General features: G+C 37.9%; 59 protein-coding genes (1 of these 59 running past the window's edge). 23 read left to right on the top strand and 36 right to left on the bottom strand.

Annotated features, from left to right (window positions below):
- Positions 1–314 precede the first annotated feature (314 nt).
- The 5 genes from AAV97_RS07710 to AAV97_RS07730 form a co-directional block, all read right to left on the bottom strand.
- Positions 315–752, bottom strand: a complete 438-nt coding sequence (locus AAV97_RS07710) for a hypothetical protein (RefSeq protein WP_046759877.1) — start codon at positions 750–752, stop codon at positions 315–317.
- 18 nt (positions 753–770) lie between these two features.
- Complete coding sequence (locus AAV97_RS07715; protein ID WP_046759876.1) at positions 771–1361, bottom strand: Type 1 glutamine amidotransferase-like domain-containing protein; 591 nt, start codon at positions 1359–1361, stop codon at positions 771–773.
- A gap of 154 nt (positions 1362–1515) precedes the next feature.
- Positions 1516–2295, bottom strand: a complete 780-nt coding sequence (locus tag AAV97_RS07720; protein WP_046759875.1) for a TIGR03915 family putative DNA repair protein — start codon at positions 2293–2295, stop codon at positions 1516–1518.
- Positions 2296–3555 carry a putative DNA modification/repair radical SAM protein gene (locus AAV97_RS07725; RefSeq protein ID WP_046759874.1) on the bottom strand — a complete coding sequence of 420 codons (1260 nt, stop codon included), beginning with the start codon at positions 3553–3555 and terminating at the stop codon, positions 2296–2298.
- Positions 3556–3795: 240 nt separating this feature from the next.
- A complete protein-coding gene (locus AAV97_RS07730) occupies positions 3796–4218 on the bottom strand; it encodes a PACE efflux transporter (protein WP_046759873.1) in 423 nt (140 codons plus the stop codon).
- A gap of 92 nt (positions 4219–4310) precedes the next feature.
- Here AAV97_RS07730 and AAV97_RS07735 point away from each other — a divergent pair, with 92 nt between their 5' ends.
- The 3 genes from AAV97_RS07735 to trmB all read left to right on the top strand — a co-directional run bounded on the left by AAV97_RS07735 (position 4311) and on the right by trmB (position 6839).
- On the top strand, positions 4311–5219 hold the full coding sequence (locus tag AAV97_RS07735) for a LysR family transcriptional regulator (protein ID WP_046760254.1): 909 nt from the start codon (positions 4311–4313) through the stop codon (positions 5217–5219).
- 154 nt (positions 5220–5373) lie between these two features.
- A complete protein-coding gene (locus tag AAV97_RS07740) occupies positions 5374–5928 on the top strand; it encodes a lipocalin family protein (RefSeq protein WP_046760255.1) in 555 nt (184 codons plus the stop codon).
- Positions 5929–6122: 194 nt separating this feature from the next.
- The gene (trmB, locus tag AAV97_RS07745; RefSeq protein ID WP_004831127.1) at positions 6123–6839 is read left to right on the top strand and encodes a tRNA (guanosine(46)-N7)-methyltransferase TrmB; all 717 of its coding nucleotides are present in this window, start codon (positions 6123–6125) and stop codon (positions 6837–6839) included.
- Between the two features lie 61 nt (positions 6840–6900).
- Here the strand turns inward: trmB and AAV97_RS07750 are convergent, their stop codons facing one another.
- Positions 6901–7746 carry a hypothetical protein gene (locus tag AAV97_RS07750; RefSeq protein ID WP_228136523.1) on the bottom strand — a complete coding sequence of 282 codons (846 nt, stop codon included), beginning with the start codon at positions 7744–7746 and terminating at the stop codon, positions 6901–6903.
- Positions 7747–7907: 161 nt separating this feature from the next.
- Between AAV97_RS07750 and AAV97_RS07755 the strand changes: the two genes are divergently transcribed.
- Both AAV97_RS07755 and AAV97_RS21195 read left to right on the top strand, forming a co-directional pair.
- Positions 7908–9311, top strand: coding sequence for a PLP-dependent aminotransferase family protein (locus tag AAV97_RS07755; protein ID WP_046760257.1), 1404 nt, complete (start codon positions 7908–7910; stop codon positions 9309–9311).
- Positions 9312–9435: 124 nt separating this feature from the next.
- On the top strand, positions 9436–9597 hold the full coding sequence (locus AAV97_RS21195) for a hypothetical protein (protein WP_004831130.1): 162 nt from the start codon (positions 9436–9438) through the stop codon (positions 9595–9597).
- 39 nt (positions 9598–9636) lie between these two features.
- Here AAV97_RS21195 and AAV97_RS07760 read toward each other — a convergent pair whose 3' ends face one another.
- The 10 genes from AAV97_RS07760 to AAV97_RS07805 all read right to left on the bottom strand — a co-directional run bounded on the left by AAV97_RS07760 (position 9637) and on the right by AAV97_RS07805 (position 18230).
- Positions 9637–10416, bottom strand: coding sequence for a Rossmann-like and DUF2520 domain-containing protein (locus AAV97_RS07760; protein WP_046760258.1), 780 nt, complete (start codon positions 10414–10416; stop codon positions 9637–9639).
- A gap of 106 nt (positions 10417–10522) precedes the next feature.
- Positions 10523–11560, bottom strand: a complete 1038-nt coding sequence (locus AAV97_RS07765) for a hypothetical protein (RefSeq protein ID WP_046760259.1) — start codon at positions 11558–11560, stop codon at positions 10523–10525.
- A gap of 122 nt (positions 11561–11682) precedes the next feature.
- On the bottom strand, positions 11683–13221 hold the full coding sequence (locus tag AAV97_RS07770; protein WP_046760260.1) for an OmpA family protein: 1539 nt from the start codon (positions 13219–13221) through the stop codon (positions 11683–11685).
- A 187-nt stretch (positions 13222–13408) separates the two neighbouring features.
- Entirely contained in the window at positions 13409–14644 is a 1236-nt protein-coding gene (locus AAV97_RS07775; protein WP_046760261.1) for a dihydroorotase, read from the bottom strand.
- Between the two features lie 16 nt (positions 14645–14660).
- Entirely contained in the window at positions 14661–15677 is a 1017-nt protein-coding gene (locus tag AAV97_RS07780) for an aspartate carbamoyltransferase catalytic subunit (RefSeq protein WP_004831135.1), read from the bottom strand.
- Positions 15678–15770: 93 nt separating this feature from the next.
- On the bottom strand, positions 15771–16310 hold the full coding sequence (locus AAV97_RS07785) for a hypothetical protein (RefSeq protein WP_005029456.1): 540 nt from the start codon (positions 16308–16310) through the stop codon (positions 15771–15773).
- Positions 16311–16486: 176 nt separating this feature from the next.
- Positions 16487–16846, bottom strand: coding sequence for a hypothetical protein (locus tag AAV97_RS07790; protein ID WP_046760262.1), 360 nt, complete (start codon positions 16844–16846; stop codon positions 16487–16489).
- Between the two features lie 120 nt (positions 16847–16966).
- The gene (locus tag AAV97_RS07795) at positions 16967–17269 is read right to left on the bottom strand and encodes a hypothetical protein (RefSeq protein WP_046760263.1); all 303 of its coding nucleotides are present in this window, start codon (positions 17267–17269) and stop codon (positions 16967–16969) included.
- Positions 17270–17306: 37 nt separating this feature from the next.
- Positions 17307–17624, bottom strand: a complete 318-nt coding sequence (locus AAV97_RS07800; protein ID WP_046760264.1) for a hypothetical protein — start codon at positions 17622–17624, stop codon at positions 17307–17309.
- 24 nt (positions 17625–17648) lie between these two features.
- On the bottom strand, positions 17649–18230 hold the full coding sequence (locus tag AAV97_RS07805) for a LysE family translocator (RefSeq protein WP_227567568.1): 582 nt from the start codon (positions 18228–18230) through the stop codon (positions 17649–17651).
- Positions 18231–18460: 230 nt separating this feature from the next.
- Between AAV97_RS07805 and rlmKL the strand changes: the two genes are divergently transcribed.
- Complete coding sequence (rlmKL, locus tag AAV97_RS07810; RefSeq protein ID WP_046760265.1) at positions 18461–20665, top strand: bifunctional 23S rRNA (guanine(2069)-N(7))-methyltransferase RlmK/23S rRNA (guanine(2445)-N(2))-methyltransferase RlmL; 2205 nt, start codon at positions 18461–18463, stop codon at positions 20663–20665.
- 11 nt (positions 20666–20676) lie between these two features.
- On the opposite strand, the gene AAV97_RS07815 is transcribed toward rlmKL, so the two are convergent.
- From AAV97_RS07815 to clpB, 3 genes are all read right to left on the bottom strand, one after another.
- A complete protein-coding gene (locus AAV97_RS07815) occupies positions 20677–21141 on the bottom strand; it encodes a hypothetical protein (RefSeq protein ID WP_004831143.1) in 465 nt (154 codons plus the stop codon).
- A gap of 154 nt (positions 21142–21295) precedes the next feature.
- The gene (locus AAV97_RS21385) at positions 21296–22015 is read right to left on the bottom strand and encodes a tetratricopeptide repeat protein (protein ID WP_081409728.1); all 720 of its coding nucleotides are present in this window, start codon (positions 22013–22015) and stop codon (positions 21296–21298) included.
- 93 nt (positions 22016–22108) lie between these two features.
- Positions 22109–24688 carry an ATP-dependent chaperone ClpB gene (gene clpB / locus AAV97_RS07830; protein ID WP_046760266.1) on the bottom strand — a complete coding sequence of 860 codons (2580 nt, stop codon included), beginning with the start codon at positions 24686–24688 and terminating at the stop codon, positions 22109–22111.
- A gap of 308 nt (positions 24689–24996) precedes the next feature.
- On the opposite strand from clpB, the gene AAV97_RS07835 reads away from it, so the two are divergent.
- Positions 24997–26097, top strand: a complete 1101-nt coding sequence (locus AAV97_RS07835) for a hypothetical protein (protein ID WP_228136524.1) — start codon at positions 24997–24999, stop codon at positions 26095–26097.
- A gap of 373 nt (positions 26098–26470) precedes the next feature.
- Here AAV97_RS07835 and epsC read toward each other — a convergent pair whose 3' ends face one another.
- On the bottom strand, positions 26471–27379 hold the full coding sequence (gene epsC / locus AAV97_RS07840) for a serine O-acetyltransferase EpsC (protein WP_004831151.1): 909 nt from the start codon (positions 27377–27379) through the stop codon (positions 26471–26473).
- Positions 27380–27652: 273 nt separating this feature from the next.
- On the opposite strand from epsC, the gene AAV97_RS07845 reads away from it, so the two are divergent.
- The 4 genes from AAV97_RS07845 (at position 27653) to AAV97_RS07860 (ending at position 32559) form a co-directional block, all read left to right on the top strand.
- Positions 27653–28141 carry a rhodanese-like domain-containing protein gene (locus AAV97_RS07845; RefSeq protein ID WP_004831152.1) on the top strand — a complete coding sequence of 163 codons (489 nt, stop codon included), beginning with the start codon at positions 27653–27655 and terminating at the stop codon, positions 28139–28141.
- 147 nt (positions 28142–28288) lie between these two features.
- A complete protein-coding gene (locus tag AAV97_RS07850) occupies positions 28289–29221 on the top strand; it encodes a family 2A encapsulin nanocompartment shell protein (RefSeq protein ID WP_046760268.1) in 933 nt (310 codons plus the stop codon).
- A complete protein-coding gene (locus AAV97_RS07855) occupies positions 29196–31145 on the top strand; it encodes a family 2A encapsulin nanocompartment cargo protein cysteine desulfurase (RefSeq protein ID WP_046760269.1) in 1950 nt (649 codons plus the stop codon). Before AAV97_RS07850 ends, AAV97_RS07855 begins: the two co-directional genes overlap by 26 nt.
- Positions 31146–31794: 649 nt before the next feature.
- Positions 31795–32559 carry a peptidoglycan DD-metalloendopeptidase family protein gene (locus tag AAV97_RS07860; protein WP_009583913.1) on the top strand — a complete coding sequence of 255 codons (765 nt, stop codon included), beginning with the start codon at positions 31795–31797 and terminating at the stop codon, positions 32557–32559.
- A gap of 179 nt (positions 32560–32738) precedes the next feature.
- On the opposite strand, the gene AAV97_RS07865 is transcribed toward AAV97_RS07860, so the two are convergent.
- Positions 32739–33161 (bottom strand): OsmC family protein, encoded by a 423-nt coding sequence (locus tag AAV97_RS07865; protein ID WP_004831156.1) that lies wholly within the window; start codon positions 33159–33161, stop codon positions 32739–32741.
- A 151-nt stretch (positions 33162–33312) separates the two neighbouring features.
- On the opposite strand from AAV97_RS07865, the gene crp reads away from it, so the two are divergent.
- Both crp and AAV97_RS07875 read left to right on the top strand, forming a co-directional pair.
- Positions 33313–34023, top strand: a complete 711-nt coding sequence (crp, locus tag AAV97_RS07870) for a cAMP-activated global transcriptional regulator CRP (protein ID WP_004831157.1) — start codon at positions 33313–33315, stop codon at positions 34021–34023.
- 321 nt (positions 34024–34344) lie between these two features.
- Positions 34345–35394, top strand: a complete 1050-nt coding sequence (locus tag AAV97_RS07875; RefSeq protein WP_046760270.1) for an NADP(H)-dependent aldo-keto reductase — start codon at positions 34345–34347, stop codon at positions 35392–35394.
- Between the two features lie 112 nt (positions 35395–35506).
- Here AAV97_RS07875 and AAV97_RS07880 read toward each other — a convergent pair whose 3' ends face one another.
- The 5 genes from AAV97_RS07880 to AAV97_RS07900 all read right to left on the bottom strand — a co-directional run bounded on the left by AAV97_RS07880 (position 35507) and on the right by AAV97_RS07900 (position 40375).
- Positions 35507–36292: a M48 family metallopeptidase gene (locus AAV97_RS07880; protein WP_004831159.1), complete on the bottom strand. Its 786-nt coding sequence runs from the start codon at positions 36290–36292 to the stop codon at positions 35507–35509.
- Between the two features lie 112 nt (positions 36293–36404).
- A complete protein-coding gene (locus tag AAV97_RS07885; RefSeq protein WP_004831161.1) occupies positions 36405–36710 on the bottom strand; it encodes a phosphoethanolamine transferase domain-containing protein in 306 nt (101 codons plus the stop codon).
- Positions 36711–36851: 141 nt separating this feature from the next.
- A complete protein-coding gene (locus AAV97_RS07890; protein WP_009583959.1) occupies positions 36852–37643 on the bottom strand; it encodes a M48 family metallopeptidase in 792 nt (263 codons plus the stop codon).
- A 175-nt stretch (positions 37644–37818) separates the two neighbouring features.
- Positions 37819–39138: an adenylosuccinate synthase gene (locus AAV97_RS07895; RefSeq protein WP_004831163.1), complete on the bottom strand. Its 1320-nt coding sequence runs from the start codon at positions 39136–39138 to the stop codon at positions 37819–37821.
- Positions 39139–39208: 70 nt separating this feature from the next.
- Entirely contained in the window at positions 39209–40375 is a 1167-nt protein-coding gene (locus AAV97_RS07900) for an ATP phosphoribosyltransferase regulatory subunit (protein ID WP_046760271.1), read from the bottom strand.
- Positions 40376–40688: 313 nt separating this feature from the next.
- Here AAV97_RS07900 and AAV97_RS07905 point away from each other — a divergent pair, with 313 nt between their 5' ends.
- Positions 40689–41198 (top strand): hypothetical protein, encoded by a 510-nt coding sequence (locus AAV97_RS07905; RefSeq protein ID WP_046760272.1) that lies wholly within the window; start codon positions 40689–40691, stop codon positions 41196–41198.
- A gap of 65 nt (positions 41199–41263) precedes the next feature.
- On the opposite strand, the gene AAV97_RS07910 is transcribed toward AAV97_RS07905, so the two are convergent.
- Positions 41264–41806: a cysteine hydrolase family protein gene (locus AAV97_RS07910; RefSeq protein WP_046760273.1), complete on the bottom strand. Its 543-nt coding sequence runs from the start codon at positions 41804–41806 to the stop codon at positions 41264–41266.
- A gap of 121 nt (positions 41807–41927) precedes the next feature.
- Here AAV97_RS07910 and AAV97_RS07915 point away from each other — a divergent pair, with 121 nt between their 5' ends.
- Positions 41928–42332, top strand: coding sequence for an Lrp/AsnC family transcriptional regulator (locus AAV97_RS07915; protein ID WP_046760274.1), 405 nt, complete (start codon positions 41928–41930; stop codon positions 42330–42332).
- A gap of 76 nt (positions 42333–42408) precedes the next feature.
- Here the strand turns inward: AAV97_RS07915 and AAV97_RS07920 are convergent, their stop codons facing one another.
- Positions 42409–43209: a shikimate dehydrogenase family protein gene (locus tag AAV97_RS07920; protein ID WP_046760275.1), complete on the bottom strand. Its 801-nt coding sequence runs from the start codon at positions 43207–43209 to the stop codon at positions 42409–42411.
- Between the two features lie 40 nt (positions 43210–43249).
- Positions 43250–43711 (bottom strand): Lrp/AsnC family transcriptional regulator, encoded by a 462-nt coding sequence (locus AAV97_RS07925; protein ID WP_046760276.1) that lies wholly within the window; start codon positions 43709–43711, stop codon positions 43250–43252.
- Between the two features lie 149 nt (positions 43712–43860).
- Here AAV97_RS07925 and AAV97_RS07930 point away from each other — a divergent pair, with 149 nt between their 5' ends.
- Complete coding sequence (locus AAV97_RS07930; RefSeq protein WP_046760277.1) at positions 43861–44604, top strand: AzlC family ABC transporter permease; 744 nt, start codon at positions 43861–43863, stop codon at positions 44602–44604.
- On the top strand, positions 44601–44900 hold the full coding sequence (locus tag AAV97_RS07935; protein ID WP_004831172.1) for an AzlD family protein: 300 nt from the start codon (positions 44601–44603) through the stop codon (positions 44898–44900). The genes AAV97_RS07930 and AAV97_RS07935 overlap by 4 nt, the downstream gene beginning before the upstream one ends.
- A gap of 57 nt (positions 44901–44957) precedes the next feature.
- Here AAV97_RS07935 and AAV97_RS07940 read toward each other — a convergent pair whose 3' ends face one another.
- Together AAV97_RS07940 and AAV97_RS07945 are read right to left on the bottom strand one after the other, a co-directional pair.
- Entirely contained in the window at positions 44958–45254 is a 297-nt protein-coding gene (locus tag AAV97_RS07940) for a hypothetical protein (RefSeq protein ID WP_004831174.1), read from the bottom strand.
- A 119-nt stretch (positions 45255–45373) separates the two neighbouring features.
- Complete coding sequence (locus tag AAV97_RS07945; RefSeq protein WP_005029503.1) at positions 45374–46396, bottom strand: type I glyceraldehyde-3-phosphate dehydrogenase; 1023 nt, start codon at positions 46394–46396, stop codon at positions 45374–45376.
- Positions 46397–46534: 138 nt separating this feature from the next.
- Between AAV97_RS07945 and AAV97_RS07950 the strand changes: the two genes are divergently transcribed.
- The 5 genes from AAV97_RS07950 to csrA all read left to right on the top strand — a co-directional run bounded on the left by AAV97_RS07950 (position 46535) and on the right by csrA (position 52938).
- Positions 46535–47353, top strand: a complete 819-nt coding sequence (locus tag AAV97_RS07950) for a hypothetical protein (RefSeq protein WP_046760278.1) — start codon at positions 46535–46537, stop codon at positions 47351–47353.
- Positions 47354–47382: 29 nt separating this feature from the next.
- On the top strand, positions 47383–48159 hold the full coding sequence (locus AAV97_RS07955; RefSeq protein ID WP_046760279.1) for a hypothetical protein: 777 nt from the start codon (positions 47383–47385) through the stop codon (positions 48157–48159).
- 246 nt (positions 48160–48405) lie between these two features.
- Entirely contained in the window at positions 48406–51099 is a 2694-nt protein-coding gene (gene alaS, locus AAV97_RS07960) for an alanine--tRNA ligase (protein ID WP_171249358.1), read from the top strand.
- Positions 51100–51162: 63 nt separating this feature from the next.
- Entirely contained in the window at positions 51163–52443 is a 1281-nt protein-coding gene (locus tag AAV97_RS07965; protein WP_004831179.1) for an aspartate kinase, read from the top strand.
- A gap of 243 nt (positions 52444–52686) precedes the next feature.
- Entirely contained in the window at positions 52687–52938 is a 252-nt protein-coding gene (gene csrA / locus AAV97_RS07970) for a carbon storage regulator CsrA (protein ID WP_004721174.1), read from the top strand.
- A gap of 80 nt (positions 52939–53018) precedes the next feature.
- Here csrA and rnhB read toward each other — a convergent pair whose 3' ends face one another.
- The gene (rnhB, locus tag AAV97_RS07975) at positions 53019–53588 is read right to left on the bottom strand and encodes a ribonuclease HII (protein ID WP_004831181.1); all 570 of its coding nucleotides are present in this window, start codon (positions 53586–53588) and stop codon (positions 53019–53021) included.
- Positions 53589–53645: 57 nt separating this feature from the next.
- Positions 53646–54026, bottom strand: coding sequence for a hypothetical protein (locus tag AAV97_RS07980; RefSeq protein WP_004831182.1), 381 nt, complete (start codon positions 54024–54026; stop codon positions 53646–53648).
- Positions 54027–54247: 221 nt separating this feature from the next.
- Here AAV97_RS07980 and AAV97_RS07985 point away from each other — a divergent pair, with 221 nt between their 5' ends.
- Positions 54248–54799 (top strand): cytochrome b, encoded by a 552-nt coding sequence (locus AAV97_RS07985; RefSeq protein WP_009583912.1) that lies wholly within the window; start codon positions 54248–54250, stop codon positions 54797–54799.
- A gap of 426 nt (positions 54800–55225) precedes the next feature.
- On the opposite strand, the gene AAV97_RS07990 is transcribed toward AAV97_RS07985, so the two are convergent.
- The 3 genes from AAV97_RS07990 to AAV97_RS08000 form a co-directional block, all read right to left on the bottom strand.
- Positions 55226–55576 carry a hypothetical protein gene (locus AAV97_RS07990; protein ID WP_004831184.1) on the bottom strand — a complete coding sequence of 117 codons (351 nt, stop codon included), beginning with the start codon at positions 55574–55576 and terminating at the stop codon, positions 55226–55228.
- A 67-nt stretch (positions 55577–55643) separates the two neighbouring features.
- Positions 55644–56645, bottom strand: a complete 1002-nt coding sequence (locus AAV97_RS07995; protein ID WP_046760281.1) for an adenosine deaminase — start codon at positions 56643–56645, stop codon at positions 55644–55646.
- Between the two features lie 119 nt (positions 56646–56764).
- A protein-coding gene (locus AAV97_RS08000) for an NCS2 family permease (RefSeq protein ID WP_004831186.1) crosses the window boundary here: on the bottom strand, positions 56765–57671 show its 3' portion. The gene runs 413 nt beyond the window's last position; the window shows 907 of its 1320 coding nt (coding positions 414–1320); the start codon falls outside the window, past its right edge; its stop codon occupies positions 56765–56767.

Below are 57671 nucleotides of genomic sequence, written 5' to 3' on the forward strand. Positions count from 1 at the left end.
ATGGATTCTTGCTACCTTTTCATCCAATTTTAGAATGAGGAGCGGAGCTCCGCAAGCGCAACCATCAATAGCGTTTCATTTCTCTTGATCAATAAAATGAAGGCGATCAATAGATTGTTTGATGATCTAAAGCTTGCACTGCCACGCTTTACTTCTAAAGTTTAAATTGTTTTGCGTAGGGATGCCTCACTTTTCAGAGATGAATAGTGACAAAAATCTTTCGTTGAGCGAGCAGGCTTATAAAAAACTCCGACCTAATAAAATAAAAAGTATCACAATCAATCTTCCAATTACGCTTTTAATATGTTCAAATCTTAATCACAATATTTCATGGCTTTATTCTTTGATAAATTTAATTGTGTATGATGCAGTAACACACAAGAATAATTACGAAACTCGTATTCCTTAATCATTTTGTCCTGTATGAGCTCAATCCGAATCTGGGTTTCTAAATAATCTTTGAAAAAATCTACCTGATTCAAACAAAACATATATTTTTGCTGATGATTCTCTAAGTTGTGCAAACTTGATTGATAAACTTTGCTTGTCAACACATCGTTTACATTTCCGTTTGCATATAAAAACACAATATCAAGCCTTGAGAAATCGTCAGAATTGAAGATGGCTTGGGGCTTCAGCGCACATATATTTTGATTCACGCGTTCATATTTAAAATCTTGGATATATTTCTTTTTACATCCCTGTACAATCAAACAAGAACTTAAAATTATAATCAAACCACAATATTTCATCGATGACCTAAAAAACAATCAGTTGATATAAATAAATTGCTGATTGGTGAGTGGAACTAAAACCTGTTTAGCATAAAACTCATTGAATATCTGTGTGGTAATATCTGAAAATGGTTCATCTTTAAAATGCGGTAAAATTGAAAAATTGATCAATCCCAATCCTTGAATATCCTGTAAATAAGGTGCTTTTGAAGCATCATCCATTGTTCTGATATATTCTAAATCTTGTCCCAATACGATAGAGCCAGCGGAACTGCCTATATAAGGTTTTCCCTGATTGATCAACTTTGAAATGACTTTGTCAGCCTGAGATCGTTTTAATTCTTGTAAGAGATAGAAGGTATTCCCTCCTGAAACAAAGATAAAGTCATTCCGATTTAGCGTCGCTTCAATTGACTGGATGTCTTGCTCATCTATATATAAAACGTCAACCTGAATGCCTAGTTTTTCAAAGGCTTTTTTATCATCTTCGACATAAAATGTAATTGATTCAGGCTTACTTGCAGTCGGAATAAATGTAACAGACTTACCGATTAGAGGCTGATCAATATGCTGTGCAAAATCCAAATAAACATCCGCAAAAGAAGCTGCTAGAAAAAGGTTTTTCATGATGAACGCTCTATTTTCAGGTTGTATTAAAAAATATTGTTAATTTTTAAAATAATTCAAAATCTTAAATGAAGACAATAAATCTAGATATTCAAATCAGTCCAACTTTATCATAGCACAGCACTGCGACGGATTTTATGTAAAAATACAATGCTCAAATCAGTTTCTCATTCATATAGCGCCAATAACGTTTGGGAACATATTGAATATGAAGTTTGATATTTTTACGTGCCGAAATATTGACACTATTAAAATAGTCTTTCCAAAGTTGGTCATAAAGGATTTCATCGTCATCCAGTTCAATACTAAAATCCTGACTGGTCCCCTTAGCAATATTTTGATCAATCTCAAATACATTCATACTGACTTGATGAATATTTTTTAAGTCATAATAAATGCCAAAATTCCGCAACTCATCATAAATGAGCCAACGTTGATCTTGATATCTTGTTTTGAAGTGCCTTTCAATCAATGGAAGAACATTGAAATCAGGACGTACCAAACTTAAAAATAATTCATCTTTACACTTTTTGAAACGGACAAAAGCCTCCATACGGTGCTTCTCACGCCCCACTTGTTTCGCCCATTTAGAAACTGCAAGTACATCTACATGACCATAATCAGCATCGACACGTCGATGTGATGAAAACACGTAGATACTCAAATTAAATAAATGTTGAAATGCACTTTCCTGCTCAGATAAAAAAGTATAATAAAAATTACGCAATGTATTAGATGAAACCTTTTGCTTAAATGCCTTCCACACGCGATCAGCATGAATTTCATTAGACTCAACAAAAATCGTTTCATCCAATAAACTGGATTGAAGACTATTTTGGCTGGCTATCAAGACATCCAGCTCTTTAAACTGAAATGCACGAAACACACAGCATAATAAGCCAGTCATCGTTCCATCAAAAATATACTTTGCCATTTAAAATAAAAGGTCCAACTGTGGTGAAAGTTGTTGCGTATATTTTGATTGACCAGTTTGTAATATTTGGTGACGAATCTGACTCGGTGATTGATCCTTTACAAAGGCAGGCGTATCAGCACAACGGATAAAATGGACAGCACGATTATATGCAATACCCATTTTCTTAATTTGATCGATATGAATCTTCCCAAAACGTCGAGCCTGAATAATTTTTTTGGCTGAACGTACACCGATACCAGGTACGCGCAATATCATACGATACTCAGCACGATTGATGTCTACAGGAAATTGCTCAGGATGTCGTAATGCCCAACTCAGTTTGGGGTCGATATCCAAATCTAAATTCGGATGTTTTTCATTGACAATTTCTGTTGCCTCAAAACCATAGAAGCGCATTAACCAATCGGACTGATACAGACGATTCTCACGTAATAGTGGCGGTGCAGAACCAACAACAGGCAATGCTTTTTCTTGATCATTGATTGGAATATATCCTGAAAAATAGACCCGTTTAAGCTTAAATTCTTTGTAGTGATGATCTGCCATGAGAATGATATCTTGGTCTGTTTCATTGTGTGCTCCCACAACCATCTGTGTGGTTTGCCCTGCCGGCACAAACTTCGGCACAGACTTTATAATTTTTCTCTCATCTTTAAACTGAATTAATCGATCTCGTACAATGCCTAAGTCTTTTTGCACTTCTCCATGAGTTTTTTCTGGTGCAAACTTTTTTAGCCCTTCTTCGGTCGGCATTTCCAAGTTAATACTCATACGATCAACATAAAGCCCAGCTTCATGAATGATTTCTTGTGACGCACCTGGAATGGTTTTAAGGTGAATATAGCCATTAAAATTTTCTTCCAGGCGTAGTTTTTTCACCACCTGCAACATACGCTCCATGGTGTAATCAGCAGATTTAAAAATTCCTGAACTTAAAAATAGCCCTTCAATATAATTTCTTCGGTAAAAATTAATGGTTAAATCCACGACTTCTTGCACAGTAAATGCCGCTCTTTTGACATCATTTGAGCGCCTAGAAACACAATAAGAGCAGTCAAAAATACATACATTGGAAAATAAGATTTTAAGTAAGGAAACACATCGCCCGTCTTCGGTATAGCTATGACAAATACCAGAACCTGTATTTCCAAGCCCTTTATCCTTGTTTTTACGTTGACTTCCACTGGACGAGCATGACACATCATACTTTGCAGCATCTGCCAAAATTTGCAATTTTTCTCTGATACGTTCTGTCATGACTTAAACTCAATTTTACCAATGAATTTTAGTCATTATATAAACTCTGAAGGCTGTAAAATATTGATCTAATCATCATCACGACATGAGCTGACGTATAAATTATAATCCATTATTTTTACAGTAAATTATCAACACAAACTTCTAAATAAAAACTAGAAATATACAATGAATTTAAAACATTTAAACATTGCCCATTCATGTTGATGGGCAAATCTCAATAGTAAAGTCAATGTTCTTCTAAGCTTGCGCTGAAAGTGGCAGTCCAAAGATTCGATCAAATGACCAGTTAAAAATAAATGTATAAATAGGGATAATGACAATCAAGGCCGCATCCAACAGGAATGCATCAAGAAAACTGATTTTCATCCACCATGCAATCAAGGGGATTAAAAATACAATTAAGATCAGTTGGAAGCCAATAGCATGAACAATACGACGTTTTACCGTACGTTGACGTGAAAGTTGACGTTTTTCCCAAGCCTCAAAAATAAGGTTATAAATAAAATTCCAACTCACAGCAATGGTCGTAATAAAAATCGCCAATGGACCCGTATGACTCAATTGAGTCCCTGAAAGTAATGCAAGACCTAAAGATGAAATTGTCAATCCGATGATTTCATAACTACTCACATAAATCACTCGACGTTTAAACCCTTGCATAAATCAATCTCAATTTTTGAAGAAAGGCTATTTTAATTTCAGTTATAATAATAGATAAAGATAATAGCTTTCAGTTGAGCTGATACCAAACTATGAATTTCACCAGTGAAAATATTGAATTGTTTGTCAAAGTCATTGATACAGGTTCTTTTTCAGCTGCCGCTCGTGCCCTAAATAGGGTTCCATCAGCAGTAAGCATGGGAATCGCCAATATTGAGGCTGAATTAGGCTTACAACTCTTTGAAAGAACACCAAGAAAAGTCATTCCAACAGCAACTGCACTGGCATTAGCTCCACAAGCTCGCATAATTTCTGAACAATTAAAACAACTCAGTAAACATGCTTATGAACTTTCTTTAGGTCTAGAAAGCATATTAAAAATAGGTGTGGTATCGGATGTAAATAATCAGAAGCTTTTGCGTGCAATTGATCAACTCGCCTGCAAATATCCTTTATTAAATATTGAAATCATTACTGCGCCCCAAGATGATATTTTACATTTATTGTATTCTGAGCAAATCAGTATCTGTTTGGCAGGTTCTGGGCAAAATATTAAAATACAAGAACATTTGCAATTGGTTAGTTTGGAAACCGTCGTTGCAACTATTTCTGCTCAACATGATTTAATCACTCACTACAACCACCCTATTTATATCGAAGATCTGATCAATATTCGTCAAATTATTGTGGCGAGTACCGATTTAGATATTACTGACTTAAGACCAGTAATTGGTGCATCTTACTGGAGGACCAATAATCTACAAACAGCTATTGATATGGTTGAAACAGGTTTAGGATGGGGAAACTTTCCATATTCACTGGTCAAACCATATATTGAGGAGGGGCGTTTAATTCAAATTAATTTTAAAAATACTTATAACCAACTTTCTGTCCCGATTTATTTGATTTGGCTAAAAGATAAAGCACTCCCTAAAGCTACTCGAGAACTGATCGAATTGATCAGACAAAGTTTAGATCAGGATAGCTGCCATAATGCTTAAATTTAACGATCAAATATAGCCTTAAATAAAGTTGAGAAGTTTCTAAATTTCATCCTTCAATTACATGACTTGTAAGTAAATTTACAATAGATAATCCACATTTATCCATCATTAGGTATATTGATTGAATGATCAAAACAGATAAGGCTTTGTTATGAATAATAAATTAAGAGTATTTACCTTAGTCAGTGGAATTGCATTACTTAGTGTTGCTGCACTCGCTCATTCAGAGCATGAAAAAATCCCAACAGCTAAACATATCAATCTAAATAAATACTTGGGGCAATGGCATGAAATCGCTCGCAAACCCCTCTATTTTCAGAAAAAATGTGATTATAACGTAACTGCTCATTATTCATTAAATGAAAATGGAAGCATTAGAGTGGATAATACTTGTTATAGTCAAGATGGAAAACTTCAGCAATCGATTGGGGTCGCTAAAGTACAAAATGCGCCTGTAAATTCAAAATTAAAAGTTACATTTTTACCGAAAGCTTTACGTTGGTTACCTGTAGGACGCGGTGATTATTGGATTCTAAAAATCGATGAAGACTATCAAGTGGCTTTAGTCGGAACACCTAACAAAAAGTATCTTTGGTTACTCAGCCGTTCTCAAAAACTAGATCCTGTAGTTGTTGAAGAATATTTAAATTATGCACAACACTTAGGCTATGACTTAAAAGATTTAATTTACACCAAGCAAAAATAGTAAAGACTTGGAAAATTTATAAAGGCATGCTTGTTAAAACGGCGAATGAACAAAATTTCAAGCATTGAATTTTTATTCATTCAACATCAGACCCGATTTTTTGCTTGAATACAATCAGTCTGACCATAAAAAATTTGACTTGGCATGCTCAGGACTTACAATACGCCTTTTAGATTTCCAGTATTACCAAAATCATGTCAAACGATCAAATCGAAGCACAAATTGTTGACTTAGACAATTTGCAAGAACACCGCGAAATTGTGACGTTTATGCGCAGATCGTCGCCGCTCAATACTTCACAACGTACTGCACTTGAGCAACATCGTGAGTTAATTTTGGAATACCCTGTTGGCGACTTGCGACAGCATTTTGAACATCCGGAACGCCCACTGACTGTAGAAATTGGTTTTGGTATGGGGCGTTCTTTAGTGTTGATGGCAAAAGCCAATCCTGAGCGTAACTTCGTTGGAATCGAAGTTCATGTTCCCGGTATTGCGCAGTGCGTTTATGAAGCAGGCATGGCAGAAGTCAAAAATCTTCGTGTTTTAGATGCAGATGCAATTCAAGTGCTTCGTGAAATGCCTGATAATAGTATCAATACTGTTCAGCTTTATTTTCCAGATCCATGGCAGAAAAAACGTCATTTCAAACGTCGTTTTGTGTCACATGATCGTATGCCATTGGTGGAAGAAAAACTTGAAATTGGTGGTACTTTTCATGCTGCAACAGACTGGGAACCGTATGCTGAATGGATGCTTGATGTCTTAGATAATCGCCCCCGCCTAGAAAATCTTGCGGGGAAAGGCAACAGTTATCCTCGTCCAGAATGGCGCCCACAAACTAAGTTTGAACGCCGTGGAATTGAATCAGGTCATAAAATCAATGACTTTATTTTCAAAAAAATCAATTAAATCAGAATTTCTTCTCCATCAAAAAAGCTGTAACAATCGTTACAGCTTTTTTTACGTCTTTTTACATCGTTAAGCTCGATACGGACTTGAATTTCGGGCTCAGCACATTGTTCTGTAGTTTTGTTTGCATGTATTCAGCATATACAGACAATTTTTCATAAATGTGCTCAGAATAAAACATATCTTCAACTAAATTTTGCGCTCGATAAATATCATAAAGCCCTAATAAAGTTAAAATCCTCGCATTCATTTCAGAGAATTCTCGGCATAATGCCATATGCGTAGCATCTTTATATTTAAAAAGCAGTTGTTGCATATTTAAGTCATCTGCTTGGTATTGAAATGAGCTCTGCAGTTTATGATCCTGTGGGCGAATCAGAAAAATTCTAATTCTGAAATAACGCTCAATTTCATATAGCCCCTGGATGTCGATTGGATAATCTGTAATTAAAAAAATGGTCTGTATTTCAGACAGTGTCAGCGCTTTGAACAACTCAAAACAAATAAAATCCTGCTCGATTAATGCTTGATCCTGAAAATCAAGACGTAACTTTAAGCTTTCTAGGACAGTTTCATCTTTTTCAGTTAAATTTATGGTTTTTTCAATTTGATAATAAGGCTTGAGTAGACTTTGAAGTTGGTCTGTTAGTGGCGAGGTGTACAAAACGGTTTGATTTAAATTTGCCAAAATAAACGGCGCAAACAAATAGGCAAAGTCTGTTTGATTGGTGGTCATTTCAGATTGGATAATCAATATATGTCTTTTTTCAGAAAACTCACGCAAAACTTTGGCACGTAATAATGTTGCTTCAAAGTTAACGAATTTCTGATTTAAATGATTGATCACCGTCGTTGAACAAGCATGATCAGATAAAAACTGTGTAAGCACATTCAACTGAGCTGTCATAAACATTTCTCTAACTCACTTTCTACCACCTCAAGTAACAGTATTCTGAAAAGAAATCATAAATAAATATAGTCACAAATATTTATAAAAAATATATAACAGATAGAGCTAAAACGATGTGATCTGTTATAGTTATTTCACAACTTGTCTTGAATAATGTCATGTATAAATCCGAACAACTGGCTCATAGTCTTAAAGTATTGATTGAAAATGGGACATGGAAAGCACATGAAAAACTCCCTTCACTTCGACAGCAAGTTGAACAATCTGGATTCAGCCTAATTACCGTCATGAATGCTTATCAAGAACTTGAAGCGCAGGGTTTGATTTATTCAAAAGAAAAGTCTGGTTATTTTGTCGTTGAGCAAACTTCTCAACACAGCCTACCAGTACATGTCGTCAATGAAACGATAGAAATCAACTCAGTGGTATTTAAATATTTAAAATCGATACAATCTGAAAATATCATCCCACTGGGTTCCGCATTTCCAAATAGCCAATTGTTATATTCAGCCAAGCTTATTCAATCACTAGGACAACTTGCAAAGCAACGGCGCAGTTATGAACAAACACCCAGTTTACCGCCAGGAAATTATCAACTGCGTAAAACTATTGCACAAAAGTATGCCATGCAAGGTATCCCAACTGATCCCTCAGATATTGTGATGACTTCTGGTGGATTAGATGCCTTAAATCTTTCATTACAAGCGCTAACGCATGCTGGAGATTACATTTTATTGCAAGAAACCATGTTTTATGGCGCATGGCAAGCAGCTGAACGTCTCGGTTTAAAAGTGATTACCATTCCTGAACATGCTGAGCATGGTATTGATTTAGAGGCTTTTGAACAAGCTATTCTTAAATATCCCATCAAAGTTTGTATGATGATGTTGAATAGTCAAAACCCCATTGGTTTCACTGTAAGTGATGAGATTAAACTCAAGCTCGCCAAACTTCTGCATACTCATCAAATTTATCTCATTGAAGATGATGTCTATGAAGAACTCTACTATGGTCAAAAAAAACCGCTCCCAATGAAATATTTTGATCAGCAAAACTGGGTTCTACACTGCTCGTCTTTCTCTAAAACTTTGGGGGCAGGTTTTAGAATAGGTTGGGTCTATGCAGGAAAATTTTCTGAACATATTCAACACACTCAATTAATGAGTACACTTTCAGTCAATTCATTTATTCAAAATGCCTTGGTCGAATATTTATCTCATCGCCATTATGAAAAACATCTAAAAACTTTACGCTCAACTTTACAACGCTATAAAAAACAATACTTTAATTATCTCAAAGCCCATTTACCGGCACAATGTCATGTGAACTATTATCCTTCAGGGTATTTTTTATGGATTGAACTACCCGAACAAGTCAATAGCAATGATGTCTATCATCAAATGTTGGAGAAAGGCGTCAGTATTACACCGAGTAATTTATTTAATATCACAAACCAACAAAATAATTTTATTCGAATCAATTGCTCTTTTGAATTAAATGAAAAATTTATTCAAGCACTTAACCATTTAATTACTATCATTGAAGCAGCACTAAAAGACTAATTTTTATAACAGATGAAAAGTTTCGCTGTTCATCTGTTATATTTTTTTTCTAATTTTTTGTATCTACGCGATATCAAGTTATGTCGTCATAATTCAATCATATTAAGCAGAAAGAGATTTTGCGATGAATGATGACAAAAGCCCTAAAAAACCACAATATGCGGATAGTTCTATTTCGGACAAAGCCTTTAAACGAATGATTATCTGGTTTTTTATCTATTGTAGCCTATTTTGCATCGGAGTCATCGTCACCATTGGTGCAGATCACGCTGCTATCATTAAATGATGAGCCATTTTAGTAACCAAGTTATAGCAAACACTCACTTTACTCCAGTGAGTGTTTTTTTTGTATTTGTTGACTAAGTAAGCTATAGACACAGCTTAGATCCAGACGTCCTTGTTGTTCCAACATATTTTGATGCATTTTTAAAACGTTCCTATCACCACGCATTGCAGGTCCTGTTTGCATAGCTACGGGATCATTCTGGGTCGCTTTATGTGCGGTTTCTAAAATCAGCGGATACAACAAGTTAAAATCAACATGTTGCGCATCAACCACTTGTTTTGCCATGTCATAACAATAATTACTAAAGTTACATGCAAATACTGCTGCCAAATGTAAACTTAAACGTTGTGCTGAAGTATAGTGATAGATACGCTCACTTAGGCTATTGGCTAACGCTGTCAGTATTGCCAAATCCTCAGTTAATTCAGTTTCAATGAATAAAGGTGTCGTTTTCCACTCAACATTACGATCAAAACTAAATGTTTGTAAGGGATAAAAAACCCCTGATTTTTGATGAAACTCGGTCAAAACTTTCAAATTGGTACTACCAGAAGTATGTACAATCAGAACTTCAGTCAGCTGAGAATGAACAGATTGAATCACTTGTGCAATGGCTTGATCACTGACAGCAATCACCAATAGATCAATTTTAGGATCAATATGCACTAGCCGTTCTATCGCTTGTGCATTTACTTGAGATGCTAACGTTTCTGCGTGGATTAAATCACGACTATAAATCTGTACAATATCATGTTGTTCTGACAATTTTCGTGCAAAATGAGTCGCAACACGACCTGAACCAATGAAACTAATACGCATAGCAACATCTTAAATTTAAATTGGCTTACAGCATGCCAATAAAAAAGGGATGAATCAATTCATCCCTTTCTTTATATTTCAGAAAATTGATCTGAATATATTTAGTTTAATTTAACGCGTTATTGAGATAAATAATACGTTCAGCAGTTCGCTTATTAAAACACTTGGTATATTGCATTTCTTTATTTTGTTGAGACATCGCATCATCCCAATATTGGCGTTGTTGCTGATAGGTTTCAACTTCACTTTCAGGCAGTTCACTATAACTTTTTTGTGAAATCACTTTACAATCTACATCACGCTTTTCAAACCACTCTGCTTGATCTTGCTTGAGTTGTGCCTTCGCTTCTTCCGTTAAACTGTCCCAAGTTTGATTTAAACGATCAACTTGTTTGGCTTTTTCTTCATCAAGCTCTTTTTTACGGATATCCATGGCTTTCTGTGCAAGCTCAGTCTGTGCCGCATTTTCGATCTGATTTTCTTGCTGACGTTCACGTATATCTTTATTTTCTTTAATATAAGCAGCATATTGCACAGCTTTGACAGACACAAAACTGACACCTTGAATAATTGCATCTTGATTTAACACATCCAGCGTTAAACCATCTTGATCTGTTTTAACCACATTATAATTAAATTTGCCTTTTAGCTGATCATTACCGAGCACCAGTTTAGACTCGCCTGCTTCGATATATTCTCGAAGTGTACGATAACCTTCACCTTCACATTCTTCGCTACGGCAATCTTGACCATATTCAGCATAGGCATTTTCAGCACGCTGTTGTAAGCCTTTAGGAAATTGTACAACCAGCTGACTTTCGCACTCTAACTGATTGGTTTTGGTAGAATCATTACTAAGAGTGCGTACATTTTTGACTTCAAATTTCAGACCATTATTGATTTTTTGCAATAATGCTTGGTCTGCTTCATAACCTGAATTGGCAATATTGTCTGAAACTTGACGTAAATATTCATCTTTTAAAAATTTCTGAATTTGATCAATATTGCTTTGGTTGGTACAACTCCACTCAGCAAGTGCGGTATTGTTGTCATCTTTTTTCTTTTTAAAATAATCACATCCTGACAATAGCAAAGAACTTGAAAGGGCTGTAATTATAAGTAAAGGGCTAAAGGATTTATTCATTGTTTATCCAATCATCTTTTTATCTGCGCCATTTAAACAAAATTTGATGTGATTTTCGAGCAAAAAATAAAAAAGCTTCTTTGTCCAGAAGCTTTTTTATTCATTTCATTATAATGAGAATCTTAAGGTGTGGTTGCACCCACCACTTCAAACTCAATGCGACGATTTTTAAATTGCCCTTCTTTCGTCGAATTATCTGCAATCGGGTTATCCTGACCATGCCCTTCCGCAGTAAGCTGAGAACTATGAACTCCCTTTTCAACCAAATAAGCGACAACGGATTTCGCTCGTTTTTCTGATAAGGTTTTATTTGAGGTTGCATTCCCGACATTATCAGTAAAACCTTTGACCACAAGTTTTGCATCAGGCAGTTGTTTTAACAAACTCGCTGCTTTATCCAAAATGGCTTTATTGGCATCAGGAATACCTGTAGAACCAGTTGCAAAGTTAATCACCTGAAGGTTTAAAGCTGCGGCAATATCATTGACATTCGCAGAGTCTACTTGAATATTTGACAATGCTTGATCAGCTTGTGAATTACTTGTATCGACATTTGCTGTCGCATCCGATGCAGCGAGATTCGCAGTTGATTGGTTTGCTGTAATATTTACATTTGGAATAATACCTTTTAATTCATCAGCCAATTTTTGTGCTTGAGCCAAATCTGGAGCTTGAATAGTAAATTGATCACCCATCCATGCCAATGAAATATTTGGAATTCCTTTAATTTTTGTTAAAACTTGATTGATTGCATTTTGATCTGGCAAGTCACCTGCATAAGCTGTATTGGCTGTAATTTGACACTGATCTGCTTGACCAAAAACAGAGGCAACAGCACCTTTTAATTGATCCAACAAAGTTTGGCTACTGGATTGTGCTTGGCAATTTGCCAGCTTACCCTGAGCATCAGTAGAAAGCTGAAATTCAGCAGCTTGTAAATCTACAACAGCCTGTGAAGCTGAGCTTCCTGTTGTAGATTCGCCAACTACAGCAGGTTTACTGCTACATTGCTTGAACAATAATGCAGCTAAACCTGCAATCACCAATAAAGCAATGATGGGCAACAACCAATTTGATTTTTTTGGCTCATCTTGAACTGGGCTTGAGTTAAGCGTTGGAACAGGTGTAGGCGTGACAATTTCAACGGGTGCAGGAGCAACGGGCTCAACAGGTGGTATGACCGTTTCTGCAACAGGCACAGCTTCTGCATTGGAAGCGAAACCTAAGCCTCCAACGCTGAGCCCAAGTGCTGAAAATAAGCCCCCAGCCCATGCAGGCAACGCAGCCTGAATATTCTCCCACTGCGCCTTAATCAAATCGAAAATTTCATGTTTATTGTCTGAGCCTGCCTGATCTGCAAGCAAAGATAATGTGGGAGAAATAGCATGATTTAATGTGTTTTCAATGTCTTGTGCAGGTGCATCCCCCCGAACCAGATCAAGAAATTGGCTTACCGTTTCTGGACGATAACTAAAAATGTCAGCGAGCCGTGGATTCAGATTTTGCTGAAGTGTACTAATCAGTTCAGGTTTGGATTTAAAAATAGTAAGAAGGATGGGAAAAAATGCGCTTAACGCACCGATTTTTTCATCTTGAAACTGTTGATCATGTTGTAAAACTTTTGTTGTCACTTGTTGTTTTAAAAGCTCAATAATATTCATAATTCTGGACACTCCTATATCATTGTTGTGTTTGTCGCATTAGAATCACTTATTGATCGTTTTTTATTCTAGTGGTTAATTTTTGATATTTATAATATCTTTTTGTAGCAATAAATGTTTTATATCTATAAAAAAAGCCAGCTTATGCTGGCTTTTTAAACTCAATAGAAGTGAACACTTTCCTATATTAAGCGATAAACGTAGCAACAACTTTACCCAACATTTTTTGATTAATTAGTGGTGTATTTTTCCCATTTGAATAAATGTTGTCTTTGCTCACTGTCCATTCCATGTCTGGATCAACCAATGCCCAACCTGATTCTTTCACCCAACGTTCAGTCATGTTGGCAACTTTTGCAGGTGCAGATGTCACTTTTTCAACCCATTCTAAAGGTTCAAATAAACCTTCACGAACCAATTGAACGCCAAAAGACACATAGGTATCAAATGCACTGATACCGGGCAAAGTTTCAGCAAATGGTGCTAATTTAGCCGAGCCACTTAAAGGTTCATGATGCGTACAAATCGCATCAATAATGCCCTCTTTTACTCCCTTACGAAGTAATTCCTTATCTTGTTCAGCACGTAAAGGTGGGCGTACATGCGCAAGAGAATTAAAACCATCAATCAATTGATCAGTTAAATGCAGTTGATGCATGGCAACATCCGCTGTGACTGGCAAACCTTTCTGCTTTGCGATTTTGATCAAATCGACAGATGCGCCACTCGAAAGTAAGCCAAAATGCGCTTTAACGCCTGTGGCTTCAATCATTAATAAATATTTTGCAATAGCAATTGTCTCTGCAAGCGCAGGAATCATTGGTAAACCTTGACGTGAGGCGACAAAACCTTCGTGTACACATCCGTCTTTGGCAATTTGATGCTCTTCAGGATAGAACACAACGGTCATATCCAAACCCGCGGCGTACTCCAGTGTACGAAGTACCACATCATCATTTTCAAAGGTCGCATAGGCATTTGAAACAGCTGTACAGCCACCCTTTTTCAACCCCGCCATATTGGCAGGCTGTTTTCCGTTTAGACCTTGTGTTTGTGCGCCAATCACCTGTAAGTGGATACCGCCATCCAACATGGCTTTTTCAACCAAACCATGAATTAAAGCGCCGTTATCTTGCACAATCGGTTGGGAGTCAGGTGGCGTGAACACATGTAAAATGCCATTTTCACGAGCAGCTTTACCTTCTGACTTTAGTGTTCCATGCTGTTGTTGACCCGGCTCACGTAAACGCGCGCAAAGATCCACCATAGTCGGCATCAACCACTTCCCTTGCCCATCAATGCTTTCGACAACGTCATTCGAGGACTCTACAAGTTTTCCATCTTTCAGATAAACAGTTTGTAGGCGGTCAGTTTTGTTGATGGGGTCTAAGACACGTACATTTTCAATTTTTACAATACTCATGACTTTATCCTCTACCTTAAACTGCAATCGCGTCTAATAAACCTTTTTCCTGCAACTGACCTTGCATTGCCAGCGCCAAAACAGCCATACGAACTGCAATACCGTTGGTCACTTGATGAAGAATCACCGATTGATCCCCATCCGCAATGCTGGAATCAATTTCTACACCACGATTCATAGGTCCAGGATGCATCACGATACAATCTGGTTTTGCCAAAGCAAGGCGTTCTTTGTTCAAACCATACATTTTGTAAAACTCAGCTTGTGAAGACAAAGCGGGTGAATCAATACGTTCATTTTGAATACGTAAGGTAATGATCACATCGCAATCTTTAACCCCTTCATCCATTTTATTGAATAGACGTACACCTTCACCATATTCATCAAAACCATGAGGCAATAATGTGTTTGGGGCAATGACACGGATATCTTTACAGCCGAGCGTTTGTAAAGCAGCAATGTCTGAACGAGCCACACGAGAATGTTTAATATCGCCAATAATTGCGAGGCTAATATCTTCAAAATTCTTTTTAGTTTCACGGCGAATGGTCAACATATCCAACATTGCTTGAGTTGGATGTGCATGACGTCCATCACCTGCATTGATAATAGCAACATGAGGACATACAGTTTCTGCGATAAAGTGAGCAGCACCTGAAGAAGAATGACGCACCACGAAAATATCAGCTGCCATTGCTTCTAAATTCCAAAGTGTGTCACGTAATGTTTCACCTTTTGAAGTACTTGAACGTGCAATATCAATATTCAGTACATTGGCTGACAAGCGCTTTGCAGCAGCTTCAAAAGTGGTACGGGTACGAGTTGAGTTTTCAAAAAACAGATTCATCACTGTACGACCTTCTAAAAGCGGTGTCGTTATCAGTTGATTTTGATCATTTATAAAAGAATGGGCTGTATCTAGAATTTTAGTGAGGGTTTCTTTAGAAAGACCTTCGATGGTCAGGAAATGCTTTAAGTTTCCATCATTATTGAGTTGAATCTGGCTCGGTGTATGCAATGCCGCCAAGTGCATGAGAGATTCCTTAGAGGTTAAGTTAACGTATTATACAGATTTTCCTTTTCTTTGGCAGACGAAGTTTTGGGCAAATAACGCTAAAAATATTGATCAAATTTTAAATTTGATCAATTTCAAATCAGACTGCTTCACATCCATTTGCAATAGCTTTTGTTTTAATTGTCTGATCAGTTCAATATAGTCTTGGTCGGATTGATCTTTTAAAAGTTCAAGATAACTGTCTAATCTATTCAGTGCTTTATCTCGCCATTTAAACAACTCCTGAATCGGATGATATTTTTCAGGATCTACATGGGTTAGGTCATATTCCAATATTTGGCTATTTGTTAATGCCGTATCAAATTCTTTGACTCGTTTTAGACAATTCAGCGTATCTTCTAGTCGAAAACGGATTTCATGTTCACACAAAAATTTTAAATGAGCTAAATCATGTTGCTCTGCAAAATACTGTGCTAGTGGTAATGTAAATTCCTCATAAGGATACCAACGACCATGTGCGCACGAAATCAATTCTTTAAACTTTTTATTGTCCAACCATTGTCGAAAAACTGCATCTTTTGCCAGTTTATAATCTGCCAAACGTCGCGCTGTTTGAGCGAATGATTCATCTGCTGTACCTGAATAAATCATTTGATGTCTTTTTAAATATTTGCTGATTTCCGTATTAAACTTACTATAACTCAAAGTCTATACTCTATGATTATTATGATTTTTATCAGCTTATAAGTTGAATGGGATATTTACTGTTTCAAATGCGTAAAGCTTTAAGCCCGACCATCTTTATACTTAAAGCTTTTAATTTTGTATTATCTCAATGCACCAATATAGTGATGAGAAACTTGTGCACGATATATTTCTTCTTCCGTTGCACCAGAAACATAGCCTTCTTCAGATGCTGAACCCTGTTCTATCCGGTCAACGGTTGTATCTAAATCTGGTTGTTCTTGATCAAGTAAATGCTGTAAACGTAAAGCATGTCGATTGAGCTCAGCATCTTGAGTTGCTAAAGATATATCAATGACATACTGCGCATAGCTTTTATTGTCAACCAAATACATCACATCTATGACGCGCCCTGTTACACGTCTAAGTCTGGTTAAAATGAGTGTTCCAATTGAAAATGCATCTGCATGTGCAATAAATCGATTGTTATTGACTGGTTGCATAAAAATCCCCTGTATTCATTTAATTTTTTAACATCAGCACACTGACCAATACGATGAATAACTAAGCAATTTATATACCAATTTTAAATTCTAACAGCTGTCATCTTTTAAAAAGTTCAATCAATCAGAATCTTTAAGTCGTTGAATCATGATTTGACCGACACATCTAGGTCCTTCCAATAAATTGAATAATTGCCCAATGTGTATATGACGTTCATCATGATCAAACAAAAACCACATTTCTGCTTCATAAGGAGACATTGCATTCATTTTAAGCGCAATACTCCAAGTATTGATCTTATGCTTGTGCAAAATCTCTGTTGTACAGTAATAAACACCATGTTGTGGGATATGCTGACGTCCACCATTCTCAGGTGTATACCAATCAATCAATACTTCAAAGACTTGCTTTTGTTTTAGCATGACAGGTTAATTATTTTGTTCACTGATGAATTCCAAGTTACCACGTTGTTTGCTCTCCATCGTCATCGATCACATCAACCTGAACATGTTGACCGAATAAAGCCAAAAAAGCTTTTATTTCTTGTCTGAGTTGATCATTCATTGCAGATATTTCCAATAGAATTTGGGATGCTTCAAAAATCAAACGAACATCATATTCCCATGCATTTTCTGTCACTGTGGTTGCTTTTAAATAAACAATATTTGATTGGAGGAATTGATAGCTCTGCAATTGCTGAGCGATTTGAATCACCGATTGGCGATTTATTCGATACCAATCTTCAGGCTGAAAGGTGACATAAAATTCAGCTGACATGTCCAAGCTCTCTAGATAATGATCTTATAAAGCAGGTGAATGATAAAAATATGTCCAACACATTTCTATTGAGATAAAAATAAGTACCAATCCCATCGCTACATTAAAAATTCGTGCGCGATTTCCTGTGTTTAAAAAGTTTGCTAATTTTTGCCCCACAACTCCCCACAGCACTAATGATAAATAACACACCACAAAATAAATCAGCACAAAAATCAGCAAAGCATTTTCGATTTGACCTGTTGAAAACAAACCCGTACCTGCTACAGCCGCAATCCATGCTTTTGGATTAAGCCACTGCATCAATGCACCTTGCATAAATGTGGGAATTTTAGTTTGAGCATGGCTTTGGGTAGAAATCGTTGTGCCTTCTGCGCGCAGAATATTTAGCCCAATCCATAACAGTAAAACTGTACCCAATACAGTAATAATATCCAATAGCAAAGGATAAACCACGATGATTTGATATAGACCAAAACAGACTGATGCCAATAGCAAAGTAAAGCCAATTGTTGCGCCTGAAATAAAACCAAAGCTGCGTTTAGCGCCATAATTCATACTGCTGGTTAAAATGGTTAAATTTACAGGTCCTGGCGATATGGACATCGAAAGTGAAAAAATGAACATTGAAAGAATAAGACTCAGCATTTTTTTAAATTTCTTGATTTGATCTTGGTTAGATATGGATATTTGAATATATTTCAAGCAAATCACCACAATCTTTGAAAGAATTTTAAGGTTTTTGGAAAAATTCGATCTTCTTGGCACAATCCACAAGTTTTCGTCATCAAAATACGCTAAAATATGCGATTGCTTTAATGTCTTTGGAAATATTCATGAATTCGAAACCGCGTCTTTCTACATATTGGGTTACCTGTGCAGATGGACTAGAAACCTTACTGCAAGAAGAAATTCAAGGTTTAGGGATTCATAATATTGAAAAATTTCCTGGACGTTTGGTCTTTAAGGGTAAACTTGAAGATGCTTACCGTATTTGTATGTGGTCACGCCTTGCTTCACGTGTGCTCACGCCTATTCATACACATGAACTTGAATTTACGCATGATGCACGTGACGTTGCTGAAGAACTTTATGAAGGTGCGATCAACTTTGATTGGTCGTTAATTTTTGCACCACAAAGTACTTTTGCCATTCGCCTACACGTTGAACGTGATATCAAGGTCAATACTCAATTCGCGACCTTACGTGTCAAAGATGGCGTGGTTGATTCTTTCATGGAAGCAGTGGGTAAACGCCCAAGCATTGATATTAAGCAACCTGAAATTACCTTATATGTACTTGCAGGCAAAACTGAACATACCTACTGCCTAGACTTATCTGGCGATTCTCTACATAAGCGTGGCTATCGCCGTTACATGACCGATGCACCGATTAAAGAGAATTTAGCCGCAGCCATCTTACAAAAAGCCAAATTGAAAGAACGTCACCCAGAAATCATACTTGACCCAATGTGTGGTTCAGGTACGTTTATCATTGAATCACTAATGATTCTGACTGACCGTGCGCCAGGTTTAATCCGTCGTTTTGGTTTCAATGGTTGGAATGGGCATGACCATGAACTCTGGATGTCGATCAAAGCTGAAGCCGCAGACCGTCATCAAGCTGCATTACAACAACCTTTACCAAAATTCTATGCTTATGATGCAGATTGGGAAGCTGTAAAAGCCACCAAGCAAAATATTATTGCGGCAGGTTTTGAACAGCAACTCGATCAAATTCAAATCGAAGAACGTACATTAGCAGATTGGCCAGACTTCCATGCTGAAGGTAAAACATCCTTTGTTGTCACCAACCCTCCTTATGGTGAGCGTTTGGGAGATAAAGCTTCAAATCGAGCATTATATTTAGGTCTATCTGCGCTTTTACAAAAGAATTTCCCAAATCAATATGCAGCTGTTATAGCTGCAGCAGTTGAACAAGCTGATGTATTGGCTTTCAACAATCCACAGATTTTACGTTTGATGAATGGTAAATTACCGATTTATGTTCGTTTTGGTGATATTAAACCAGCAACAGTCAGTAAGCCCTTCCTTGCAGATTGGCAACCTCAACAATTTGAAAAGATTGAAGGTGCTGAAGACTTTACCAACCGTTTGCAAAAAAACATGCAAGCTTTAAAGAAATGGGCAGTCAAAGAAAATATTTATTGCTTAAGACTTTACGATGCGGATCTACCTGATTTTAATGTTGCAGTTGACCTTTATGGTGATCGTTTGCATGTCCAAGAATATGCGCCACCGAAATCAATTGATCCTGAAAAAGCCAAAAAGCGTTTTAATCTTGCTTTAGCCTCGATCCGTGCGGTAACAGGTTTAGGTCGTGATGCAATTTTTATCAAAACCCGTGCGCGTCAAGAAGGTAAAGCGCAGTACACCAAACAAAGTACTGCGTCTAAACGCTTTATCGTTCAGGAAGGTAAAGCTAAAATTCTGGTCAATTTAACTGATTATTTAGATACAGGATTATTCTTAGACCATCGTCAAATGCGCTTACGCATCGCAGCAGAAGCCAAAGGCAAACATTTCCTTAACCTATACAGCTACACCTCGACTGCAAGTTTGCATGCCGCTTTAGGGGGTGCTGCTAGTACAACCAGTGTGGACTTATCCAATACTTACTTAAACTGGTCTAAAGAAAACTTTGTACTGAATGGTCTGACCGTAGATCATGCTGATGAACAACACCAATTTTTCTCAAGCGATTGTTTTGAATGGCTCAAAGAGGGTCATGAACAATATGACTTGATCTTTATTGATCCTCCAACTTTCTCTAACTCAAAAAAATTCTACGGTACATTCGATGTTCAACGTGATCATATCTCATTACTTAAACGAGCAATGAACCGCTTAACGACCGAAGGGACTTTATATTTCTCAAATAACTATCGTGGTTTTGAGATGGATGAAGAAATTGAGGCTATGTTTGATGTGCAAGAAATCAGCAATGAAACCATTGGTTTAGATTTTAAACGTAATCAAAAAATCCACAGAGCTTGGAAAATTAAACACTTCCCTGTTTAATTTTTTTCTCGCTATTTATACGCCACGGGGTCAACTTCATGACCAATATACAAGGTCACCCGATCTTGTGTTGTGATACGAACATCGTGGCGTTGATAAGGGTTAAATCCAATATCGATAATTTTATATTTTTCTAATGGGGTAATATATTTATCCCCCGGTTTATTCGGATCAGGGTCTTTTTTTTGCCACTCAAAATCAGTCAATACAGTAGAATATATTTCATCCTTTTTTGCTGCATCTGCTTGTTGTTGCGCGATCTTATGATGTAAATCTTTTTGCTCATCTACAGATTGTTGAGCATCCTGTTTAACGGCTTGAATAATAATCGGCGAAAGCTTTACTACACCTACAGACTGTTCTGCAAGATCTTGGTCATCCAATTGATTTGCCAATATCTCAGCCGAACCCAGTGCCATTAACAACATCGTCAGTAGCTTTAAATAATCAGATTTTTCCTTTATTTTGATCGTCATGATCAACTTCCCTTTCTTATTATTCCTGTCTAAAAATTATCAATTTTTAACAAATGTTGCAATCAAACGATCAGAAAACCCGATAATAGGTAAAACAGATTAGGCTTATCTGTTAAATAAGCCCGCTTACTGGCTGAAATGGGTTCAAACAGAACTAATCAACACATTCCGCTGTAATTCTGCCTGCATTACACATTTCCCATAACTGCTGGTGTGCATAACGGTTACCTTGTGCTTCAGAACGCTTCAACCATTGCACTGCCAACGTTACGTTTGCAGCAACACCCTTACCTTCCAGATACATCTGCCCAACACTGTTTTGAGCATCCTCATCGCCCTGCTCAGCAGATTTCAACATCCATTGAAATGCTTGCTTTTCATTTTTTGTTATTCCATCCCCATATAGATTCATGAGGGCAAGATTACGTTGTGCATTGGCATCGCCTTGTTCAGCAGATTTCTGATACCATTTTGCAGCCAAGGCTTTATTTTGCGATATGCCCTCACCTGTATAGTAAGCAAGCCCTAAATTATTCTGTCCTGCTGGATCATCCTGTTCTGCTGATTTTTTATACCACTCTACAGCTTTGGAAGGATCTTGCTTGACCGTAAAACCATATTTAAAGAAATCACCAACAACTGAAAATGCTAGCCAAAACCCTCCTTGAGCCGACTTTAGCATCAATGCTGCCCCGTTTTTTTGGGATGCCTCATCTTCGCGATGTAATAAAAAGTCAGCATATTGATACATTGCTTCTGGATCCCCCTGTTCTGATCGTTTGATCATTTCTTCAAATGTTCTTTCAGGTAAGGCTTGTGCCAAAGGGTTAAAACATAAAATTGAAAATAATAGGATATAAGTTTTTTTATTCATTGAATATTCGCCGTTGATATATAGATTTCTTATAACATAAAAAAACCAACCGTCTTATAACGGTTGGTTTTTTATCTTTGGTACATGACTCGATTAGCTGAGTTTTAATTTCCCAAAATCAAGCTCACCATTTTCAGCACTGATCAAGATGGTATCACCCGCTGTAAATACACCTGACAAGATTTTTTGCGCCAATGGGTTCTCAACCTGCTGTTGGATTGCACGTTTGAGTGGACGCGCACCATATACAGGATCAAAACCAGCATCGATCAGAATGTCAAACGCTTGATCATCAACATTTAAACGAATATCACGTTCAGCTAAACGTGCGCGTAAACGATCTAATTGAATATCCGCAATGCCTCGAATCTGCGATTTTTTCAATGAGTGGAACACCACCAATTCATCTATACGGTTGATGAATTCTGGACGGAAATGCTGAGAAACGGCATTCATCACTGTTGCTCGAACATCTTCATCGCTTGCACCTTCACCCAACTCACGAACATCACTTGAACCTAAGTTAGACGTCATCACGATAACCGTATTCTTAAAGTCGATCACACGACCTTGAGAATCTGTCAAACGCCCATCATCAAGCACCTGCAATAAGATGTTAAATACATCTGGATGTGCTTTTTCCACCTCATCAAACAACACCACGCTATATGGCTTACGACGTACAGCTTCAGTCAATACACCGCCTTCTTCGTATCCGACATAGCCTGGAGGCGCACCAACTAAACGACTGACCGAATGCTTTTCCATAAATTCTGACATGTCAATTCGAATGATCGCATCATCACTGTCAAATAAAAAGTTGCCTAAAGCTTTGGTAAGCTCGGTTTTACCCACACCTGTCGGTCCAAGGAACAAGAATGACCCACTTGGGCGATTCGGATCGGAAAGACCGGCACGTGAACGGCGCACCGCATTTGCGACTGCCACAACAGCCTCATCCTGACCAACGACACGGTTATGCAAGAAGTCTTCCATATGAAGCAGTTTCTCACGTTCACCTTGTAGCATTTTGGACACTGGTATACCTGTTGCAGCACTGACAACTTCTGCAATTTCGTTTTCAGTCACTTTGGTACGAATCAGTTTTGGCTCTTCATTCACTTCCGCAACTTCTTCTTCATTCAAGCGTTTTTGCAACTCTGGAATCACACCATATTGCAAACGGCTTGCTTCAGCCAAGTCACCTTCACGTTGCGCTTTTTCAAACGCTGTGCGAGCTTTATCAAGTTCAATTTGCGCCTGATTAGTGCCGTCAACCAAACGTTTTTCTGCAATCCAAACTTCTTCCAAATCACTGTATTCTTTCTGAACTTCAGCAATTTGTTTTTCCAAATGCTCAACTTCAGCCTTACTGACTGAATCCGCATCCTTCTTAACCGCTTCCAATTGCATCTTCAACTGGATTAAACGACGGTCTAAACGATCTAGTGCTTCTGGCTTAGAGTCAATTTCCATTTTAATACGCGATGCCGCTTCATCAATCAAATCAATCGCTTTGTCTGGCAATTGACGATCTGTAATATAGCGATGCGACATTTTCGCTGCAGCAATAATCGCGGAGTCAAGAATTTGCACTCCATGATGGGTCGCATATTTATCTTTTAAACCACGTAAGATTGCGATGGTATCTTCCACACTTGGTTCATCTACCAATACTTTTTGGAAACGACGTTCAAGCGCAGCATCTTTTTCAATAAATTGACGGTACTCATCCAAAGTCGTTGCACCTACGCAACGTAACTCACCACGTGCTAACGCAGGTTTTAGCATATTCCCAGCGTCCATTGCGCCATCACCTTTACCCGCACCCACGAGCGTATGTAGTTCATCGATAAACAGGATGATTTCACCATCAAATTTCGCGAGATCTTTTAAAACAGCTTTTAAACGCTCTTCAAACTCACCACGATATTTCGCACCAGCCAATAATGAACCCAGGTCTAAGGACAAGACACGTTTGCCTTTTAAACCTTCTGGTACTTCACCATTGATAATACGTTGCGCCAAACCTTCGACAATCGCAGTTTTACCGACACCCGGCTCACCAATAAGCACTGGATTATTTTTGGTACGACGTGACAATACTTGAATGGTACGACGAATTTCCTCATCACGACCAATCACAGGGTCAAGTTTTCCTTCTGCAGCACGAGCAGTTAGATCAATTGTATATTTATTGAGTGAATCTCGTTGATCCTCATGGTTATTTGCCATCACTTGTTCACCCCCTCGAATATTTTCAATCGCTTTGCGTAGTTTTTCAGTGGTCACACCTACGCCAGTTAATAATGTTTTGGTTGCACCTGTTTCAGCCAATGCCAAGATGACCCAATCTGTAGATAAGAACTCATCACCTGCTTTTTGGGCAAAGCTGTCTGCTAAATTCAATGCTCGAACAGCCTCAGGATTGAGGTTGATATCTCCAGTTGGTGTTCCAATTTTTGGCGCATCCGCCAACGCTTTCTGCAACTTTGCTTTTAACTCAGGGATATTTGCACCCGCCTGTTGTAACAGACTCAGGTTTGAAGGTTCATCCAATAACACTGAAAGAATGTGAATACCTTCAATGGCGGTATTGTCATTACCCATTGCCTGAGATTGTGCATCTGATAAAGCTTGCTGTAAGCGGTTCGTAAATTTTTCAAATCGCATTCTTGTTATTCCTCACAACAAATTTGTACTTGAATAATAGATGGGAACAGTTTTATAGATTTCAACTAAATTTAAAAAATAATTTATATGTTTTTCAAAAACTTACTAAAATATTCAGGATATATTTCAGTATTAATATTTGTGCTAAATTTATCTTTTTCAAGTCAATTTAAGCAAAAATATTGCGTATGACCTTTAAGCGTTTGTATTTTCAACGATATGCTTTAGAGTAAGCACTATTAAGATTTTTTAGAACAATAACAATGTTGAATTTCAGTAAATTATTGTCGGTACTATTCACTATAAGCATGTTAAATGCTTGTGGCTATCAATCGCCGAACAGCGATAAATTTCCACATAAACATATTCAAGAATTAACACCTGAAACATCAGATCTAGAATTTAAATGGTTTGAATCGCCTGCTGACACAATCTTAAAAGTTTTGAATGAAAATTTTATTGTGTATGATTGTTCGATATTTGAAAGAGTCAATCAACCCAAACGGGATTTAAAAATTTGTAGTTATGATTTACGTACCCATCAACAGCTTCCGGCATATTTTGTCTCGTCTTCACCCCGGCAGTTGATCCAACAAATTGAATATTTAGGTCAAAATCAATTTTTAGTGACTATAAGAATTTTTCAAGCCGATTATCAGTCGTCCACTCAAGCTTATCTTTTCAATGCGCAGACCCAAACTTTTACTCAACTAAGTACCTTTTCTTATGATCAATTTGCTTATGCACTATTGGAGCAAATGGTACAGGAAAAAACTTATCAAAAAAAAGTTTCAGAACATGACATCATGGTTTATTTCGACCCTCAATATGTCTCAGAAAAAGAAGCCGAGAAAGTCAAACAAGAGCAAAAACAGCAGGAACAATCTTTTATTCAAAATATAATAGATATTTTTAGAACTCAGCCTGAACAACCACAACGTAACTTTTCACCCAATAATTATCGAGTTCAACCTGCAGAACCATTTAATTTAGCGATGATTGCAAAGTTAAAACAATACTTACAACAGCAGCAAGCCGAGTGTTATCAAGTGATTGATGAAGAAACACAACTCATAAAAACCTCAAAAAACTATATTTTTAGTCAAGATTTTTCCAGATTTCTTCCAAAATTAGAACATTCGATTGAGTTACCTGAATGTAAGAAAGCCCCTAAACCAATAATTTCAAACGATAAATACCTAAAATATCAAAGTATTGATGATGTCCAAGGCTCAGGAAATCACTATATTTTTTGGTTTACACCGATTGGCTATGATGTATTTGAAATTCAGCAACATGGCAAAACAATACAGTTTAAACTGCCGCTTGAAGCAGCACAGATTTATCGCGTTAGCAATGATCTCATCGTGATCAATGCTCAAACTTATTACATTATTCCTTTGTCTTAGCAAATATAGTCAATCTGCTTAAAAAGCCCATACAGTAAAAATATAATTTCTTGTGATCAATAAAATCAATGCTTCTCTTTGCTTATCCATTCTTTCTTGAATAGCATTCTTGTGCTGCAAACAAGCAGTGCTTTGTTTTTGCTCATATACACTCGCTCAACATGGCAACATCCATGTCGCCTCACAATAGAAAGAAAATCGGCGATTCAAAAATGCAAAAAAGTCATTCTCCAAGAGCTTGTAATAACTAATAATTTGTATAAAAGCATCAAGCTTTTTGAATAGGAATGATTTAAATCGAATCACTTGTATCGATAATCAGCGTTGAACTATAGAATCTCAATCAAGATCATCATAAATACGATGAGATTGGCTATACTTCTGTCTTGGTTGCCGAACTCTGCGAAACCGCACTATTTGCAGCAACACTTTGAGTAATCCACACGTTACCACCAATCACGGCGCCTTGACCGATCGTGATACGTCCAAGAATGGTCGCACCTGCATAAATCACCACATTGTCTTCAACAATTGGATGACGGGCATATTCTTTCTGCAAACGTCCACTATCATCGACTTCAAAACGCTTAGCACCCAAAGTGACTGCTTGATAAATTCGGACATTTTTTCCAATAATACACGTTTCTCCAATCACCACACCTGTACCATGATCGATGAAGAAACCTTGTTCAATTTGTGCGCCTGGATGAATGTCGATTCCTGTTTTTGAATGCGCAATTTCAGCAATTAAACGTGCCAATAGAGATAAATCTTTTTTATAAAATTCGTGGGCAACACGATGATAAATGATTGCCAAAATTCCCGGATAACATAGCAACACCTCATCCACACTACGTGCCGCAGGATCACCATCATAAGCAGCTATCACATCTGTATCCAAAATACGGCGTATATCAGGCAGTTTTTGCGCAAATTCACTGACAATACTTTGCGCCAACACGTCAATGACATCTGCATTTTCATTATGTTTTTTATATTTATAATCATAGGTTAAATTGAGTTTGACTTGCTCAAGTAAGGAATGCAAAGTTTTTTCAAGTGTATGTGCAATATAAAAATTTTCACTTTGTTGTCGTAAATCATGTGGTCCCAAACGCATAGGGAATAAAATGCCACATAGGTCATTCATAATCTTCTTAATTTCGTCTTTTGACGGTAATTCCCTCCCTCCAAAGTCTTTGAGACTTTTACGTTGGGTGCGCCATTCATTCCGAGCTTCTTGTAACTCATCCACAATATTTTGGATATTCCATTGGGTCATATGTTTACCTACCTAAAAGACGTTCCATGATCTAAAAAACCTCACATGAAATTTTATTATTCATCTAAATACTATTTTATTCACAATATGGTAGATAAACATAATTCATATAAGCATATCTGTAAAAAATAATTCAATCTTTATTTCAAAATAAGAATAAGCAATCCATTTTTTATTAATTTATAGAATATACAAAATGTTTATAGTTGTTATCAATACATCTGATACATCAAAGCTTAAATACAAATTTAAGTCAGAAGAAAGGCAATTGAAATGACCAGTTTAAACCAACAACATTTTAACGAATTAACTCAAGCACAAATTGAAAAGATTTTTGAACAAGCGCAACAACGTGTTGAAGACCATTATTTAGAGTTTACAGGTACGATTTTACCGCACGAAGCTTGGGCATTGTATCAAGCTGGTCATGTCGAAATTGTCGATGTTCGCACCAATGAAGAACGAAAATTTGTCGGTTTTGTTGAAGGTACCATTCACATCCCCTGGGCTACTGGAACTGCATTAAACCGTAATCCGCGTTTTGCCAAAGAACTCGAAAGCAAAGTGGGCAAAGATAAAATCATTCTTTTACTGTGCCGAAGTGGTAAACGTTCCGCAGCGGCAGCCAATGTCGCTTTCAATGCTGGTTTTGAAAATATTTATAACATTGAACAAGGCTTTGAAGGTGACTTGGATGAAAACAATCATCGCGGGGTATTCAACGGTTGGCGCTTTCATGGATTGCCTTGGCGCCAAGAATAGCTTTCGAAGTTATTCCTTATACATATTTTAAAAAATTCAAAATATGAAGCATTCATAACAGCACTCTGATTTTACTGGAGATGATAACAATAGACACCTTAAACAAATTGTAATCAACCATCAATTCATATCACCAAGGATTAAAACATGGCTAAGAACCAAGAAGTCACACGCCAAGCACTCAATGATCAGGCTGCTCGCCAACTGGCAAATGCAACCAAAACCGTTCCTCAACTTTCAACAATTACGCCACGATGGCTAACGCATTTATTACAATGGACACCTGTAGAAGCTGGTATTTACCGAGTCAACAAAGTCAGCAATACAGATGATATTCAAGTTGCCTGCACCCAACGTGATGAAGCGACACTTCCACAAACCTTTGTGGATTATGAGCTTAATCCTCGTGAATATTTTTTAAATGGGGTTTCAACCGTACTCGATATTCATACCCGTGTTTCAGACTTATACAGTAGCCCTCACGATCAAATTAAAGAACAATTACGCCTGACTATAGAAACGATTAAAGAGCGCCAAGAAAGTGAGTTGATCAATAACCCTGAATACGGGCTATTAGCGAGTGTTGCAGATGAACAACGCCTTTCAACCTTGACAGGCGCCCCAACACCCGATGATTTGGATGACCTATTACGCAAGGTTTGGAAAGAACCAGGTTTTTTCTTGGCGCATCCTGATGCAATTGCTGCATTTGGTCGTGAATGTACTCGCCGTGGCGTACCACCACCGACTGTCAGCTTGTTTGGTTCTCAATTTATTACATGGCGTGGTATTCCGTTAATTCCTTCCAATAAAATCCCAGTGGAAGACGGCAAAACCAAAATCATCCTGTTACGTGTCGGAGAAAAACGTCAAGGTGTCGTCGGACTATTCCAACCTGGTCTTGCGGGTGAACAAGCACCAGGACTTTCAGTCCGCTTTATGGGCATCAATCGCAATGCCATTGCTTCATATTTAATTTCGTTATATTGCTCACTTGCTGTGCTTACAGATGATGCGCTTGCTGTACTTGAAGATGTGGAGGTAGATAAATACCATGACTATCCAACAACCTACAAATAATTCATCTGCTGCAACACAAGATGCACCAATCCATGAATCTGTGATTACCCAGTTGGCAAATGAATTGTTTGCGGCATTACCACAGCAAAAAAAACAAGCTTTGAATTTTGAGCTGCCTGATCAAGTGCTCGGGCAGAGCCATACACCACAGCCAAAAGATCCAATAGCAGCTTTATCAGGTCGTATCCCTGCTATTGTGCAACAAGCTCATTTAAACCCGAAATCTACGCAACATTATGTAGAACCTACGACAGATCATCCTGAACGTCGCATTCTATCTTCGGCGCCAATTATTGGAGGAGCGAATACGCCAGACCCATTCACGGTCACACCTGATTGGAATTTAGCCTTAAATTCAACGTCTGCACTCCCCTCTACTCCGCCAGCAACATCCGCAACACCATCACAATCCGCTTTTTATTTTTTGGATTTCGCTCAAAATGAAAGTGTTGATGCTGAAAATCTACAACACAACATCAGCCAAACAAAAGGAGTTAAAAATCCCTATGCCTTTGATGATTATCATGTGACAAATGACCATCATCTAAAAAGCACGATAGAAGATCGTAATGACAAACCTGCGACGTCTGAATCAGGCTATTACTTTCTTCAATCACCCACAATTGAATCTGTTCGTCCACATTCAGATAAGCAAATACCCACTCAGAGTCAAAATTATCAGCCATTGGATATTCTGCAAATTCGAAAAGACTTTCCAATTTTGCAAGAGCGTGTCAATGGTCAGCCTTTGATCTGGTTGGATAATGCAGCAACCACCCATAAACCACAGGCAGTTATTGATCGAATTTCTTATTTTTACCAGCATGAAAATTCGAATATTCACCGTGCTGCACACGAACTCGCAGCACGTGCCAGTGATGCCTATGAACATGCACGTGATGTGGTTGCTCGCTTTATCGGTGCAGCTTCTGCTAAAAATATTGTTTTTGTCCGAGGCACAACCGAAGGCATTAATTTAATTGCAAAATCATGGGGAAAACAAAATATTCAAGCGGGAGATGAAATCATTGTCTCGCATTTGGAACATCATGCCAATATTGTCCCCTGGTACCAACTGACTCAAGAAAGTGGTGCTAAGCTGCGGGTAATCCCTGTCGATGATACGGGTCAGATTCAGATTGATGAATTTATCAAACTCCTCAATCCAAAGACTAAGCTTGTTTCAATCACTCAAGTATCCAATGCACTTGGTACGGTGACGCCAACTCAAGAAATTATCGCTTTAGCACATGCTGCTGGTGTACGGGTCTTAATTGATGGCGCGCAATCGGTTTCTCATGTTCCAACCAATGTGAGTAGCTTAGACGCTGACTTCTTTGTATTCTCTGGGCACAAAGTTTTTGGACCTACAGGGATCGGCGCTGTTTATGCCAAATCAGAATTACTCGACAGCATGCCCGTTTGGGAAGGTGGCGGCAATATGATTCAGGATGTCACCTTTGAACATGTGATCTATCAGCCTGCTCCAAATAAATTCGAAGCTGGTACTGGAAACATCGCTGATGCTGTTGGCTTGGGCGCTGCTTTGGAATATATAGAAAGAATCGGCATCCACAACATCGCACGCTATGAGCATGATTTACTGGAGTACGGTCAACATGCACTTCAAAGTGTTTCTGGTTTACGTTTAATTGGTACAGCCTTAAATAAAGCCAGTGTGATGTCTTTTACCCTTGCAGGTTATGAAACTGAAGAGGTAGGGAAAGTTTTAAATCAGCATGGAGTTGCTGTACGAACGGGACATCATTGCGCACAACCAATTTTACGCCGTTTTGGTGTCGAACGGACTGTACGCCCTTCACTTGCGTTCTATAACACCACTGAAGAAATAGATGTATTGGTTTCAGTATTGCACCAATTAAGACGAGCTAAACCTTATCGGTCTGCATTTGCAAATCAATGAATATCCAAGCAGTTCTTTTAGGGTCAGTGGACATTTCATAAATGGCTTGCGTTGTAGGTTAAAATTGAGCAGGTATGAGGAGTATACTCCGCAAGGAAATGAAGAGAATAGCGAGACTATTTTTAAGTTTCATAACGTAGCCTGAGATAATTTTAACCACAACCCTGAGCAAGAACAAAGCACTGCTTTGTTTGCAGCGCAAGGCGCAGCGCGGACTAGCGTGTTTTTTGTCGCTTCGTCGTTCCCTTGCGAAACAGTGTTTCTCATCATTTAGAGTGACTAAATTTCGTATTTCGCGCCTAGAATCGCCTAAAAAACACACCTAGTCGCAAACATAGAAGAATTGTCCACAGACCCTAATAAATCACATGCTAGATCATTAGCATGTGATCGTAAAAATATACCAAATTCATCCTCCCTCCAATCCAACCTATAAACTGTACTCGAAAGCGCTTGATCAATTTAAAAGTTGGTCGGTTTAAATGCTCACAAGTACAAATGCTAAGCGTTTAAACGATCAACAGGAGTGCTGATAATTTAACAATCATGGGCTTGAGCTTGCTAGGACAATCTCAGATACTGTCTAAAAATTAAATCTTGTATCAGCATTATGTTTTCAATCAAAAAAATCCTCATTTTAAGCAGCCTAATGATCACAACTCAAAGCTTTGCGCTACCTCAAGACTCACGTCGAGCAGGCGGTATTGCGGTGATTACTGTGCCAAAAACAGTGTTGAATGTGAGTTATCAAGGCAAGCCCGTACTGGTTGTTGATGGGACCAATTCGGTGAATCATATTGTGTTTGGTATTCCACTTTCTGCTCAGGTTGGCAACTTAGAACTGCAAAGCACAAATGGTCCAATCAATATTGAGGTGCAACCCTATAAGTATGCTGAGCAACGGCTAAATGTAAAAAATCAGGATTACGTTAATCCAAATCAACAACAGCTTGATCGATATAGCCAAGAAGCCAAAGAGCAAAATGACGTCTATAGCACATTTAGCCCAGCCCAATGGAAAGATTTCCCAAATTTCATCCGACCAACTGCAGGTAAATTTAGCAATTCATTCGGTCGCAAACGTTTTTTCAATGGCGAAGAACGCGCACCCCATTCTGGATTAGATATACCTGCTCCAATTGGACAAAAAGTTATTGCACCCGCGGCAGGAAAAGTGGTTGCAACGGGCAACTATTTCTTTAATGGTAATACTGTCATGATTGATCATGGACAAGGTTTAATTAGTATGTTCTGTCACCTAAGTAAAATAAATGTTGAGAAAGGACAAATATTACAACAAGGTGATTTGCTTGGTTTGGTGGGTAAAACAGGACGAGTAACAGGACCACATTTACATTGGGGAATGAGTCTCAACAATGCACGTGTTGATCCACAGCTTTTTCTAACCCACTAATTTGCTCAAATAGATCGCGAAATTAAGCCATTTCCTCACTAAAAATAGCTTTTTTGGAGAAAATACACATTTTGTAATAATTTATTTTATTTAATTTTGACTCCACTAGTCACGTTTTATAAATACTAAAAAATAAAAAAAAGCCAATAAAACTATTGGCTTTTTTTAGATTTATTTTGCTATTCAGCAGCGATAATTTCATAATCGTGGGTGATTTCAACACCGCCATCAGACAACATTTTACTCGCCGAACAATATTTTTCAGCTGATAATTCAACAGCTTTGGCAACTTGCTTATCTTTTACATCATGCCCTGTCACGACAAAATGTAGATGTATTTTAGTAAATACTGCTGGAATGGTGTCTGCACGTTCAGCCTTGAGCTGACAAACAACATCCGTTACATTTTGTCTCGATTTCTTTAAAATGGTCACAATATCAAATGAAGCACACCCACCAAGTCCCATTAATATCAATTCCATAGGACGTGGTCCACGGTTTTCACCACCGTATTCAGCAGAACCATCCATAATAATTTGGTGACCACTTTCTGAATTTGCTTGAAAAGCAACATTCTCTAACCAATGAACGCTAGTTTGCATTGCAACTACCTAAAAAAAGCTATAAATTTACAGGGTACCTGTACACTAGCATAAAATGAGTTGATAAGGAATTTCATCTCTACTGCTTCTACGTGACGAGTTCAATTTAGATCAAAAGATCTAGTTATTATCCAATTCGGAATTTTTAAGCATGTCTTCTAATTTTGCACAACTTAGTACAGATGCTTTGTCACCTGGTCAATTACCTGAGTCAGTCAAAGCTTTGCTCAAGAGAGCCCACATCAATCGTTTTCCTAAACGCTCAACAATCATTGATGCAGGTTCAGAGTCAAAATCACTGTATTTAATTTTAAAAGGTTCAGTTTCAATTATTTTACGCGAAGATGATGAGCGTGAAATCGTTGTTGCCTATTTGAACCCTGGGGATTTTTTCGGAGAAATGGGTTTATTTGAGCAAAACCCACAACGTACAGCCGAAGTCAGAACTCGTGACGTATGTGAAATCGCAGAGATTTCATATGACAATTTCCACGAAATCAGTAAACAATACCCTGACTTAAGTTATGCAGTATTTGCACAACTTGTTCGTCGCTTAAAGAATACAACACGTAAAGTAACTGACCTTGCATTTATTGATGTCTCTGGTCGTATTGCACGTTGCTTGATTGATCTTTCTGCGCAACCTGAAGCGATGATTTTACCAAATGGTCGTCAGATTCGTATTACTCGTCAAGAAATTGGTCGCATCGTAGGTTGCTCACGTGAAATGGTAGGGCGTGTATTAAAAACGCTTGAAGAGCAAGGTATGATCGAGACTGATGGTAAAGCAATTTTAATTTTTGATGCGTCTTTAGAAGAGTCTAAATTCTCTGAAGATGAATATAACAATGATGATGAATAAAATTTAAAAGTTGATTTGAGAAGTAAACATCACCAATTTTTTGGCTTTGATAAATATCAAAATTCTCAAAATAACACCATCTTTATATTGTTTAAAAGCAAACTTTCGAGTTTGCTTTTTAAGTCTAAACTCTACAGTTTTTGTCCATATCCCCTTTGTGCTGTTTAAATAGTGAATTGGATAAAGATAAATACTTTCTTATACATTTTTTAGATAAATTCATCTTCTTTTGGTCATTAGAAAAATAATTTCAACAGCTTATCAAATTTTATTTACGTTATTATTCACATTAGATATTGAACTCTCATTAAAGGATCTGACATGAAATCAAATCGCTTAGGTCATTCTGATTTGGTGGTACCTGAAATTTGTTTAGGAACCATGACTTTTGGTGAACAAAATACTCAGAATGAAGCATTTGAACAACTCGCCTATGCACTTGATCAAAATATTCATTTTTGGGACACAGCCGAAATGTATCCTGTTCCACCCAAACCTGAAACTCAAGGTTCAACAGAAACCATTATAGGCAATTGGATTGCTCAAAATGGTCAACGCGACAAACTCATCATTGCTACAAAAATCGCTGGACCACAGCAAGGCGGTAGTCAAATCCGTGATGGGCATACAAAATTTATTGCTTCAGAAATTAGTTCAGCAATTGATGGTTCATTAAAACGCTTACAAACCGATTATATTGACCTCTACCAACTACATTGGCCACAGCGACCTGCAAACTTCTTCGGTACCTTAGGCTATGGCAACCAGCAAGCGGCATTGACTCAAAACATTACCCCACTTGCAGAAACATTAGAAGCGCTTTCAAATGAAGTTAAAAAAGGACGTATTGGCCATATTGGCTTGTCCAATGAAACGCCATGGGGCACCTTAAAATTTTTACATCTCGCAGAGCAATTGGGGTTAGAAAAAATTGTCAGTGTACAAAACCCATATAGCTTGTTAAATCGCACCTATGAAGTCGGTATGTCTGAAATTGCACAGTTTGAAAGTGTTGGTTTACTTGCTTATTCACCACTTGCATTTGGCTACCTGACAGGAAAATATCGTCATGGTGCACGACCTGCAGATGGTCGTATTAGTTTATTTTCGCGTTTTAGCCGTTATACCAACCCTCAAAGTGATTGGGCAACAGAACAATATGCGCGACTTGCTGAAAAACACGGTTTAAGTCTAACCCAATTGGCATTGGCATTTATTAAACAGCAATTCTTTGTGAGCAGCACCATTATTGGTGCAACACAACTTTCACAGCTCAAAGAAAATATTCATGCTTTCGAGCTTCATCTGTCTGAAGAAATCTTAACGGAAATCGAAGATATCCATAAACAACAACCTAATCCAGCACCTTAGTTTGGTTCAGGCTTTAATGTAGATAGCCACTCCATTCGCGTTACTGATTCAGAAACTAAAAAAGGATGCCTAGGCATCCTTTTCACTTATATACTGTTGTAGTCCCTAACGCTTATTTTCCACCGCGTGCGTTGTATACTGCCATCGCAGCTGCAAGATTCTTTTTCATCGCATTGATACGGTTTGCATCAGATGGGTGTGTGGAAAGCAAAGCAGAACCTTGAGCACCACCTTGTTTGGCCATTTTTTCCCATAAAGTAATTGCTGCTTGAGGGTTATAGCCTGCCTTTGCCATCATCATTAAACCGCCTTCATCCGCACGGCTTTCCAAGCTACGTGAATAAGGTAAACCTACACCCACTTGACTGCCCAAATCAATTGCAGCATTGCCTAGTTCACCAATTTGGCTACCTGCATAAGATTTACCAATATTTACGGCAAGATTGGTTAAGGCTTGCGCTCCTAACTTCTGTTTTGAATGCTCTTCTAAAGCATGGGTCATTTCATGTCCCATAACAGCAGCCACTTCAGCCTCAGATAAATTGAGTCGGTTAACAATGCCCGTATAGAAAACAACTTTTCCACCTGGTGCAACATAAGCATTGATCTGATCTGACTTAAGCACAGCCAACTGCCAATCAAATCGTTGTCCTGTTTGGTTCATTTGATCTGCATAAGGTTTTAAGCGAATAAATGCCGCATTTACCTTTTTATATGTTGCAGAAGTTGTGTCTAAAGTTTTATTTGCACGTGCTTCTTGCACAGTTTTGTTAAAACCCAGCGTCGCATTTGAATTCAATGTTGCAGAGTCTGCACCTGCCATATCCGCAATGGTTGTACATCCAGAAATTGAAATCGCAGTCGCAGCGCAAAGACTAAGTATTAATTTATTGTTCATTATAATCAACTCCATAGAGAACAAATAAAAACGTTGTGAATTATATGCAAATGTTACATAAGGATAAATCAATAATTTTCATTAAATCATATTAATTATGTAAGTAAAAAACCTACAAAAACTGTACCATCAACCAGTACACCAAACACAGCACATTCAAAGCCAAATAGATATTTTTTAAAGGAATAATTTTCTGTTCCAACTGCTGATTATTTCGTTTAAAAAATAGAAATGCATTTTGAATCAGAACAATAGGAACCAGTATACAAGCAATCATTACACTCAGCCCAAGCAAAGCTTGAGAAACAATAGCTGGATCAGTGGTTTGAGCCTGAATAATGAGCATAGCGATTGTTGGTGCACCGCCCATTGCAAAAATCAGAGAATAAAACATCGTTGAGGATATATTCTTTTGCATGGTTCAAACTCAATATGTATCAAAAGGTATATTCTAACAAGCTGAATATAAAAACCTAACTTAAATCATTTTCGACTTTAGTCTTTTACTTCCAAGAAAAAGCCTGAATAACTTCAGGCTTAGATCTCTTCTACATTTCAATTATTTTTTGATTGCAGCTTTATAAACTTGCTTGGCTTCAACCATACTCTTATTTAAATCTGAAATACGGTCATTATTCGATGGATGCGTAGAGGTAAACTTTTGAACACCATTGGTACTACCACCATCAATTTTGTTCATTTTTTGCCATACTGTGATTGCGGCTTCTGGGTTATATCCAGCTTTAGCCATAAGCATCAAACCACCACGATCCGCAGAAGACTCTAAACTACGTGAGTAAGGTAGACCAACGCCATATTTACTACCAATATCCAGCGCTTTCGTACCCATTGAGCCTAACTTATCACCTGCATAAGTTTTACCCATCTTCACAGCAAAATCAGTGATTGCAGTAGCCCCTGCATCGCGTTTAGAGTGTTCTTCTAAAGCATGCGTCATCTCATGACCCATGATTGCAGCGATTTCAGCATCTGTTAATTTAAGCTGATTGACGATACCTGTGAAGAACACCACTTTTCCGCCTGGCATGACAAATGCATTGAGTTCATCAGATCTCAACACACTTAACTGCCAGTCAAACTGCTGCCCTGTTTTATTTGCTTGATCCGCAAAAGGCTTCATTTTTACAAAAACAGCATTCACACGTTTATAAGTAGAAGATGTCGTATCCAGTGCTTTTTGTGCCTTTGCATCTTCAACCAATAACTTATAATCTGCTGCCGCATTGAGGTTTAATGTTGCAGAGTCATTACCCGTTAACTCAGCAACCGTGGTGCAACCAGACAAACCAACCACTAACCCTAATCCAAGTAATACATTCTTGTTAATCATTATTTTCACCAAAGCTCATTAGTCTTTATGTAAACTCCAACACGGAGTTCAACGTTTAGCGCCCAAATTATGTTGTATTTTGTAAAAAAAATCAAAGTAAATCACATTTTATTTAAACCTTATAAAATAGCTTTATAAAAAAAGCTCCCGAGGGAGCTTTTAAAATATCTATATATTAAGCATCAAATGGGTGACGCATCACAATCGTTTCATCACGATCTGGACCAGTAGAAATGATGTCAATCGGACATTCAATCAACTGCTCAATACGCTTCACATAATTAATTGCATTTTGTGGCAATTGATCTAGTGATTTCGCACCGAAAGTCGATTCAGACCAACCTGGCATGGTTTCATAGATTGGTTTTAATGTTTCAAATGCAAGCGCATCTGTAGAACCAACACAACCTGAATCCGCAGCTTCATAGCCTACACAGATTTTCACTTCTTCTAAGCCATCTAAAACATCAAGCTTAGTTAAGCAAATACCAGATAATGAGTTTACATCAACTGAGCGGCGTAAAATTTCTGCATCAAACCAACCACAACGACGTTGACGACCAGTAGAAGCACCAAACTCAGAACCTACAGTACCTAAGTGTTTACCAATCGCATCACCAACATCATTGGCAGCATCATAAACAAGTTCGGTAGGGAACGGACCCGCACCTACACGAGTTGTATATGCTTTGGTAATCCCGAGAACATAATCAAGGTGTAATGGACCTAGACCTGAACCTGAGCTCACACCACCTGCAGTTGTATTTGAAGAAGTTACATATGGATATGTACCGTGGTCAACATCCAATAATGAACCTTGAGCACCTTCAAACATAATATTTGCACCATCTTTACGATAGTCATGCAAAGTCGTGATCACGTCCAATACTAATGGTTTAATCACTTCACGCCATTGGTCGCAAAGAGCAAGTACATCTTCTACTTTAACTGCTTCAACACCAAAGAATTGGGTTAACTGGAAGTTATGGTACTCAAGAAGTTCTTCAAGCTGCGCTTTAAGATGATCACCACCACGTACCAAATCCGCAACACGGATTGCACGACGAGCGACCTTATCTTCATACGCTGGACCAATACCACGACCAGTTGTACCAATCTTAGCATTTCCACGTTTTTTCTCACGTGCTTGATCAAGTGCAATATGGTGCGGAAGGATCAATGGGCAGTTTGGAGAAATACGTAGACGTTCACGAACAGGTACGCCCTCTTTCTCTAAAATATCCATCTCTTTGATCAAAGCTTCAGGTGAAAGCACAACACCATTGCCAATTAAGCAAAGTACGTTTTCACGTAAAATACCTGATGGAATGAGGTGAAGAACTGTTTTCTTACCACCAACGACGAGTGTATGACCCGCGTTATGCCCGCCTTGATAACGTACTACCGCAGCTGCTTGATCTGTGAGCAGGTCAACGATTTTACCTTTACCTTCGTCGCCCCATTGGGTACCGAGTACCACAACACTTTTGCCCATAATAGCCTCATTACATCATGCTGTTAAAATAGAAAACCAAATAAAGTGACATGAACACTCAATTCGATCATTAAATTGTTTCGACTTTCCACTCACCTGCAACATTCACCAATTGGTGTGTTGCATTAGGAACTGAGTTTAAATCGTCATTACCCAATAGTTGAATTACACTTAAACCTTGTTTACGAGTCATCTCAATCGCATCAAGCAAATCAGGAGCTGTTCCCTTCGGTGCAACCACTTTTTCAATCTGTTGATGTTGCCCCGCACTTAAAACATATAAGTCACAAGAGAAACCTGTTGCTGGACGCGCTCGTCCAAAATGCTCACCAATACCATCATAACGACCACCTTGTGCCAATGGTGCTGCACGGTTTGGTGCATATACGGCATACATTAAGCCAGTGTGATAATGGTATGAACGAAGTTCTACCACATCAATCCCGATGTTGAGATTTGGCCAACGTGCTTGAATTTCGGTATATGTTGTTTTAAGTACATCAAAAGCATGTTTGAATGCTTCATCCGCAAAAATTTCTGTACTAATATGCGCTTGCAAAGCATCTAAGTCACTTGCATAACGACCTAAAGCATAAAAGTCAGCGCCATATTTTAATTCTTGCGTAAACTCCGCAAGTTCAGGTAGTGCTTTACGTTGATATAAGTCTGACAACTGACGTTCTGTTGACTTATTTAAACCTGCAAGCTTGACCAAACTTCTAAATAGCCCAACATGCCCTAAATCAAGATGGATACCATCCACCATACCCGCTGTTTTAATCAGATTAAGCATGACGTCGATCATTTCAACATCAGCATCAATGCTATCTGAACCAAATAATTCCGCACCAAGCTGTAAAGGTGCTCTCGTGGTATTAAAACCTTGTGGTTTAGTATGAAGTACTGTTCCTGCATAGCAGTAACGCGCCACACCTTGTACTTGATGTACATGGGCATCGATACGAGCCACTTGTGGTGTCATATCGGCACGCACACCAAGCAAACGACCAGAAAGTTGGTCGATGACTTTAAAAGTGGCTAGGTCTAAATCTTGATTCGATTCGGAAAGAGAAGAAAGTGATTCGATGTATTCGATGAATGGCGTATACACCAGCTGATAACCTCGGGATGCGAGGAAATCTAAAGCTTTACGGCGCAATTGTTCAATTACTTGCGCTTGCTCTGGTAATACATCAGCTACACCATCAGGTAATAACCATGTCTCTGAAATGGGCATGTTGTAAACCTAAATCCTGTCAGCGCGGAAGTAATCCGCATAAAAAAATCGGGAACACACCCGATTTCTCTTATTTTAGCACGATCATCCGCACCATGCATTAATAAAATAACTTTTGATTAATAAATTGCTGACAGGTATACAACTTACACCAAAGTTAGAAACTGCAGCTTAAACTAAACACAATAGTTTGTATTTATTTAAATTTTCATTTTAAAGCAGATTGCTTTTTGCACTATTCAAAATATAATTCATTTGCATAGAAAAGCATCACCAACATCAACATCACTTAAATATTAAAATCGGGGAACGCATGGAACTTCATAGCAACATTTATTACAAACACCCAAATCCAAACCTTATGCTAAAACTGGATGAATTATTTAAAGCACATCAAGGGGATCAGGATAAATTTATGACTTCTGCGGTTGAGATCAACCCAGAGATGGGACATGAACTGGCTGAAGACCTTTTAAATACTGTGGACAATGTTGAGTTTGACTTAGGTCCTGAGTCAATAAGTAGGATAGATGGTTATTCAATTGCCCATTTTGTACATGGTTCTTCAGGTGACGAATTTGTTGAAGCAATTGTGCTTTTCTTAAAATCTCTACTTGATGAGATTGATGTACGTGCGTGGGGATGCGGTGATGATGACCCGTGGGAATTTTGGTTTAAATTTGATGGTGATGAATTAATCAGAGAAGATGATGAACCATACAATGATCCAGAAGATGATGAAGAAATTAAATCCTCAATCTATACATGGTGGCATGCAGGATTGCCTGGAAAAATTAAAGAAGGTTTTCTAAATCAAGAATAGAAGCTATTTTGATTTAAAATGGGAAATGCAAAAGCGCTATCCTTTTGCACTTCCTTTTATTTTGGTTATTTTAAATAATCATCGATACTGATGACTTGTGAAAACATCTGAAATGCAGATAAACATGCCGTTTGCACATCTTCAGCTTGTACTGTTTTACCAGCATAACTGAGTTGGCGTGTCGCTGTTGCTTCTGCAATGATTACAGGTTGATAACCCAATTCCGCTGCTACGCGAGATGTCGCATCGACACACATATGCGTCATCATTCCGCTAATAACCAAACGCTCTACTTTAAGCTGATCAAGCACTTGCTTTAAGTTCGTTTGAAAGAAACTGTTGGGATAGTGCTTTTCAATGATGATCGGGTCTTGATTGATCTGCAAGCCAGCATGCAATTCAGCTCCCCCTGTTCCCTCTTCAAAAAAAGTTGCTTGCGCTTGTTTAGCAATATGTTGAATATAAATAATTGGTTGAGCGTTTTTGATAAAATCAGCTTCCAATCGATTGATATGCTTTAAAGCTTGTTCTGCACCAAACAACGCCATCTTGCCTTGTGGAAAATAATCATTTTGAACATCAATAATCAATAAAGCAGTACGGCTCATTTTCATTCTCACTGTTCTGTTGAAGTTTTTATAAGATTAAGCAAAATATCTAGCAGTTTGCAGACTCTCGTGAAAGAATAAATGTCTGACTACTTTCAAACTGAAAAAAGTTTAATTGCCCATGTTGCCAAATGACCCAATCGATCTAAAAATTTTAAAGATCCTGAAAACTGACTCTAGACTCAGTAATAAAGACATTGGACAATTGGTTCACCGTACAGGGCAAGCCGTTGGTAGTCGTATCGCCCGAATGCAAGACGAAGGTACAATTCAAAAATACACCATTGCTTTAAATCATCCAACGACTCAGTTTATCCGAGTAATGATGCAAAATAATGATTTTAAAAAGTTTGAAGCATTTGTGATGCAGTTTGAAGCGATCGAAAGTTGTTATAAAGTCTGCGGTTCTGCTTGCTATATGTTAGTGGCTCACTTTGACATTCAAGCAATCAATCACTTTATCGAACAACTGTCCGAATGGGGACAATATTCGGTTGATAGTGTGGTAAAAACAATAGAACCTTAACAGAATTAACAATGATCGTTTTATACACTAAAAAAACCTAGTATATATTTGTTAATTCTACACATCTAGAATTTACTTAAAGCGTATCTTTTAAAAATAGATCTAAAATTTGGCTTAGTTGCCCCTCTAACATAAACTTACCTAAATGTATTTCTGCAAACGGCTCTGCATATTCAATTAGTTTTGTTTTTTCTTGCGACACAATGCATTCTGCAACCAATTTTGCTTTTCGAATATGTGTTTTATCTAAGGGTAACAAGTCAGTAGTATTCATCCCCAATGGAGTTGCATTAATCAAAATATCAATACATGTTAAATTAACTACATCCAACGTAATATTTGCATTTGGAAATAGCTTTAATAATTTAGCTCTTAAATATTGTGCTTTTTCTTCTGTCCGATTTAATATAACAAGTTTCTGGCATTGCTCTTGAAGCAACTGATATGCGATAGAAGATGCTGCTCCACCAGCTCCAACTAAAACGCAAACTTTATTTTTTACAACATAACCTTGTTTAAACAAGCCATTAACAAATCCTAATCCATCAAAATTATAGCCATGTAATATATTTGAATCTCTTTTTAAAATCACATTACATGCTTGAAGAAAACCAACATTTTCTTCAAAACTATTTAGTAAAGATACTATCGAGTTTTTAAAAGGCATTGTAATCACTGCACCAATAAAATTTTCAATACATTTCAAACCATCGATTGTCCTTTTTAAATTCTCCTTACTCACATGAAATCCTACAACCACATATTCTCCCAACAAACCGCGTTCATATAGCAGTTGGTTTAACATTTCTGGAGTTTTTGCCTTTACTATAGGGTCTCCAATTAAGGCTATTATTTTTGTTGAGCCATTTATTTTCATTGAGCTATATCTCTTAGTCTACAGGTTATAATAACTCGTACTAATCCAATGGCAAAGTCGTGGTTAGTTTGATTTTTTGCAAAGGGATTTCAGTTTTTACATTCTGAATTCCTGATATTTTATTAAGATGATTGATTTGAAACTTTCGATAAGCTTCTAAATCAGAAACAACGATACGTAAGAAAAAATCACAATCGCCTGCCATCAATTGGCACTCTACGATCTGAGGAATATTCATAATCGAATCGATAAAACGGTTTACGGTTTGCTCATCCTGACTTTTCAACCAAATTCGAGCAAACACCGTCAAACCGAGATTGACTTTTTGCGGGTTTACCAAAGCCACATATCGGTCAATGATCCCTTCATCTTCAAGTTGTTTGACTCGTCTTAAACATGGGGAAGCGGATAATCCGATCTGCTCGGCTAACTCATTATTCTGCAACTTACCGTTTTGCTGTAAAGCGCGCAAAATACGACGATCTGTTTGGTCTAATTTCATAAAACCAGTCTTAGTATATAAATTTAAAAAATAACATATTTCAGCAATATTATTGCAAAATAAATTTTACAAGCAGAAAATTTAGAGAAAAATAGCCTATCAAGTGGCATAAAATAAACAAACACCGTATTTTCGACTTTGAGCTTCTCATGTTAAGTTTTAAAAACGCCGTAGCAGAACTGAATGATTCTATTGATTTCAGAGAATTTTTACGCGGTCTTAAAACATCCATTCCGATGTTATTAGGGATTATCCCTTTTGCCTTGGTACTGGGAACTCAAGCTGCTCAAAAAGGTTTCTCTGCTTTAGAAGTCCCTCTACTTACAGGACTTAATTTTGCGGGTGGTTCAGAATTTGCCATTATTGAAGTATGGACCCAACCACCACAACTTCTTTTTCTGATCTTAATCACGTTTTTGGTGAATAGTCGCCATATTTTAATGGGGGCTAGTTTAGCACCTTATATTCGACACTTGCCCAACCGTAAAGCTTTGCCTTTGTTATTTTTTATGTGTGATGAAAGTTGGGCTTTAAGCATTACCGATGCCCACAAACAAAATCCACGAAATCCCTATGCAGGCTTTAGTGTGTTCTTTTATATCGGACTCTGCTTTGCACTTTATGTTATGTGGGTTAGCTTTACCACGCTTGGCGTTGGTATTGGCTCTTTTCTTGGAGATGTTACCAAATTTGGTTTTGACATGGCTTTTCCGGCTGTATGCTTAGTGCTTTTACGTGGAATGTGGAAAGGCTTTAAACCCGCATTACCTTGGTTGGTTAGCCTCATCGCTGCCGCTTTGGCTTATTACTTTTTACCCAAAGGATGGTACGTTTTGGTGGGTTCTATTTCAGGAATTATTGCCGCCTTCTTGTTTATTGGAGATGAAGAATGATTCATATGACCACCTTTATCGCGATTCTATGCGTTGGATTGACAACATATTCAACCAGAGTTTTAGGCTATTTGTTGTTAAAAAATCGACAGCTCAGTAAAAGAACCACACGGATTTTGCAAGTCATTCCAGGTTGCGTACTTGTTTCTGTCATCGCACCATATTTTGTTTCTGATCATCCAGCAAATTTAGTTGCAATTGCCGTGACCATACTGGCTGCTTGTTATTTGTCTTTACTTCCTACTGTAATGATCAGTATTGTCGCCACAGCGATGTTGAGATACTTAATCGCATAAAGTATCTCACTGTTTGAGAGCATGATTTTCCCATCCATCTTTACTTTCTTGAGCAAATTAAGGCTGTTTACTTTGTTGAAGTATTTTAATCAATTCAGCATTTTGAAACTCAACTTGAGTCAAGCGATTTGAGGTATTGTCCAAGACCTCTTGTTGTACATGCATCTTTTTTGCTAAATCCTGCATAATTTGTAATGTTTGTTTAAGATGATTCTCCTGTGATTGAATCAAATGTTCTTGGTGATTGGTTCGCTCAATTAAAGTGATATTTTGCTTATTCAACTTCCCCATTTGCCAAACCATAAAAATAATTGCCAAATAGACAATCACCAAAGTGATATACATAAAAAACATCATCATTCCCCAATTATAAGATGTGATCTATCATTATTTTATCTTTATTTCAGCACGTTAAAAGTGATGAATTCTCATCGTGTTGCATGCATTGTTATCACACACGCATCAGTGAATGTTCAATAGAATGATTCACACAGATCAAGCAAGCGATTCGCATAGCCCCATTCATTATCATACCAAGCAAAAACCTTAGCCTGCTGTCCTACAACAAGTGTTTGGGTGAGATCAACAATCAATGAATAAGGTGAATGATTAAAATCACTAGAAACCAATAGTTCATCTGTCACGGACATAATTTCCGCATAATCATATTTTGCAGCTTGAACCAAAGTTTGATTAATCAAATGAGTCGTCATCGCTGACTTTGCAACAAAGCTTAAATCAATTGCAGCCACATTAATGGTCGGTACCCGAATTGAAAAACCATCAATTCGATTTTCCATTTTTGGCATGACTTGCTTCAATGCACCCAGCGCTGAAGATGTGGTTGGAATAATGTTTTGACCTGAAGCTCTTGCACGACGCAAATCACGATGAGCATGATCCAATACCGATTGATCCGCTGTAACCGCGTGAATTTCTGTCATCAAGGCACTTTCTATACCAAAAGCATCATCAATAATTTTGACCAATGGCACCAACGCCTGTGTGGTACAAGACACACTGGAAATGATTTGGTCAGAGGCTTTGACTTCATGGTGATTAACACCATATACGATTGCAGCATCAACAGTATCAAATGGTGCAGCACCAACAATGACACGCTTAGCCCCAGCAATTAAATGCTGTGTTGCAGCCGCTCTAGAACGAAATAGACCCGTACACTCTAAAACAACATTAATATCTAATTCTTTCCAAGGCAGCAGTGCTGGATTTTCTTGTCTTAAAATCAGAACTTTAAGTTTTATCTGACGAGCATCAATAGACATATAAAGCTGTCCATTTTCTTCAACAATATTGACTGCACCATCGAAACGTCCGTGAGTGGTGTCATATTTAAATAAATGAACCAATGTTTCAACGTCCGCGATATCATTGATGGCAACAATTTCAAAATGAAAGTTCTTCGGATTTTCAAACCAAGCTCTTAATACATTTCGCCCAATCCGCCCGAATCCGTTTATTGCCACACGTTGCATCAGATGTCCTTTTACAGCCAAACTACCATAATCAGTTATATGGTATAAGATTTATGGTCACTACTGTTAATATATAGCTGACTTTAGCAAGAAAAATTTCGAAAACAATAGAATTTAAAAACATCAGTGGATAAAAAAATGTATTCATCTTTGCTCACCATGACTTTTATGCGATGGTTGTTCTATTTTTACTGTATTGCGATATGTATTTTTATATTGATTCCTTTCAGTTATGCCCAACAAATGAATGTTCAAAATACTTATTCTCGATGCAGCGAAACACAGACTCAGCGATTGCTTGATCAACTTAACTTACTTTCATCACAACACAGCGATACACGCTATCCAACATTTGAGACCTGTATCGAGCTGGATCAAAATCTGCAATTGATTGCAGTTAGTCAACCACTTCCTCTGTCGTCTGGGTATCCAGATTACGACTTAAATCTTTATTTAATTGACAATACATCTGAAAAAATTCTAAATCACTATTATTATCCGATGACGATTACTTCAGATATCGGTCAGTATGAAAACTTACAATTTGATATTCATCACTTTTCTACAGACTATGCAACACCCGTTATTGGTCTGGCTTTAACCCACAAGCATTTAGGCAGGATCGACAAAACAATACGTGAAATAAAGTTATTCAAAATCAACAATCACCAACTGCAATTGGTTTTAGATAAATTTATGACGAATTACTCAGGTAGCGAAAGACCGTCTATGTGTGAAAATAATCAACAAATCGAGACTCAAATATTACTTCACCCATTAAAACAAAACAGTCACGGTTTAGCAGATATTCAACTCACTGAAAAAACAGAGCGCATAACACTTGACGAAAAAAATTGTAGTACCCATCGTATTGTCAAAAAGCAACGTCATATCATGAAATTTGATGGTAAAGAATATCGTTTTAAACATCTTAAATTTTTAGACTTTGGAATTTAATTAGATTTTGAACTTTTAGAGATGAGCCTATGAAAATATTACAGATTTACCTTGGCATGGCATTGGTTTACATTTCAGGAAACTTATTTGCAGCCCCCTATCAACGTTGCTCAGAACAACAGCAGCAACAATTGATTGACCAATTTAAATTGGTCAATCAGCGTTTTGCCAATACAGATGCTGAAACATATCAAAGCTGTATCCATTTGGACAATGCACAAAGAATTCACTTAATCGCCATTAGCCAGCCAATTGATTATAAATCTTATGATGACATGGAACATGATCTGAATTTATATCTAATTGATTCTTCACAGCATAAAATTCTGCAAAAGTATAAAGCACCAGAAACCTTTTACTCAGATGCCGATCATTATGATGGTGCACAACTACATACCACCCGTTTTTCAACATTAAATGATATTGATGTCGTGGGTGTTGAAACCTCATCGTCGCATCAAGGTGGTTTCACTTATAGCCACAGTAATTTAACTTTATTTAAAGTTAATCCTAAACACCCCATTAAAGAAATTGGCGGTATCAGCATGAATGAAAGCGGCTATGAACGAATTGGAAACTGTTCAGAAAACAGTAATTCAGAAGTCAGACGCATCCTTATTTTATCAAATAAGATCACAGATGGCTTACAGGACATCATTTTAAAAGAAACTAAAAATCAGACCAAAACCAACTACAAAACCTGCACTTCGGTGAAAAAACAATATAAGCAACAACAAACGCTTAAATTTAATGGTCAAGTATATAAATTTCAACATCATAACTTTTTAAGTATTGATCCTTTTTAATTTGCGTTAAATGCTGTAATGACAATGTAGGGGTATTTTAAATTTTTATAGAATTTAAAACCTATTTGGACCAAAGTCGCAATTGTATAGAAAAACCAATAATTCACCTTAAAATCATTGGTGGAGCGTGTATTTTCCGTTATACTTTGGCGTTTTTAAAAATTAAGCCTGTGTGCAGACTGAGCAATAAAATTAGACTCAGTGACACACTTTTAGCCAATATGAAAATTGAGGAGTGACTTGGTTGTGAGTACTCGTTTTATGACTACTGCTGAAATACGTGAAGCATTTTTGCGTTACTTTGAATCGCAAGGACATACACGTGTCGCGTCGAGCTCACTTGTACCCGCCAATGACCCTACTCTGCTGTTTACCAATGCCGGCATGAATCAGTTTAAGGATTGTTTCCTTGGTCTAGAAAAACGCGACTATGTTCGTGCAACAACTTCACAAAAATGTGTACGTGCAGGTGGTAAGCATAACGACTTGGATAATGTGGGTTATACAGCACGTCACCACACTTTCTTTGAAATGTTAGGTAACTTTTCTTTTGGTGATTACTTTAAGCATGATGCTATTCGTTTTGCTTGGGATTTCCTAACAGGTGAAGAATGGTTAGCCCTTCCAAAAGACAAACTCTATGCCACTGTTTATCATACAGATGACGAAGCTTTTGATATTTGGAACAAAGAAATCGGTCTAGATGCTAGCCGTATCATCCGTATTGGTGACAATAAAGGCGAGAAATACGCATCTGATAACTTCTGGGCGATGGGTGATACAGGTCCTTGTGGTCCTTGCTCTGAAATTTTCTTTGATCATGGCGATCATATCTGGGGTGGCTTACCTGGCACACCTGAAGAAGACGGTGACCGTTTTATCGAAATTTGGAATAACGTCTTTATGCAGTTTAACCGTACTGCTGATGGCGTCTTGCACAATCTTCCTGCGCCATCTGTCGATACAGGTATGGGCTTAGAGCGTATTTCTGCTGTTTTACAACACGTCAATTCAAACTACGAAATTGACTTGTTCCAAAACTTATTGAAATCTGCAGCTGAAATCATCGGCGTAGATATGAGCCAAGCTCAAGCTGAGGCTCAGAGTCAAAATAAACCAATTGAATACCCAGCTTCGCTTAAAGTTGTTGCAGATCATGCACGTTCATGCTGTTTCTTGATTGCTGATGGTGTAAATCCATCCAATGAAGGACGTGGTTATGTGTTGCGTCGTATTATTCGTCGTGCTGTACGCCATGGTAATAAAATGGGCGCAACAGGTACTTTCTTCTACAAAATGTTGCAACCACTCATTGATGTGATGGGTGAAGCTTATCCTGAATTGGTTGAGCGTCGTCAAGTTATTGAAAATGCTTTGATTCGTGAAGAAGAGTTGTTTGCAAAAACACTTGAACAAGGTTTGAAATTACTTGAAAGTGAATTAGCAAACCTGAAAGGTAAAATTATCCCAGGTGAGACTGTCTTTAAACTTTACGATACTTATGGCTTCCCAACTGACTTAACTGCCGATATTGCACGTGAACGTGAACTCGAAATTGATGAAGCAGGTTTTGAAGTTGAAATGGCTGCACAGCGTCAACGTGCACGTGAAGCAGGCAAATTTGCAGTTGATTACAACAGCATTGTAAAAGTAGACAGCGAAACTCAGTTTGACGGCTATGACGCAACTCAAGGTCAGGGACAAATTGTTGCGATTTATAAAGATGGTGTTCAAGTTGACGAAGTCGTTGAAGGTGATGAAGCATTGATCGTGCTGAACCAAACACCATTCTATGCAGAAAGCGGTGGTCAAATTGGTGACACAGGTATCTTCAAAAATGAAACCGGTATTTTTGAAGTTCAAGATACCAAAAAATCAGGTAATGCATTTGTTCATCAAGGTATTGTCACTGTAGGCAGTCTAAAGGCAACACAGAGCGTTGAAGCTATTGTGAAAGCTGACATCCGTGACGCGACTGCACGTAACCACTCTGCCACTCACCTTTTACATGCTGCATTGCGTCAAATTTTAGGTGAACATGTTCAGCAAAAAGGTTCATTGGTTGCCTCTGATCTTTTACGTTTTGACTTTGCCAATGACCAACCTGTGAGCTTCGAACAACTGCAACAAGTTGAACGTTTAGTGAACCTTGAAATTATTGCCAATACTGCTGTATCTACAGAACTTCTCGGCATCGAAGCAGCCAAAGATAAAGGCGCAATGATGTTGTTTGGTGAAAAGTATGGCGATGAAGTTCGTGTACTGTCTATGGGCTCACTAAAAGATGAGAAAAATTTCTCGATCGAGCTGTGTGGTGGTATCCATGTAAAACGCACAGGTGATATTGGTTTATTCAAAATCACTTCTGAAGGTGGTGTTGCTGCGGGTGTACGTCGTATTGAAGCTGTCACAGGCACGAAAGCACTGGAAGTAGTACAAAAAGTAGATGCTGATATTTTACATATCAATGATCTACTGAAAGCCCAAAAAGACCAAACTGTTGAGAAAGTTGAAGCAGCGGTTGAAAATGCGCATCAACTGCAAAAACAAATCGAACAATTGAATCAAAAATTGGCGAACTTTCAAGCTTCTGACTTGATCAATCAAGTGACAGAAATTGCTGGTCGTCAAACACTTATTGCCACAGTTCAAGGACAAGATGCGAAGTCAGTTCGCCATCTTCATGACAGTGTCAAATCTAAATTAGAGAATGCAGTAATCGTGCTTGCAGGTGTTGAAGGTGACAAAGTGAGCCTGATCGCATCTGTAGCAAAAGATTTCACTGCAAATCTAAAAGCAGGTGACATCATCAAACACTTAGCAACTGAGCTTGGTGGTAAAGGTGGTGGTAAACCTGACTTAGCACAAGGTGGCGCGCCACTAAACGAGAAGTTTGAACAAGTGATGACAGATTTAACTGCATGGCTTGCTCAAAAATAAAACTTCACCTTTTGTGTAACTGACTCTAATGCCAATTAGAGTCATGGCTTATATGGAACAACTATGGCATTAATCGTTCAAAAATATGGCGGTACTTCTATGGGTACTCCCGAGCGCATTTTAAATGTTGCTCGTCGTGTAAAGCGTTGGCATGACCACGGCCACAAGGTTGTAGTGGTTGTATCAGCAATGAGTGGTGAAACCAACCGCTTATTAGCTTTAGCGAAAGCCATTACCGAAACCCCTGATCCTCGTGAATTAGACCAAATGGTGTCAACGGGTGAACAGGTAACGATTTCAATGTTAGCAATGGCGCTCAATTCAATTGGTGTTGAAGCTAAGTCACTTACAGGTCGCCAAGTTGGGATTAAAACCGACAGCGCATTTACCAAAGCACGTATTGAAGCGATTGATACTGATGTAATGACCGGTCACTTAGATGCAGGTCGTGTCATTGTTGTTGCTGGCTTCCAAGGTTTTGATGCTGATGGTAATACAACAACTTTAGGTCGTGGTGGTTCAGATACATCTGGCGTTGCATTGGCTGCTGCCTTGAAAGCAGATGAGTGTCAAATTTATACTGATGTTGATGGTGTATATACCACTGACCCACGTGTTGCACCTAAAGCCAAAAAAGTTGATCGCATTTCATTTGAAGAAATGCTTGAAATGGCATCTCTTGGTTCTAAAGTTCTACAAATTCGCTCAGTTGAATTTGCAGGTAAATACCAAGTGCCTTTACGCGTGTTATCAAGCTTTGATAATGACAATGATGGCGCATTCGACGAAGACTTTAAAAAGAATGTCGGAACACTAATCACCACTGAAGCGGAAGACAGTATGGAACAGCCAATTATTTCTGGTATCGCATTTAACCGTGACGAAGCTAAATTAACTATTTTAGGTGTACCTGATGAACCAGGTATTGCTTCAAAAATTTTATCGCCTGTTGGTGCTGCAAACGTTGAAGTGGATATGATTATCCAAAACGTTGAAGAAGACGGTACGACTGATTTCACATTTACAGTGAATCGTGGTGAACTTAAAAAAGCCAAAGCAATTTTAGAAGAAACTGCAACAGCAATTGGCGCACGTGAAGTTGCAACACGTGACGATATCGTCAAGGTTTCTATCGTTGGCGTGGGTATGCGTTCACACGCAGGTGTTGCGAGTAAAATGTTTACAGCACTTGCAGATGAAGGAATCAATATTTTAATGATCTCAACATCTGAAATTAAAATTTCTGTGATTATTGAAGAAAATTATCTTGAACTTGCGGTACGTTCTCTTCACACAGCGTTCGGTTTAGACCGTGAACATGGCGAATCGAGTGCGCGTGCGTAATTTTTGATCAAATATAGCAACTTATTCGCTGTTTTGACCAAGAAAAAATCAGAGCCACTATAGTGTTTTCTATAGTGGCTCTGTTATATTAGTTTTTGAGGTTTTAAAAAATTTCAACGGAGGGGTGAGAAAGTGAAAAACTTGTCACATTATTCTGTTAAAATTATCGGTGCTATTTAAAGTTGTGTTTTCTATTTTTTTAGAAATTCATCGCAGGTTTAGCGTTTAAGCAAGGAGATAAACATGCTGATTCTGACCCGCCGTGTCGGAGAAACTTTGATGATTGGGGATCAAGTCAGTGTTACTGTGCTTGGTGTTAAAGGCAATCAAGTTCGTATTGGTGTGAATGCACCAAAAGAAGTTTCTGTACATCGCGAAGAAATTTATCAACGTATTCAACATGAACGTGCTATGCACGAACATTTGCAACATATTGATCAAGATTATCAACCTTCTTTTGAAGATGATAATTCGCAAAACACATATAATCGTTAAGATTATAAATGTTTTGAAATATAAAGCGGCTTATATAGCCGCTTTAAATTTATTTGAACCACTGGTAAAAAACTTTGTGCTTATTCAAGACCTAAAGCTTTTTTTACGGGTGAATAACTACGTCGGTGTTGATCAATAACCCCGTGTTCTGCAATAGCATCAAAATGTGCCTTTGTTGGATAGCCTTTATGCTTTGCAAAACCAAATTGTGGATATTGCTTGTCTAAATCTACCATTTCATGATCACGGGTCACTTTTGCCAAAATACTGGCAGCACTGATTTCAGCATGTAACGCATCACCTCCTACCACAGCGTCACAGCTCATGTTTAAGCCTTTCGGAACTTTGTTCCCATCAACCAATACATGCTCAGGAACAAGCTTTAATGCTTCTACAGCACGTCGCATTGCCAACAATGAAGCTTGCAAGATGTTGAACTCATCAATTTCTTGATGTGTTGCTTCAGCTATCGCCCAAGCAAGTGCTTTTTCTTTAATCTCAATAAACAACTTTTCACGTTTCTTTTCAGTCAGTTTTTTTGAATCATTTAATCCTTCTATCGGATTATTTGGATCTAAAATAACAGCTGCAGCAACAACAGATCCAACCAATGGACCTCTGCCTGCTTCATCAACTCCAGCAACTAACATCGTCTTTCCTATCAAATCCATAGCTAAATTATTAAAGCCTTAAACAATTCTAGGTAATTATTTCATTGCTTCAGCAACACAGGCATTAATTGTTTTTGTTACTGCATTGGAAACAATCGTTGCACGTGCCTGAGGATCTAGTGCCGCTGTTGCTAAGTCTACAGCAGAGACACTTTGTGGTGCTTTCTCACTCACACAACCACAAATTTGGCTTTGAACATTGCTTTTTTGTTCAGCAGTCATCACTCGTGTTGCCACTTTCCATGCAGGTAAGTTTTCTAATTCTGTCGTGCATTTTGCATTAATCGCAATTTTCATCGCTACAGCACCTAATTGCTGTGTCGTTGTCCCTGCTGCAGTAGGATCCATTGAATCCGTTGTCGCACAAGCAGTCAAAGCCAAGATCAAAGGTGCAATAAAGGCAGCAGTTTTTTTCACAATTTTTCCAGTTTATCGAATAAAGAATATATTTTGCCTAAACTTATAGTGAGATTAAACTAAAAATTCTAATAATCTTGTGCTCTGCCATTAAATGGATAATTATTTCTCATTTTCTGCATTAAGCGTTGCAAATTTAAAACAATCCGTTGATTTTTTGAGACTGATTTCCATGATAAAAACTCATATCATAAGCATCAAATTAAATTGGAATATGTAACATGCAACAAAAATCACAATACTATACAAGGACGGCACAGTGGTTACATTGGGTCATGGCAGTCATTTTTATCACCGCATGGGTCATTGGTTTTTATAGTGGTAATTTTTTAAGCTATGATGTCGATGGTCCATTCAAAGGCGATGTTATCACCTTGCACAAAAATATCGCTTCAGTGATTATCTTTTTGGTGATTATTCGAATTTTTTGGCGTTATACACACCCAGTGCCAGAACTCCCAGCAACCATGTCTCCCTTGATGAAAACTTTGGCTCACTTGGGACATCTCGGTCTTTATTTCATGCTTTTGGCTTTACCGATCACAGGCTGTTTATTTAGCTGGAGTGCTGGTCATCCTGTTCCTGTATTATATCTGTTTGAGATTCCAAGACTGGTTCAAGACAATCCTGATTTAACTGCGATTGTAAAACCACTGCATATTTATATTTCATGGGCAGCCGGGTTATTACTGGTCGGACATATTCTTGCAGCGCTTAAACACCATTTTATTGATAAAGATAATGTTTTAAAAAGCATGACTCGTCAGGGCTAAATCTCAAGATACAACGATTTGAGATTAAAATTGTTTGCACTTAAAAGCACATCTAAATGATGTGCTTTTTTTAAATTTATTTTAGGACAGGACATATAGTCAAACCGCCTGATTATTCATACCAGTGATTTAGATGATTCATTTATTTTGTACTTTTGAATCATAAACAGTATGCTATCACGAGGCGACATGGATGTCGCCATGTTGAGCGGGGGGTATTAGGATGTACCCCTCGCTCAACGGAAGATTTTTGTTACTTTTCATCTCTGAAAAGTAAAGTATCGCCTACGCAAAACAATTTAAACTTTAAAGCTAAAGCGTGGCAGTGCAAGCTTTATATCATCAAACAATATATTGATCGCTTTAATTTTATTGATCAACAGAAATGATATTCTGCTGTATGAATTTTTCAACAGATTGACTATATCATCTATAATTTAAAGCTTCTTTTGCACAACCTTTCAAGCTGTTCATAACTGCCTTTTGAACCAAACTGTCTTTAGCCGACTCGCTCACGGTCGCCTTAAGCAATTCTGTAGCAGGAATATCATTTAAAGCATTATCACTGACGCAAGCACAGATTTTCTCCTGCGCTTGGTTTTGCTGAGTGCTCGACCATAGAAAAGCCGAAGCTTGCCAAATTTTTGAAGATTTTAATTCATTGGCACATTGCAATTCTATCAAAGGCTTAAACATTTTTTGCGTCATGCTTTTATTGGAATCCGCACAAGCAACCGTGATGGGTAAAATCAACATCAATGCGGTTAAAAGTTTCAAATCATTTTCCTCATGAAAAAAACAGTGCTCACACACTGTTTTTAATATGGCTAGGATATACCTTGACTTAGCTTAATGCATCTATTTGATGATTCCAATTTTGCTTTTCTTCAGCAGAAATAAAAGCAGCATCAAATGAGTTTTTTGCCAATTGTTTTAATTCTTGTGTCGATAAATCCAAAGCTTCTGCAATTGATATAAAGTTATCATTCATATATCCACCAAAATAAGATGGATCATCTGAATTTACAGTCACATGAACACCCTGCTCTAATAAGCGCTGGATATTATGCTGCGCCATATCATTGACAACACATAGTTTAAGATTACTGAGTGGGCAAACCGTTAAAGGCATTTTTTCAGCAATTAAACGTTGCATAAGTACAGGATCTTCCTCTGAACGAACCCCATGATCTATACGATTGACTTTGAGGAGATCTAAAGCTTCCCATACATATTCAGCTGGACCTTCTTCTCCAGCATGTGCAACAACCAAAAATCCAGCTTCACGTGCTTTAGCAAAAACACGTTCGAATTTAGCAGGTGGATGCCCTACTTCACTTGAATCTAAACCAACACCAATGATTTGATCTTTAAATGGCAGTGCCTGTTCCAAGGTTTCAAAAGCAGCTTCTTCACTTAGATGACGCAAGAAACACATAATCAAATGTGAACTAATCCCAAGCTTAGCTTTTGCATCATCACACGCACGTTGTAAACCGTTGATCACCGTTGCAAATGCTACACCACGGTCTGTATGTGTTTGTGGATCAAAGAACATTTCGGTATGTACCACATGATCTTCTGCGCATTTCTCAAAATACGCCCAAGCCAAATCATAGAAATCCTGTTCCTTAACCAGTACATTCGCGCCTGCATAATAAATATCAAGAAATGATTGAAGGTTATGGAAGTTATATGCCTGTTTGACTTCCTCTACAGATTTATAAGGAATATCAATCTGATTACGCTGTGCAATCGCAAACATGAGTTCTGGCTCGAACGTGCCTTCAATATGTACATGGAGTTCCGCCTTTGGCAAAGCACGGATGAGTTCTAACCTATTCACGATATATCCTCAAATTTTTTAAATTAAATCAAAACATCCAAATCACTTGGATTTATATCTACATATTAAATAAAAAAGGGTGCAAACATAAGTTTACACCCTCTACGCATTTCTGGATATTAGCCACCAAATGCAACGAATTTAATCACCCAAAGCACAGCAATAATCCACACCATATAAGGTACAGTTTTAGCTTTACCTGTAAACAGTTTAACCAAAGCATAGCTAATGAATCCCATTGCAATACCATCTGCAATTGAGTAGGCAAAAGGCATAAATACGATGGTCAAAAATGCTGGAACAGCTTCGGTAATGTCATCCCATTCAATGTTGGTGATCCCTTGGATCATCAATACACCAACAAATAATAATGCTGGTGCTGTTGCAAAACCAGGAACAGATTGAGCAAGCGGTGCTAGGAATAAACATGCAAGGAATAATAAACCCACAACAACAGCAGTTAAACCTGTACGACCACCAGCAGCAACACCTGCGGATGATTCAATATAAGGTGTCGTTGAAGATGTTCCTAAGGCAGCACCTGCAACAATTGCAGTAGAGTCTGCAAACAATGCTTTTTTCAAACGTGGCAATTTACCATCTTTTAACAAACCTGCACGATGTGAAACACCAACCAATGTGCCTGTTGAGTCAAAAAGATCAACCAAGAAGAATACAAAGATAACGCCTACCAAACTTGCTGAAAATAAATTTTCAAAATTCATTTGCATGAACGTTGGTGCAATTGAAGGAATTGTACCCACAACACCCTTAAACTCGTTTAAGCCGAGCGCTGTTGCAATTCCTGTTACTGCTAAAATGCTGATAATAATTGCACCACGAACTTTATAGTGATGCATAATGACTGTGAGGAAAAAGCCTAACAAAGTCAATAAAACAGTCGGTTGTTTTAAATCACCTAAACCAACCAGCGTTGCTTGATTCGCAACAATAATGCCTGAGTTTTTCAATGCAACCAGCGCAAGGAATAAACCAATCCCTCCCCCTATTGCAAACTTCAATGAC

Source organism: Acinetobacter sp. Ag2, assembly GCF_001005515.1.
Classification (GTDB): Bacteria; Pseudomonadota; Gammaproteobacteria; order Pseudomonadales; family Moraxellaceae; genus Acinetobacter; species Acinetobacter bereziniae.

Coding starts and splice junctions, on each gene's coding strand:
- AAV97_RS07710 (WP_046759877.1), bottom strand. CDS start 752: ATGAAATATTGTGGTTTGATTATAATTTTAAGTTCTTGTTTGATTGTA.
- AAV97_RS07715 (WP_046759876.1), bottom strand. CDS start 1,361: ATGAAAAACCTTTTTCTAGCAGCTTCTTTTGCGGATGTTTATTTGGAT.
- AAV97_RS07720 (WP_046759875.1), bottom strand. CDS start 2,295: ATGGCAAAGTATATTTTTGATGGAACGATGACTGGCTTATTATGCTGT.
- AAV97_RS07725 (WP_046759874.1), bottom strand. CDS start 3,555: ATGACAGAACGTATCAGAGAAAAATTGCAAATTTTGGCAGATGCTGCA.
- AAV97_RS07730 (WP_046759873.1), bottom strand. CDS start 4,218: ATGCAAGGGTTTAAACGTCGAGTGATTTATGTGAGTAGTTATGAAATC.
- AAV97_RS07735 (WP_046760254.1), top strand. CDS start 4,311: ATGAATTTCACCAGTGAAAATATTGAATTGTTTGTCAAAGTCATTGAT.
- AAV97_RS07740 (WP_046760255.1), top strand. CDS start 5,374: ATGAATAATAAATTAAGAGTATTTACCTTAGTCAGTGGAATTGCATTA.
- trmB (WP_004831127.1), top strand. CDS start 6,123: ATGTCAAACGATCAAATCGAAGCACAAATTGTTGACTTAGACAATTTG.
- AAV97_RS07750 (WP_228136523.1), bottom strand. CDS start 7,746: ATGACAGCTCAGTTGAATGTGCTTACACAGTTTTTATCTGATCATGCT.
- AAV97_RS07755 (WP_046760257.1), top strand. CDS start 7,908: ATGTATAAATCCGAACAACTGGCTCATAGTCTTAAAGTATTGATTGAA.
- AAV97_RS21195 (WP_004831130.1), top strand. CDS start 9,436: ATGAATGATGACAAAAGCCCTAAAAAACCACAATATGCGGATAGTTCT.
- AAV97_RS07760 (WP_046760258.1), bottom strand. CDS start 10,416: ATGCGTATTAGTTTCATTGGTTCAGGTCGTGTTGCGACTCATTTTGCA.
- AAV97_RS07765 (WP_046760259.1), bottom strand. CDS start 11,560: ATGAATAAATCCTTTAGCCCTTTACTTATAATTACAGCCCTTTCAAGT.
- AAV97_RS07770 (WP_046760260.1), bottom strand. CDS start 13,221: ATGAATATTATTGAGCTTTTAAAACAACAAGTGACAACAAAAGTTTTA.
- AAV97_RS07775 (WP_046760261.1), bottom strand. CDS start 14,644: ATGAGTATTGTAAAAATTGAAAATGTACGTGTCTTAGACCCCATCAAC.
- AAV97_RS07780 (WP_004831135.1), bottom strand. CDS start 15,677: ATGCACTTGGCGGCATTGCATACACCGAGCCAGATTCAACTCAATAAT.
- AAV97_RS07785 (WP_005029456.1), bottom strand. CDS start 16,310: ATGATTTATTCAGGTACAGCAGATGAATCATTCGCTCAAACAGCGCGA.
- AAV97_RS07790 (WP_046760262.1), bottom strand. CDS start 16,846: ATGCAACCAGTCAATAACAATCGATTTATTGCACATGCAGATGCATTT.
- AAV97_RS07795 (WP_046760263.1), bottom strand. CDS start 17,269: ATGCTAAAACAAAAGCAAGTCTTTGAAGTATTGATTGATTGGTATACA.
- AAV97_RS07800 (WP_046760264.1), bottom strand. CDS start 17,624: ATGTCAGCTGAATTTTATGTCACCTTTCAGCCTGAAGATTGGTATCGA.
- AAV97_RS07805 (WP_227567568.1), bottom strand. CDS start 18,230: ATGTCCATATCGCCAGGACCTGTAAATTTAACCATTTTAACCAGCAGT.
- rlmKL (WP_046760265.1), top strand. CDS start 18,461: ATGAATTCGAAACCGCGTCTTTCTACATATTGGGTTACCTGTGCAGAT.
- AAV97_RS07815 (WP_004831143.1), bottom strand. CDS start 21,141: ATGACGATCAAAATAAAGGAAAAATCTGATTATTTAAAGCTACTGACG.
- AAV97_RS21385 (WP_081409728.1), bottom strand. CDS start 22,015: ATGAATAAAAAAACTTATATCCTATTATTTTCAATTTTATGTTTTAAC.
- clpB (WP_046760266.1), bottom strand. CDS start 24,688: ATGCGATTTGAAAAATTTACGAACCGCTTACAGCAAGCTTTATCAGAT.
- AAV97_RS07835 (WP_228136524.1), top strand. CDS start 24,997: ATGTTAAATGCTTGTGGCTATCAATCGCCGAACAGCGATAAATTTCCA.
- epsC (WP_004831151.1), bottom strand. CDS start 27,379: ATGACCCAATGGAATATCCAAAATATTGTGGATGAGTTACAAGAAGCT.
- AAV97_RS07845 (WP_004831152.1), top strand. CDS start 27,653: ATGACCAGTTTAAACCAACAACATTTTAACGAATTAACTCAAGCACAA.
- AAV97_RS07850 (WP_046760268.1), top strand. CDS start 28,289: ATGGCTAAGAACCAAGAAGTCACACGCCAAGCACTCAATGATCAGGCT.
- AAV97_RS07855 (WP_046760269.1), top strand. CDS start 29,196: ATGACTATCCAACAACCTACAAATAATTCATCTGCTGCAACACAAGAT.
- AAV97_RS07860 (WP_009583913.1), top strand. CDS start 31,795: ATGATCACAACTCAAAGCTTTGCGCTACCTCAAGACTCACGTCGAGCA.
- AAV97_RS07865 (WP_004831156.1), bottom strand. CDS start 33,161: ATGCAAACTAGCGTTCATTGGTTAGAGAATGTTGCTTTTCAAGCAAAT.
- crp (WP_004831157.1), top strand. CDS start 33,313: ATGTCTTCTAATTTTGCACAACTTAGTACAGATGCTTTGTCACCTGGT.
- AAV97_RS07875 (WP_046760270.1), top strand. CDS start 34,345: ATGAAATCAAATCGCTTAGGTCATTCTGATTTGGTGGTACCTGAAATT.
- AAV97_RS07880 (WP_004831159.1), bottom strand. CDS start 36,292: ATGAACAATAAATTAATACTTAGTCTTTGCGCTGCGACTGCGATTTCA.
- AAV97_RS07885 (WP_004831161.1), bottom strand. CDS start 36,710: ATGCAAAAGAATATATCCTCAACGATGTTTTATTCTCTGATTTTTGCA.
- AAV97_RS07890 (WP_009583959.1), bottom strand. CDS start 37,643: ATGATTAACAAGAATGTATTACTTGGATTAGGGTTAGTGGTTGGTTTG.
- AAV97_RS07895 (WP_004831163.1), bottom strand. CDS start 39,138: ATGGGCAAAAGTGTTGTGGTACTCGGTACCCAATGGGGCGACGAAGGT.
- AAV97_RS07900 (WP_046760271.1), bottom strand. CDS start 40,375: ATGCCCATTTCAGAGACATGGTTATTACCTGATGGTGTAGCTGATGTA.
- AAV97_RS07905 (WP_046760272.1), top strand. CDS start 40,689: ATGGAACTTCATAGCAACATTTATTACAAACACCCAAATCCAAACCTT.
- AAV97_RS07910 (WP_046760273.1), bottom strand. CDS start 41,806: ATGAGCCGTACTGCTTTATTGATTATTGATGTTCAAAATGATTATTTT.
- AAV97_RS07915 (WP_046760274.1), top strand. CDS start 41,928: ATGTTGCCAAATGACCCAATCGATCTAAAAATTTTAAAGATCCTGAAA.
- AAV97_RS07920 (WP_046760275.1), bottom strand. CDS start 43,209: ATGAAAATAAATGGCTCAACAAAAATAATAGCCTTAATTGGAGACCCT.
- AAV97_RS07925 (WP_046760276.1), bottom strand. CDS start 43,711: ATGAAATTAGACCAAACAGATCGTCGTATTTTGCGCGCTTTACAGCAA.
- AAV97_RS07930 (WP_046760277.1), top strand. CDS start 43,861: ATGTTAAGTTTTAAAAACGCCGTAGCAGAACTGAATGATTCTATTGAT.
- AAV97_RS07935 (WP_004831172.1), top strand. CDS start 44,601: ATGATTCATATGACCACCTTTATCGCGATTCTATGCGTTGGATTGACA.
- AAV97_RS07940 (WP_004831174.1), bottom strand. CDS start 45,254: ATGTTTTTTATGTATATCACTTTGGTGATTGTCTATTTGGCAATTATT.
- AAV97_RS07945 (WP_005029503.1), bottom strand. CDS start 46,396: ATGCAACGTGTGGCAATAAACGGATTCGGGCGGATTGGGCGAAATGTA.
- AAV97_RS07950 (WP_046760278.1), top strand. CDS start 46,535: ATGTATTCATCTTTGCTCACCATGACTTTTATGCGATGGTTGTTCTAT.
- AAV97_RS07955 (WP_046760279.1), top strand. CDS start 47,383: ATGAAAATATTACAGATTTACCTTGGCATGGCATTGGTTTACATTTCA.
- AAV97_RS07965 (WP_004831179.1), top strand. CDS start 51,163: ATGGCATTAATCGTTCAAAAATATGGCGGTACTTCTATGGGTACTCCC.
- csrA (WP_004721174.1), top strand. CDS start 52,687: ATGCTGATTCTGACCCGCCGTGTCGGAGAAACTTTGATGATTGGGGAT.
- rnhB (WP_004831181.1), bottom strand. CDS start 53,588: ATGTTAGTTGCTGGAGTTGATGAAGCAGGCAGAGGTCCATTGGTTGGA.
- AAV97_RS07985 (WP_009583912.1), top strand. CDS start 54,248: ATGCAACAAAAATCACAATACTATACAAGGACGGCACAGTGGTTACAT.